Genomic DNA, 57,671 nt, shown 5'->3' on the forward strand with positions numbered 1-57,671 from the left:
GAACGCTTTCTTCCTCGTTTCCGCCGCCTCTCTCGCGGCGACGGATTTAATCTTATCACGGTCAGTTCCGTTTGTCAACCACTTTTTTTCGGAGGTTTTTGCTGGAATCCCTCCGGGCTCTTTTTTGGAGCCGAAACATGAACTACTTTATCACGGATTCGACGCGTCGTCAACCCGGAAATGATCACCAATTTTTTCGGTCGGAAACCGGTCGGCCATCCCTTCTCCCCGTGACGCGCCTTCCCTGTACTCTTTGATCCACTCCCGCTCCAGCTGTTCCATCGTCTTCCCCAACACCTTCTTGATCGCCGCACGGGTCCGGCGGTTCAATTCGGGAATCTTGTCCGTGCTGTCCCGGTCGATCACGGGGAACTGCCGGAGGACGGCAAACACCTCCCCGATCTTTTTCTCACCGTAGCGCTCGATTAGAAACCGGAACAGGGCGGCGCTTTGGGAGTAATATTGGGAAGCCTCCTTGACGGGCAATTTCTCGAGCTGCAGGGATTCCAATACCACGAAGCGCCAGGGGCGGTCGATCCGTTGTTCGTCCGATACGCTGTAGAGCCCCGGAAGCAACCGGGTCTGGTAATACTCCGCGGCGCCTTCCTGCAGCCAGTAGGCGGCGTTATCCCCGGTCCGTTCGCTCACCATCTTGTGGGTCACCTCATGGACCAGACCGGAGGCGAAGCTTTCTTCCCAGTCATCCATCTGAATGGCGCCCACAAATTTGATCGACTGCCCCGCTTCGTTCCAACCGGCCGCCCACTCCGGCAGGGAGAGCTTCACCGACTGCCGGAACAGCTCCGGGTGGTGGTACAACTTTACTTCGACGGCTTCCGCCGGCACCCATGAGAATTTTTCATAAAACGCATCGACGGCGCGGCTGACGATGTCCAAAGCGACGGCCGCCTGCTTTTTCAAACGGGGATCCGTGTAAAAGACGACCACATCCCCCGACGCCATCCGCTCGAAGGGGAGGTCCGAATCTTTCCAACCCTGCTCCGTCTTTTCAAATCGAAGGGGATACCTCACGGAGCGTGTCTTTCCGTCCTTGCGATAACTCTGCTTGATCAGGGCGCGTACCCGAAACGGGCGTTCGGGAGCAATCGACTCAACTTCCATCCGGAAGGAACCGGGATCGATATAACGGACGGCATCCTCAAACCAGCGCTTCTGCTCCCGCCAGTAGGTCCGGCGATCTGGATGGATCACCCGCAAAAACCGCTCTTCATCCCCGCTGTTGACGGCCGCTTCCTTTTCCTTGACCAGTTTCCGAACGGTGTCCGCCACCGGTTCCGGGCATGCGGGTGATGCCGCCGCCGGAGCAACGGCAAACAACAGGACCGACACCATCAACAGGGAGATCCACGCACGACTCCGCATGAGCATACCGCTCCTTCACACAGCGAAAACACGAATCCCTCTTTTCCCGTTCGTACGGGTTTCTTCCATTAATACTAATGTGCGACAAGAAAAGGGGGATCATACGCCGCAACAAAAAAGGCGGAGCCTCAAAGCTCCGCCGATTTTTCACGGGGAATTCCGGATTCCGGGGAATCGGATCAGATGGCCCCCAGGAAGGCAAAGCGCGTAATGAACAGCACCGCCAGAACATACATGATGGGGTGCACCTGACGCCCCTTTCCGGCGAAGATCTTTCCGATCGGATACAGGATAAAGCCGATGGCGATCCCGGTGGCGATGCTGAAGGACAAGGGCATCATCAGGACCGTCAAAAACGCGGGCACCGCTTCGGACAAATCCTTCCAATCGATTTCGCGCAGGCTTCCGGCCATCAGCACACCGACGATGATCAGCGCGGGCGAGGTGATGGCCGCCACGGAAGCGAAGGATTCCACCAGGGGAAAGAAGAAGAGGGCGACCAGGAACCAACCGGCCGTCGTCACGGCGGTCAGACCCGTCCTTCCTCCGGCGGCAACCCCCGCCGACGATTCGATGTACGAAGTGACCGTGGAAGTACCCAGCGCCGCCCCGGAAATCGTCGCGAGGGAATCGGCCGTCAACGCCCGGCCGGCGCGCGGCAGTTTGTTGTCCTTCAACAGCCCGGCCTGGCTGCTGACCCCCACGAGGGTGCCGGCGGTGTCAAAAAGGTCGACGAACAAGAAGGCAAAAATCACCGTAAACAGTCCGATATCCAGTGCGCCGGCGATATCCATTTTCATAAAGGTGGGTGCCAGGCTGGGCGGGGCAGAGAAAATGCCCTTCGGCGCCGCCACAACCCCGGAGATCATGCCGACGACGGCCGTCACCAGCATTCCAAGCAGGACGGCTCCCCTCACCTTGCGGATCATCAGCAGCACGGTGACGACCAAGCCGAACAGAGTGAGAAGGATTTCCTTCTGGAACAGGTCGGGATTGAGGGCGACGAACGTGGCCTCGGAACCGACGATAATCTGGGCGTTTTTCAAGCCGATAAAGGCGATGAACAGGCCGATCCCCGCCGAGACGGCGTGTTTCAGCCCCGAGGGGATGACGTTGATGATCATCTCCCGGATTCGGGTGGCGGTAAGGAGCAGAAAGATCACCCCGGAAATGAACACCGCCCCCAGCGCCGTCTGCCACGGAATCCCCATGCCCTGAACCACGGTATAGGTAAAGTAGGCATTCAAGCCCATACCGGGAGCAAGGGCGATCGGATAATTGGCCAGAAGGCCCATCAGGAGCGTTCCGATCGCCGACGCGATGGCGGTGGCGACAAACACCGCCCCGAAGTCCATTCCCGCCTCCTGTCCGAGCATAAAGGGATTGACCAAAAGGATATACGCCATCGTCAAAAAGGTGGTGGTTCCCGCCAAAACTTCCCTCCGCCAATTGGTGCCTGATTCGGCCAGGCGGAACAAGCGGTCCAACCCGGGCGATCCATTGGACATTTTCGCTTCTCCTTTCCTTTTCGTTCCGAATGCGAGATCAGGCCGGGGGGTGCCGCCCCTCGCTGCACACCCCTCATTTCCGGCCGTTTTGCCCGAGGTTATCACTCCCACTCGATCGTCGCCGGCGGCTTGGAGGTGATGTCGTACACGACGCGGTTGACGCCCTCCACCTCTCCGACAATCCGGTTGGCGATCCTCTCCAACACGTCGTAGGGAATTCGCGCCCAGTCGGCGGTCATGCCGTCGACGGAGGTAACGGCCCGAATGCCCACGGTATAGGCGTAGGTTCGGGCATCCCCCATCACTCCGACGCTGCGGAAATCGGGAAGGACGGTGAAGTACTGCCAAATTTCCCGATCCAGGCCGGCCCGGGCGATCTCCTCCCGTAGGATGGCGTCCGATTCCCGGACGATGGCCAGTTTTTCCTCCGTCACCTCGCCGATCACCCGGATCCCCAAGCCGGGCCCGGGGAAGGGCTGTCTCCAGACGATCTCCCGGGGGAGGCCAAGCTGTTCCCCCACCCGTCGCACCTCGTCCTTGAACAGGGTCTTCAGGGGTTCGATCAGCTCCATCTTCATCTCTTCCGGAAGTCCGCCCACATTGTGGTGGGACTTGATCGTCTGGGCCGTCGCCGTTCCCGATTCGATGATGTCGGTATACAGGGTGCCTTGTCCGAGAAAGTGGTGATCCCCCAGCTTTTCGGCCTCTTCTTCGAAGACGCGGATAAACTCGTTTCCGATGATTTTCCGCTTCTGCTCCGGATCGGTCACGCCGGCCAGTTTGGAGAGGAAGCGTTCCCGGGCGTCCACCTGGATCACGTTCATGTGGAAGTGATCCCGGAACGTGCGCATGACGCTCTCGGCCTCTCCCTTCCTCAGGAGACCGTGGTCAACGAAAACGCAGGTGAGCTGATCGCCGATCGCCCTGTGAATCAGCACGGCGGTGACGGAAGAATCGACCCCGCCGGACAGGGCGCAGAGCACCCTTTTCTCGCCGACGCTTTCCCGGATCTCCTTCACCGCATCCTCGATGAAGGATTCGGCGGTCCAACCCCCGGCACAACCGCACACGTCGTACAGGAACCGACGGAGGATTTCATCCCCCTGTTCCGTGTGCTTTACCTCCGGATGAAACTGGACCGCAAACAGCCCGCGTTCCGGATCGCTCATGGCCGCCACGGGCGCGGATGACGTCCTCCCGTCGACACGAAAGCCCGGAGGAGGTTCCACCACCGCGTCGCTGTGACTCATCCAAACCGTCAGGGAAGTGCCCAGGCCTCGAAACAGCGGGGAGTCGGACACCACTTCCAGCTCCGCTTTCCCGTATTCCCGCTTGCCCGCACGGTCCACCCGGGCGCCGAAGCGGGCGCTGATCAGCTGCATCCCGTAGCAGATCCCCAGGATGGGAATCCCCAGCTCATAGATGGCGGGATCGCACGCGGGAGCATCCTCGGCATAAACGCTGGCGGGGCCGCCGGAGAAGACGATTCCCTTCGGCTTCATCCGGGCGAGTTCCTCCGCCGTCACATGATAAGGGACCAGCTCGCTGTACACTCCCAATTCCCGTATCCGCCGCGCGATCAGCTGGTTGTATTGTCCCCCGAAGTCCAACACCACTACGCGTTCCGTTTGACTATCCATCCTTCATCCCTTCCGTTTTGTATGAGTTCAGATCCATCCAGATCATAGCATGCCACTTGGAGGACCCGATCCGCAAATGTTTTCTTCAAATAAGTAAGCAAGCCGGAGTCTCCGTACCGCGACACCTACGGCGATACGGGACTCCGGCCGATTGATTCCTTGGATGGTCACAAATATGATGAAGGGATCAGGCGTCCGGGGACCCATATGCTCGTAGTCCAGCCATTTACGGTGGCCGGGTAGAGACATTCAGGCCATATTCCTGAACATATACGAGCCAGTCCGCTGCAAACATCATATCAGAGCGGTCCAAGGAGGGTCAAGCGAGGGAAACTTTTGCTAATTTCCACCGGAAATGACGCACTACCTCTATTTTTTAAATATTATTGTTTTCTAAGTTTAGAAAATAGACTATAATGAAAACGCCAATCTGCCAAACCGGTGGTGATGACACGATGAAGCAGCTGATCAAAGACGCCAATTTCCTGAAAATCCTTTCGGCCAACCTGCTTTCCCACATCGGTTCCGGAACCACCATGATCGGGGTTCCCTGGCATCTGGTGAACCGGGAGGGGGGAGAAACCCTGTACGGATGGGCGGCGATCGCGTCCACTCTCATCCTGTTCCTGGTTTCCCCCTATGCGGGGGTTCTCGTCGACCGGCACTCCCGCAGGGCATTACATATGTCTTATGATTTTACCGGTATGCTGGTCACCGCCGGCTTTGCCCTGTGGGGAATCTGGGCCGGCGGCTTCGCCGACTGGCAGCTGCTATTGATCTACATTGCGGGAACGCTGTATTACGCTTTTCACTTTCCGACCATCTTCGCCCTCAATCAGGAATTGTACGCCTCCCATCAGTACCGCACCCTGAACAGTTTGATGGAAGTCCAGGGTCAGGTGTCGGCGATGCTGGCCGGCGCCCTGGGCAGCCTGCTGATCGAAACATGGGGCCTGATGAAGGTGCTGCTGCTGGACGCCGCCACTTACTCGGCCGCCTTCGCGCTGATCGGCTGGGTCCGGCTTCCAAAGAACGGCGGAAAGGGCCGGGAAACGGTACCGGCAGCAGCGACTTTCGCCAAAAGGACGTTTTGGCAAGACCTGAAAGAGGGTTGGGATTTTCTCCGCCGGAACCGCACCCTGTTCGTTTTTTTCGCCGCTTCGTTCATGCCGTTCATCACCGTCATGGTGACCAACTACCTGTTTCCCGTCTATATCGCGAAAACCCTGCACCAGGATGCCTCCATCTATGCCCTGACGGAAGTCATCTATGCCGTCGGTGCGGTTTTGGCCGGGCTGACCATGGGCCCCCTGTCCCGCCGGATCGGCTTGTACCGCGCCGTACTGACCACCACTGCCGCTTTCACGGCTGCCATGTTCACCGTCGCCCTGGTTCCGGCCGTTTCCGTCTTTCTCCTCATGAAGGTGCTGTTGGGATGGGGAAATGCCGGCACCCGGATCAACCGAAACACCTTCATGATGGAGACGGTGCCCAACCGGCTGATCGGCAGGGTCAACGGCTTTTTTCAGACCTTCGGCATCGCTCTGCGGGTCGCGTTCATCAGCCTGTTTACCTTCACCGTATCCCGCACGGGGGCATCCTTTTCCCTGCTGATCATGGGGCTGGCCCTTGCCGCCTCGGTGGCCGCCATCTGGTCGTGCCGCCGGTTGGGTCAGCCGCATCCCAAAAACCGAGTTTTCACCCCGGCGGTACTCCGGAAGCATTAAAAAGAAAAGCGGCCATCGCCGCGATGGAATCCGACAATCAATCCTTCACGGAGAAACGGACACGAATCCGCAGTTGGATGAAAAAAATTACGTCTTGAATCCTCAACTAATTAGACTATAATCTAATTAGTAAAACATCTAATTAGATTATAGTCTAATTTTTTGGACACGGGAGGTGACAACGATTGCAACTCCAGCGCCTGATCCTTTTTCACAAAGCCCTCGCCGATCCGACCCGCATCCGAATCCTGGCCCTGCTCGCGCGGGGACCCCTGCACGGGCAGGCTTTGGCAGGAAAACTGGGCATCCGCCCGCCGACCGTCACCCACCACATGTCCAAGCTGCGGGAAGCGGGATTGGTAAAGGAACGTCGGGAAAAAAACACCATCTATTTTTACCTGCAGGAGACAGTGCTGCGACGGAAGGCCCGGGCCGTACTGGACGTGGTCCTGAAGGAAGCGCATGAAACCTTTGAAAAACAGGCGGAGGATAAGATGAAGAACACCGATCAAGGGGCAAAAGCAAAGCGGGAGCTGGAAAAACAGGAGGTGCTGCGGAACTTTTTCACCCCGGAGGGCCGGCTGAAGCAGATCCCCGCCCAGCGAAAAAAGAGGCTGATCGTCCTGCAGCACATCGTCAAGGGACTCAAAACCGGCACTTCCTACACCGAGAAGGAAATCAACGAGCACATCCAAAAATTCCACGACGATTTCGCCACCCTCCGGCGCGAACTGATCGTAAACCACATCATGTACCGCGAGAACGGAATATACGAACTCAATCCGCCGGAGCTGTGGGCGGACATCCCGTGACCGGGGAACGTTTCCATGTGCGAATACTGGCGCCTTCTGAAAAGGGAAAAACCGTTTCGTCTGCTCGTTGGTGCCGGATTCATCGGAGGAGTGGGATCATATTTTTTCAACGTGGCCGTTCTCGGCCACCTGCTGCAGATAACCGGTACCCCGCTGGCAGTGGGATTCACTCTGGCCCTTCGCGTCCTGCCCTATTTGTTGTTCGGATCACTCGCCGGCTGGATGGCGGACAAAATCCCGCGCAAACGGATCATGATTGCGGCGGACCTGCTGCGGGCACTGCTGGCACTGTCTCTTGTTGCCATCTCGTCCCCCGATCATGTTTGGATCATCTATGCCGTCACCTTCGCGATCGCAATATGCAACGCTTTTCACACACCCGCGAGCAACGCCTCGGTGCCGCTCCTCGTAAAGGAAAAGCACCTGCTGGTGGCAAACGCGCTCGATCAAACGGTGCTCGGCTCGGTCCTGGTCGTCGGTTCCGTCTCGGGAGGGATCATCTCCGCTGCTTGGGGAACCGATATTGCCTTCGTCTTGAATGCCTGTGCATTTTTCACATCCGCCCTGATGACCGGTAAAATCGTTTACCCGCCTCCGGAGGGCGAAGGGCGTCCCCGCGCAGTCGCATCATCACAAGAAGGAAAGAGCGCATGGCGCGAGATCGCCGCGTTCATTGCCGCATCACGGCTGCTCCGGATTCTGCTCGCCTTTGCCATCCTGGTCCCATTGGCTGACGGGATCCTGAATGTATTGATCAGCGTGTATGCCTTCCAGGTGTTCGACATGGGAAACACCGGCACCGGCATCCTTTATGGGGCGCTGGGTACGGGCTTGATGCTGGGTGGAGCACTGGCTCAGCGGCTGTCGAAAAACATCCGGACGACCATCGCCGCCGCCCTTTTTGCAGAAGGCTTTTGCCGGATGCTGGCCAGCCAATCAACGGCATTCCCGATCGCCGTCTTTCTGTTCGTCCTGGTGGCAACGGCCGCCGGCATCGGCAACGCTTGCACCGAGACCCTCATCATGCGCGTAGTGCCGTCAGACCGTCTGGGACGGGTGTACGGCTTCCTCTCCTCTCTGCAAAACGGTGTGTTCGGAGCGGCCCTGATGGGAGCAGGCGCACTGCCTAAACTGGATTCCCCCGCGCACCCTCGGGCTGGCTGGAGGTGCCTTTTTCGCAGCGACAGCCCTGATCGCCGGCACCATGCTGGCGAGGAGCCGATCCACGGAAGAGAAGGAAAGAACGTTGGCAGGCACGGTAGAAAACTGGAAAAAGACGGGTGTATCCTGATTCAAAACGCGATGAGGCCGGGGCGGCGCCCCGACAGGCGCCGCTCCCGGCCTCGTTTTTTCTCAACCAATTGAAAGTTGCTTTTTTATCGGTTCGCAAATTCGGGATTGTGGAACCTTTTTTCTCCTTTCAGGCCCTCGGCTGAAAACGCTGCACCCCGTTCAGGCAAGTTCTTGTCATTGGCGATGTCGTGGGTCAGCGTGGTGACCAAAACGCCCATGTTGTACAGATTATTCTTGGACAGCTTGTCCACCGTGTCTTCATCGGTGTGGTAGTTGGGATCCGGCCCGTAATTCAGGAAGACCACGGGAATCCCCGCCGCTTCGAAGGGGGCGTGGTCACTGCGGTCGGAAACGGTTCGCCGGTAGGGATGGCCGTAAGCCCGGATATATTCCTCCGCCCGATCTGCCACGAAGGACACGGCCCCCTCTTCCGCCGTCATGACCCCCATGGTGTCGCCGACGCCCACCATATCCATGTTGATCATGGCGGCGATGTCGGCGATCTCCCGGGGATCCAAGGATTCCACGTAATGGGTGGAGCCCACCAATCCCGCCTCTTCCGCACCGAAGAAGATCACTTTCACATCATGGTACATCGGCTTTTTGGACAGCACCCGGGCCAATTCCAGGAGCGTCCCGGTCCCCGAAGCATTGTCGTTGGCGGCGGGAGTATCCACACCGTCATAGTGAGCCCCCACCACGATCGTCTTCCTCTCCTTGAAAGGACCTCCCTTTTTGCCGGGGATCGTGCCGATCACGTTTTGCGAATAGCTGTTTTTCAACACCGTGTCCACCTTCATGGTCACGGTCACTTTTATCCCTTGTTCCAGCAGTGCCTTCAGGGATTCCCCCTCCGCATCGCTCAGGGATGCCGCGGGAATATCCGTGGGCTCTCCCAGAGTTCCGTTGATGTTCCCGGACGCGTTGTTGAAAATGATCGCTCCGACGGCCCCCGACTTCGCCGCGTTTTGGGTTTTTTCATAGAAGGTGTATTCTCCCCGCTTGATTAAAGCGATTTTCCCCTTCGCATCCACCTGGGCGAACTCCTCTTCGGAGCCCAGACCGGCGTAGACGAGCTCCGCCCTCAAACCCTCTTCCGGCGTGGCCGGAGAATAGGTCATGGTCTGGCTGTCCAGGTTTCTCGGCTCCGGCTCGACGACCTGCACTTCAGAACCGCGGTCCTGGAAGGCGAGGAAGGGGAAGACCTGCCGCTCCACGTTCAATCCGTATTTCTCCAATTCCCGGGCAATGTAATCGGCCGCACGGTGTTCCCCCTCGAACCCCGCGATCCTCGCATCATCCCTGTCGGCCAATTTGGCGATATGTTGATAGATGCGCTCCGCACTGATCTTTTTCGTAAACTCCTGGGTATGTACCGGCACCGACGGAACGGCGTACGCTGTGGAAGCAAACGCCAATAAGGCAATCAGGGCCAATGATCCCATCCTCCGAAAACATCTGAACATGGGTTCCCCTCCGAATGATTAAAAATTTTATCCAATTTAATTCTATGGAATCATTTTTTCCTTTGTCAATAATAGAACGATCCTCCGACCCATAAAACGTTAGAGGTAGCCTCCTGCGGCTTGCGATGGATGATTGACCCAACTCCATGCGGCCGTACGAAGTTGCCTTTTTCCATCGGCGCCTATCGGCAGCCCCCTTGAAGGCGTTTGACCATTTTTGGTGACCATGGGGTAGCCACCCAACCCCATCGTCCGGCACTGCATAGGATTAAGATGACACAACCGAAGGAGGTGTTGTTTGTGAGCGGTTATGGCTACGGCGGTTACGGCATTGGTCTGCGTCGGCTGTTGATCTTCCTGTTGGTGATCGCAACGATCTTTGTCTTCGCCGGAGTAGGTTTCGGTTACTGAGATTCGAACACATCACCTGTATGAAGTCCACGGATCGCGGCACCCGTTCATCTAAAATCACATGATAAAATGGCCGTTCCGGCACCCCTCCTCCAAACGTGCGCATTTTCTTGTGCGAAAACCCTTGTTATCACACGGTGCAACTCCCTTCACAACCTCGCCGAAGGGGACCGGTGCCCCCTTCGGCGTATGTTCTTCTTTTCCATCGAGGAAAACGGCTACCCCCCTTGCCATGGATGGAATTTTTGGAGTAAAATAAATTTGACCTTTCAGAATTATTCCGCCCGAGCGAGGTCGTTTTTTATCGCGTTTTGTGCAACCGATTTCATTTCAAAGGGGGTATTTTTAATGTTTATCCAAGGAAAATCGGCAATTTCCATCGCGGCAACGATTGCACTCCTCTTCACCCTGCTGCCGTCATTCGGGGAAAATCCAACCGCCGCAGCGGAAGGGTTGGACGACAATATCCACTGGAACGAGCTGAAGCACGACACCCGCGACCCGCTCTTCCGACATCCCTTCGGCGCCGTTCCGGCCGGGGAATCCGTCCGTCTCCGGATGCAGACCAAGGCCGGGGATGTGGAGTCCGTAAAGCTGATTCTGTGGGACGACTTGAAAAAGAAGCAATCCGTCCATCCGATGACGCCGGTCGGCACCTCCCCGGACGGTCTGTTGGAATATTGGGAGACGACGGTCTCATCGGACAGGCCCACGGTGTTCTGGTACCATTTTGAACTCCAGGACGGCAGCCGCATCGTCCGTTACGGGGACCAGCCCGAGCAGGACGGAGGCATCGGCGAGCCCACCGACGGCCATCCGCACGACTTTCAGCTGACGGTTTACGACCGGGATTTCCGGACCCCCGACTGGTTCAAGCTGGGAATCACCTATCAGATTTTCCCGGACCGCTTTTACGACGGCGATCCCTCCAACAACCGCGCCGCCGACGACCGGGGCAGCCGGGGGGATGCGCCCATCGAACACCGAAAGTGGGGACAGCTGCCGGACAATCCCGATCTGTCGGACCTTCCCGGCTATGACGGGGACGGTATCTGGAGCAACGACTTCTACGGCGGAGACCTGGCCGGCATCCGAAAGAAGCTGGACTATCTGGAATCCCTCGGCGTCAAGACCCTCTATCTCAACCCCATCTTCGAGGCGACCAGCAATCACAAATACGACACGGCGGACTACGAGCGGATCGACCGGATGTTCGGGACGAAGGAAGAATTTGAACTCCTGGCCCGGGAGGCGAAAAAACGGGGCATGCACATCGTTCTCGACGGGGTGTTCAACCATGTGGGGGACGACAGCAAATATTTCGACCGGTACGGCAAATGGAGCGACCCCGAGAATCGTCCCGAGGAGATCGGCGCCTGGTGGGCCTGGAAGCTGAAAAAGGAGGGGAAGTGGAAGGAGCACTACGCCTCCCCCTGGGAGTCCTGGTTCCACATCAATGACGACGGTTCCTACGAGGGGTGGTGGGGATACGACAGCCTGCCGGTGATCCGGGCGCCGGAGGGAAGCGAGCTGAATGTGAAGAGTTTCGCCGACTTCATCATCCGAAACGACAATTCCATCACCCGCCGCTGGATCCGGGCGGGGGCGAGCGGTTGGCGGCTGGATGTGGCCCCGGAAGTGGCCCGCGATTTCTGGCAAGCCCTGCGCGCCCATCTGAAGGGAGATCAGCGGGGGGACCTGAACCCGCCCAACGGCGAACCGATCCTGATCACGGAAAACTGGAACGACGCCACCTACGACCTTTTGGGAGACACTTTCGACTCGACGATGAACTACCGATTCCGCAACGCGGTGATCGCGTTCATGCTGGACGAGCCCTTCGACGACACGGATGTCCGGCACCGCCCGATCGACGCCGCGGAACTGGATAACCGTCTGATGGATATCTACGAATCATACCCCCGGGAAGCCTTTTACGCGATGATGAACCTGATGGGCTCCCACGACACGATGCGAATGATGAAGGTGTACGGCGATGTGGAGAAGGACCATCCGCTCACCCCCGCCGAGCAGAAGGGATGGTCCGACGAGCGGGTGGCCGAAGCCAACCGCCTGGCCCGTCAGCGGGTCAAGCTGACCGCCCTGCTCCAGATGACCTATCCGGGCTCGCCGACCATCTACTACGGGGACGAGGCGGGATTGACCGGATTTGACGATCCCGACAACCGGCGCACATATCCCTGGGACAATCCCGACACGGACCTGCTGGAACACTTTCGGCGGCTGGCAAAAATCCGCGAGCAGCACCCGGTACTGATGACCGGCGACCTGACCACCCTGTTCGCCGAAGGGGACACTTACGTCTTCGGCCGCAAAATCACCGGCGGCAAAGACGCCCTGGGCAACAGCGAATACATCGTCAACTACGAAACCGGGGAAAAGCGGAAAGTGACGGACGGCGCCGCCGTGATCGCCATCAGCAAATCGGGGGGCGTCCGGGAAGTGGAAGTCGGATCCTTCGTCCGGGACGGAGTCCTGTTCCGGGACGTGTGGAACGACCGGGAATACCGGGTGGAGGACGGCAAGCTGCGGATCGAGCTGCAGCCGATGGACGGAGCCATTCTGATCGCCGCGCCGGGGCAGGATCTCACTCCCCCGCCGGAGGTGGAGCGGATCCGGGCCACGGGCAAGGACGGAAGGGTCCACCTGACTTGGCAACCGGTCCGGGGCGCGGCCCGCTATGAGATCCTGCGCAGTCCGATCGACGGAGGATACGAGGTCAAGGTGGGGGAATCGAAGGGCGCCTCCTTCACCGACCGGGCGGTGAAAAACGGCCGCCGCTACTACTACCGCGTCATCGCTGTCGATGCCGCCGGCAACCGGAGCGAGTCCGGAGCCGCCGTTTCGGCGGTTCCCCATGCGCCGATCCAGTCGGCGGTCAACCGGACGCCGAAAGCGGATAATCATGTCATCGGCGTCGAAAGGGAAATCACCGCAATCGGTCAAGTGACCGTCAAAGGGGTGACCGGCCGGGACCGGCCCAGCCACCAGGTCCTGGCGGAGGTGGGCTTCAAACACAAACAGGACAGCGGATTCACATGGCAGAACGCCCAATTTGACCGCTCCGTCAAAAAGGCCGATCAGTACACGGTGACCTTCACCCCCGACCGGCCGGGAACCTGGGAGGTGGTCTTCCGCTTCTCCACCAGCCTGGGGGAAAAGTGGACAGAAACGCCCGTCGTGCGCGTCACCGCGGTTCCCTCCGACGACCGGGAAGCGCCGCCGTCCCCCGTTCTGCACCAGCCGCACCAGCAGTCCCGGCAGGTGGCGCTGAAGTGGGATCCGGTAAAGGCCGATGACCTGGCCTTCTACGAAGTGGAGCGTCAGACGGTGACCGAGGGAAGGAGGGGCGAATGGCAGCGAATCGCGAGAGTCGGCGCCGATCAGACCGCCTACACCGACACCACCGTGGAAAACGGAACCACCTACCGCTACCGGGTGCTCGCCGTGGACACCTCCTTCAACCGGAGCGAAAGCAATCCGGTCCAGGTGACGCCGAAGGAAACGCCGGTGCGGGTCACCTTCCGGGTGAAGGTGCCCGAATACACCGGAACAGACCACCCGGTCCACCTCGCCGGCACCTTTCCGCAGGCCGAGTGGAACCCCGGCGCCGAGGAGCTGAAGATGGACTATGTGGGTAACCATACGTGGGAAAAGGCGCTGGAATTGACGGAAGGAACCCGGGTCGAATACAAATACGCCCGGGGCAACTGGGACCGGGTCGAAAAGGGGGAATACGGCGAGGAACTGGACAACCGGACCCTCACCGTGAGAAACGAAGGAGACGACCGAATGCTCGTTACCGACGAAGTGAAGCGCTGGCGGGACATTCCCCTCCACGTCTACGAACCTGCGGACGGCACCCGGACCGGTCAGGCGAGCATCCTCCTCCGGGGAGACGCCTACAGGGAGGCCGAGCTGACGGTCAACGGGGAGACACGGATTCACGAGGGCGGCCCCTTTGAACGATCCATCCCCCTCTCCGTCGGTGAAAATACGATCGCCGTCCGCGTCACCCCCGCCAACCCCGACGGACGCGGCCTCGATCCCGGACAGGTCGCCGAACTGACCAGAGAAGTGCGCATCCGGGTCATCCGGGAATAGTGTTCGGAAGCGAATGCACATACACCTGAAATCCGAAAAAGCGGAAACACCCGGAGGGGTGTGTCGCTGAGCCCTTTGTCTGAGGCGTAACGAAGCGGCACACCCCCTCCGTCCACCGGGACAACACCCTTCCCTGCCAGGATTGCGATGCGGAATGCCTTCCTTCCCCTCGCCGGCGGCCATCCACATTTTCTCCCATTGGACGTCGGATCATCGGCGTGGGCGTCCGGGGATTTCCATATCGCGGTTTGTTTATGTTGGAAAATGGATCGCAAGATAGCGGAACGGACCGTCATCGGGCACCGATGACGTTGCCCTCCATCTGACGCATCAGGTATTTCGCCGCCCAGACCCCCGCCATGTAAGCCAAACCGGCGGAAAGTAGCCCGCTGATCCAATTGAAACTGAAGACATAGCCGACCAATGCCGCCGGGATCAACGGAATGAAGAAACGCCAAAAGAGGCGTGCACTCCCGAAAACAAATGCCTGACCGTTTTTCTCCAGCGGACTTTTTTCAAACAGCCGGAGGGAGAGCATCCCCAACACCAGAAAAGCGGTGAAGAGGGCGGCAACATGACCCATGTGGACTTGGCCAATGGCATAGTTGGACAGATAGAAGAAAAGATCGATATATTCAAGCCCATTCCGGATCCGCTCCCAAGCGGAATCCGAAAGGCCCATGGGCAATCCGAAAAATCGAATCGTATCGGCAAGCAACCAGTGAAGGTGGGAACAGAGAAGGACCGCTCCCAAGTTCGCCACCCAATTCCCCGTGACGACGGCAATCAAAAAACCGAGGGAAAAGAGGCTCAGCAGGTACGAAACGCAGAAGGCGAACCAGAACAGGGCCTCCGTCCAGGTATATCCCACTGGTGCAACCAGCATTATCCCCAGGACGAACAGCAGATTGACGGTCATCATCCCGATGATGGACATCGCGCCGAAGAAAAACTTGGTCACCGCAATCTCCCGCCGGCTGACCGGTGCCGCCGCCAAAAACTCCAGCGTATTGGGCGTCCGCTCCCGGGCGATCAACAGGACTCCCCACAACCCCACGGCGACGGGAGCCAATGGGAACAGCGGATTGAAGCCCATGCCCCATCCATCCGACTCGTCCACCATCAGACCCTTGATCGCTGAAGTGACCTTGAAAGACCACGGATCTGCAGAACCAAACAAGCCATACAGTCCCCTATACATCCCCATCATCGTATCTACCCAGAAGATCACTGCATCGATGATCGGGGTGTAGATGACGAACAGCAAGAGAAGAAGCAGCAGCCATCGATTCTGCCGCCATTCCTTCCACAAAAGCGCCTTATTCAGCAACCGGCCCATCCTTCTCCCCCTCCTTCTCCACCGTCCGGATGAACCACTCCTCCAGGCCGAGGCTCACCGTTTCCATATAGACCGGCCGGTGAGCCTTGACCGCCTCCAGGACCGTGTCGAACCCGTTTCCGACCGTGATCATATACACCCTCCCCTGGCTCTCCAAATGGAGGATTTCCGGCATCCTCCGAATCGCTTCCGGCAGCCCTTCCGGAAAGACCGCCTGGATTTTGCGGGCTTCCTTTCTCAATTCCTCCACCGTGCGGGTCAGCAGACACCTCCCCTTTATCATCACGGCCACGTGATCGGCGATCCGCTCCAGATCCCCCAGCTGGTGGGTGGAGATCAGCACCGTCGTCCCGTGCTCGGCCACCTCCTCCAGCACCAAACCGAGCATCTGATGCTTCACAACCGGGTCCAGTCCGCCCGTCGGCTCGTCCAGGATCAACAGGCGCGGCCGGACCGACAGGGCGATGGCCAGGGCAAGCCGCGTTTTCATCCCCTTGGAAAGGGACAGGATCCACCGGTTCCGGGGAAGCTGAAACCGCTCCAGCAGCGCCTCGCATCGCTCCCAATCCCAGTGCCGGTACAGGCGGGAGCACAACTGAAGCATCTCCTCCACGCGGAAAGACGGGTACAAAACCGGCGCGTCCGGCACGTAGCCCACCTGCTGGCGGACCTCTCCGCTTTCCTCGAAACAGTCTCTTCCCAGGATGCGGGCCGTTCCCGCCGTCGGCCGCAGGATGCCCATCAGCGTGCGGATCAGCGTCGTCTTCCCAGCCCCGTTGGGACCTACCAAGCCGAACACGGCTCCTTCCGGCACAGTCAAATCCAACCCGTCCAACGCGGTGACTCCGTCAAAGATCTTGGTCAGCCCGCGCGTCTCGATCGCCCACCGGCTCATCCGATCTCCTCCTCTCCCGGTACCACTGACGGATGATCTCCTCCGCCATCGCCAACACTTCATCCTCTTCCATCTGCAGGTAGTAGGCCTCCACCAGCACCTTCTCCAACATCTCCCTCATTCTTCCCATCTTCTCCTCCCGGTCGATGCCCCGGGTCCGAACCTCAGCGACAAAGGTTCCCCTGCCGCGGAGGGTTTCGATGATCCCCTCCCGTTCCATCTCTTGGTACGCCTTGGCGATCGTGTTGGGGTTGATGGCGATGCGACCGGCCAGATCCCGGACCGACGGAAGCTTATCCCCCGGAGCGAGAATCCCCCGTGCCACCGCCTCCTTCACTCCGTCCACCAGCTGCTGATAAATCGGCACGTCGGACCGCGGATCCACGTCAAACCACAAGAAGCTCACCTCCATTGCCCATCTTCCTTAACCGGCACTTCCGGCGAGGATGCCGGAGGAGATGCGATCTCTCGGCAAAGGTTCTCGGAGACACACCCCCTCCGGCGGTTCTGCCTGCACCGAAAGATCCCGTCAGTGATTCAACACATCTCTTCGCGTAAAGGTCAAAAAGGCGGGGATCAGCGCGAGGAGCGCCCAGCATCCCAACACGATCAATCCGGTGGTGAGGGACAGATCGGCCTTCAGATGCGCGGACAGGCCGCCCGTCCAGTTGTTCAGCAGGTTGAGGTGAGCGGTAAACAGCCAGAAAAGCTTTCCGCTCTCCACCGCTTGGAACAGGATCTCGCCGACGATGATCACGGCGAAGGCGACAGCGGTGCTGATCATCGACGACCGGAACAGGACGGAGCAGAGAAAGGCCAGTGTCGCCACCGACATCATCGCCAGGGAGAGAAGCAGGCAACCGCTCAAGATGTACACGGACATGGGCACGATCGCCGCTCGGCCATAATGGGGGATGCTCACCGTGTGCGACTGCGTCATGGGATCCGGCGAATCAACTTTTTCAAAGGTGTAAATGACGTTTACGATCTGCGGCTGATCCCAGCCGTCTATGCCGTACAAGGCGGCGTTCACCCCGAACATCAGCGCAAAGACGATGAGCGTCAGCAGAAGAGTGGCGAAAATGCTGACCAGCCATTTTCCGAACAGGATTTTCGCCCGGGAAACGGGACGGATCAGCAGGAGCCTGATCGTCCCGGCGGTGGTCTCGCCGGAAACGATATCTGCGACAAGGATCACGACCAGCAGCGGCAGGAAGACCCGGGAAGTGAAGTGGATCAAATCATCCATTTCCTGATATGCTGTCCTTTTCCAATGAGGAATGGGAGGGACGCCGTTTTCCAGATGGTACTTCAGTTCCATTAGTCGTCCCTGTCCCATCGCCTCCCCCACTTTGTTTTCACTCCGTGCCGCATCCTCCACTTCGCGTTCCGTCTGGGCGATCCGATCCTCCACGACGGATCGCCAATCATCGGATGCCAACCGCTGTTCTTCCTTAAGCCGCTGCTTCATATCGGCGATCGACTGTTTGATACTTTCGATCCGTTCCTCCGGATCTTCTCCCTCCCGGGCGGAGTCGGGACTTTTCACCTGCTCCTCCATGCTCTTCAATTCCTGTTCGGCCTGTTCGATCTGTCGCTTCAATCCCTCCGGAGAATCCCATCTCATCATGTCCAAATGTCTCTGATAGGAAAGGGCGCTCAACCCGCACACCACCAGCACCGCCAGCAGGACGGTGATCCACAGACGTCGGCGACGCATCAATTTCATCCATTCGTTGGCAATGACCCGCCCCAGCTCACGCACCGGCCTGCACCCCCTTTTTCTCCTCCTGCTCCGCTCCTCCGGTCAGCTCCATGTAAAACTCCTCCAGGGACTCCCGGGACGGCTCCACCGCATAAATGTCCACTCCGTTCAACACCAGCAGGCGGATCAGCTCCGGTACCTGACTTTCGGCAACGGCGGCGCGGACCGACCGTTCGCCGATCGTTTCGACGCGCCATCCCCTTTGCTCAAGGAGATCCTTCGCCGTTTCCGGACGGCCCACACGGATCGAAACCGCCGAATCGCCGCTTTTGAGAAGCTCGGTGACGGATTGCTCCGTCACGATCCGACCATCCTTGATGATGGCCACCCGGTCGCACATCTGCTGGATTTCGCTCAGCAGGTGGCTGGAAACGAACACGGCGACACCGGTCGAAGCGATCTTTCGCACGAGGCTGCGAAATTCGCGCATGCCGGCGGGATCGAGGCCGTTGGTCGGTTCGTCGAGAACCAGCAGGCCGGGATCGCCGATCAGCGCCTGGGCCAGACCGAGCCGTTGCCGCATGCCGAGGGAATAGGTTTTCACCTTGTCGTCGATCCGTCCTTCCAGTCCGACCAGCTCCGTGAGCTCCTCGATCCGCTGCCGCATTCTCCGCCGGTCGATCCCCGCCAAACGCGCGTAGTGAATCAGGTTTTGTCTCCCGGTCAGGTAAGAGTAGGTCTCCGGGTTTTCCACGATCGCCCCCACGTGACGAAGGGCCTCGGCGCGCTCCTTCTGAACGTCACAACCCTTGATGCGAATCCTCCCTCCGCTCGGCTTCGCCAGGCCGACAATCATGCGGATCGTCGTCGTCTTGCCCGCACCGTTCGGCCCCAAAAACCCGTACACTTCCCCTTTCCTCACCGACATGTTGAGGTTTGACACCACCAGACGGGAACCGATGACCTTGGACACGTTCTCCACCGTCAATACCGCCACAAAATGCACCTCCGAACCCCGCGATGTTTTCTGTCATGCCTCTCCGGAAATTTGCGCGTCCCCATTTGCGGTCGTTTCCGTAAAGATTTCCGGATCGGTCCTGAAGGTAACGTGGGCCCCGGCCGCACCGGTGGTGACCACCACCTGCTGCTCCGTCTCGGCCCCCCGCCGATCCTTGTGTATGGTTTGTATTATGTGTACTATTTAATATAGTACACTTAAAATATATCGGTCCCCGACGTTTCCGTCAAGCCTCTTCCGGATGAATCGCGTTTTGAAGGCGGAATCCCGCACATCCAGGTAAAACCAATGCAAAGAAAAACCCCCCGCAAAAATGCGGGGGGAAGGGTTGGAGGTGCCGATATGCCGATGGAAGGGCGGAATTACATCATGTCCATGCCGCCGCCCATGCCGGGGTTGTTGTTCTTCTCTTCCTCCGGTTTGTCGGCGACGACCGCTTCCGTGGTCAGGAACATCGCCGCAACGGAGGCCGCGTTTTGCAGGGCGGAACGGGTCACTTTCGCCGGATCGACGATACCCGCCTTGATCATGTCGACCCACTCGCCGGTGAGGGCGTTGAAGCCGATGCCCACTTCTTCCTTCTTCAGGCGCTCCACGATCACGGAGCCTTCCTGTCCGGCGTTGAAGGCGATTTGACGCACCGGCTCTTCCAGCGCGCGCTTGATGATGTTCACACCCGTCTTTTCGTCGCCGGTCGCTTCGACCGCTTCCACCGCGCGGATCACGTTGACGAGGGCGGTGCCGCCACCGGAGACGATCCCTTCTTCCACCGCAGCCCGGGTGGAGTTGAGGGCGTCTTCGATGCGGAGTTTCTTCTCCTTCAGCTCGGTTTCGGTCGCAGCGCCCACTTTGATGACCGCTACGCCGCCGGCCAGTTTCGCCAAGCGCTCTTGCAGCTTCTCCTTGTCGAATTCGGACGTGGTTTCTTCAAGCTGCTGACGGATTTGGTTGATGCGGGCTTCGATGTCTCCTTTGTCGCCGTAGCCGTCCACGATGATCGTTTCCTCTTTGCGCACGCGGACCTGACGGGCACGGCCCAAGGCATCGAGACCGGTGGTTTTGAGGTCCAGACCCAGCTCTTCGGTGATCACTTGACCGCCGGTGAGGATGGCGATGTCCTGCAACATGGCTTTGCGGCGATCGCCAAAGCCCGGAGCCTTCACGGCGACGGAGGTGAAGGTGCCCTTCAGCTTGTTGACCACCAGCGTGGCCAGGGCTTCCCCTTCCATGTCTTCGGCGATGATCAGGAGCGGTTTGCCCTGTTGCACCACTTTTTCGAGGATCGGCAGGATTTCCTGGATGTTGCTGAGCTTTTTATCGGTGATCAGGATGTAGGGTTCTTCCAGCACCGCTTCCATCTTGTCGGAATCGGTGATCATGTAGGGGGAGATGTAGCCGCGGTCGAACTGCATCCCTTCGACCACTTCCAGCTCGGTGGTGAACCCTTTGGATTCCTCAACGGTGATGACGCCGTCGTTGCCCACCTTTTCCATCGCTTCGGCGATCAATTTGCCGATTTCCTCATCGTTCGCGGAGATGGCCGCCACCTGAGCGATAGAGTCTTTGCCCTCGATCGGCTTGGCGATTTTCTTGATTTCATCGACGGCCGCGTTCACCGCCTTTTCAATTCCCTTGCGCAGCACCATCGGGTTGGCGCCGGCGGCCACGTTTTTCAAACCTTCGCGGATGATGGCCTGGGCCAACACGGTAGCGGTCGTGGTTCCGTCCCCGGCCACATCGTTGGTCTTGGTGGCCACTTCTTTTACCAGCTGGGCACCCATGTTTTCAAAGGGATCTTCCAGCTCGATTTCCTTGGCAATGGTCACGCCGTCATTGGTAATCAAGGGAGAACCGAATTTCTTTTCCAGAACTACGTTGCGGCCCTTCGGACCCAAGGTCACTTTCACGGCATCGGCCAAAGCGTCTACGCCGCGCAGCATCGAACGACGTGCTTCTTCGCTGAACTTGATGTCCTTCGCCATTTCCTCTTCCCCTTTCTTATGTAGGGTTATTGGTTAACGGATCTGCAGGCATCACTGCTCGACGATCGCCAACACGTCACTTTCACGCAGGATGAGGTATTCCTTGTCGCCTACCTTCACTTCGGTGCCTGCATATTTGGAAAAGATGACGCGATCGCCCACCTTCACTTCCAATTCGATTTTTTGTCCGTTTTCCCAACGGCCGGAACCCACGGCGATCACGCGACCTTCCTGCGGCTTTTCCTTCGCCGTATCCGGAAGGACGATTCCGCTCGCGGTCTTTTCTTCCTTCTCGATCGCTTCCAGCACGATACGGTCACCCAACGGCTTGATCGACACAGGAGACCCTCCTTTTCCAACACGAGGTAGAATTGTCTTGCATAACGATTTGTTAGCACTCATCGCCGATGAGTGCTAACACCAATTATAATAATATGCATGTGCCTCCCAATTTGCAAGCCCCGAGGTCAATTTTTTTCCGGATCGCCGATCGGCGCAGTGCATCGATAGAAAGGTGCAAGAGCATTATCTCCCGAATCCGGGGGAGATAAACTTCCGACGTAGTTTCCAAGCAGAAGGTCCTCATCTTACGATTCTTCCAACCAGGTCTTCTCCCTCGCTTCATCTTCCTTTTGGATCCGCCGGTAGAGCCAGGTGCATAGAAACAGGCTGATCTCGTACAGGAGAATGAGGGGAATGGATACCAGAATGTTGGAGACCAGGTCCGGGGGCGTGATGACGGCTGCAAGAATCACCATGCCCAGATAGGCCGCCCGGCGGCCCCTGCGGAGCAGATCCGGCCGGAGTATCCGCAGACGGGTCAAAAACAGGATCACCAAGGGCAGCTCGAAGAAAAGGCCCAACGGAAACACGATGTTGAACATGAAGCCGAAGTACCGGTATATCCCGAAGGTTTCCGTGGTGCCCAGTGCGGCCGACAGCCCCGTCATGAAGCGGATGAGGTAGGGAAAGATCACGTAGAAACCAAAAAGGAGACCCAGGCAAAACAAGATCACCGCAAAGGGAATGTACGTGAGGGTGATTCTCTGTTCGGTTTTCGTCAAGCCCGGTTTGACGAAGGCCCACAACTGGTAGAAGGCGACGGGCAGGGTGATGACCGCCGAAATGACGAAGGCGAACATCATGTAGACGCGGAGGGGCTCCGCCGGAGAGAACACGTGCATCGTCACGTTCGCCGGCATTTGCTGTTTCAGCCAATGGACGAAATCGGCGGCAAAGACAAAGCCGACCACCAGTCCGAGAACAAAGACGACGATCACCCAAATCAGCCGCCGGCGCAACTCGCCGAGGTGTTCGGTCACGGGTTGAGTCTTGTCTTCCATGGCGCAACCACCCTCATGACAATTTCACAGATGCGGCACCCGCCGGGCGGGTGCCGCCATGAAAACAGGCCGGACGATCCGGTCCCGGCCGGAAAGTGATCCCTTCCGCAGAAGGGCGTCTAACTTTTATGCGCCTCGTCCATTTCCTTCGCGGTTTCCGCTTCCGTTTCCTCATCCGGAAACTTCTTCAGGAAATAGATCAGCGTCTGCAGCTCCGTGGTCAAGTCGATGTGGTGAATCCGGACCCTGGGCGGCACGTTCAACCGCGCCGGTGTGAAGTTGAGAATCCCCCGGATGCCCGCCTCGACGATCTGCTGGGCCGTCGCCTGAGCGACGCTGGCCGGCACGGTCAAAATGGCCACTTCCACGTTGTGCAATTCCGTCACTTCTTTGAAGCGGTCCATGGACAGGACCGGAATTCCGTCCACCTCGGTGCCGATTTTCGCCGGGTCGTTGTCAAAACCGGCGACGATCTTCGTATTGTGACTGCGGTAAAAGTTGTAGCGCAGCAGGGCCGTTCCCAGGTTGCCGACGCCCACCAACACCACGTTGGTCACTTCGTCCTGTCGCAGAAAATCGCGCAGGAACTGAAGCAGGTAATTGACATTATATCCATAACCTTTCTTGCCCAACTCGCCCAGATAGGAGAAGTCGCGGCGAATGGTGGCCGGATCGATCTGCAGGGCTTCGCTGAGCTGGGCGGAGGAAACGCGCTTTTTTCCGATCGCGTGCAATTTCTCCAGATACCGATAATACAACGGCAATCGTTTGGCGGTGACTTGAGGGATTTTTTGATCTTCCATCGCATGCCTCCATGTCGACGGTCCCTTCGACCGCTTGATTTTATATTCAAGATGTCCGCCAACCTCTAGCGCTTCATCGGTTGCGTTCGGATTGTCCTTCCATCTGTTATTCTCTTCACAAATTCATCTTACAATGAAATCCCAGTTTCCGACAAGTTGAGGACCCGGGCGGTTCAGCAGGAGTGGAGCAATCCGCCGTGCCCCTGGGTGACCACGTCTTCCCGGGTGATTTTTTCCCCGGCCAGAATGCGGGGAAGGAAATGGTCGAAGGAGGTGACGGGATCGTGGAGGACGCAACCCGGCAGCCCCAAAACGGGAATCCCCCGGTAGTAGGCGATCATCAGCATCGTGCCGGGCAGAATCGGCGTACCATAGGTGATGATCTCCGCTCCCAGGGAAGCGATCGCCCCCGGGGTCCGGTCATCGGGATCGACGGACATCCCGCTGGTCACCAGGACCATGTCCACCCCCTGATCCACGAAGGCCCGGATCTGATCCCGGATCATCTCCTTGTCGTCGGTGGCGAAGGTCTGCCCCACCACCGTCGACCCGTACTTCTCCACCTTTTCCCGGACGACCGGGCCGAAGCGGTCCCGGATCCGTCCGTGATACACCTCGCTCCCGGTGGTGACGATGCCGACCCGGTGCGGGCGAAAGGGAACCACCTCCACCACCGGCCGGTCCCGGCGGACGGCGATATCCTCCACCTCCCGGATGGACGCTTCCGGAAAAACCAGGGGGATTACCCGGGTCGCCGCGACGGTCTGCCCCTTTTCCACCGGTGTGTGGGTTCGGAGCGTCGACAGCGCCACCTGCTCCACCCGGTTGATGGCCGTCACCGCCTCCACGTCGATCCGGAGCAAACCCCGCACCTGCGCGACCAGGTTCACTTTCCCCTCCTTCGGCTCTGTCCGGCCGAGATGGGGGCCGGCGGCCGCCCGGGCAATCCGTTCCGCCGCCTCGTCCTCGTGCAGCTCTCCCTCGGCCAGTTCCAACACGTATACATGCTCCTTGCCGATCCGGAGCAGCTCCTCGATATCCTCCCGGCGGATCCGATGCCCTTTGCGGAACAGGGGACCCTTGTATTTCCCCGGATCGATCACCGTCAAATCGTGCGCCAGCACCAATCCCACCGCTTCACCGACGGGCACTTCCTTCAACCGGCTTTTCATCTCCGTTCCTCCCCCCGCGTTTCTATCTTCGGATCATCCGATTTATTCCCCCAAAAATCCGCCGAAAAAACGGAAACCGCTGAAGGGGTGTGCCGCGGGGACCGGAAGCCCCGGCAGCCAAAGCCGGCGATCTTTTGGAGAGACTTCCGCTAGAATGAGAGGGTCTTGGACGGCGTGATCAACCCGTCCAACCGCTGATCGTGCTCTTCCGGGCAGACGGTCGGCACCACCTGAAAGGAATAGGCCACCCCGATCCGCTTGAATGGCCCCGGATGACGGGAGAAAAAGCGATCGTAATATCCTCCGCCGTATCCGAGCCGGTATCCCCGCTCATCGAAGGCGACGCCGGGAACCACCACCAGGTCGATCGCCCCGGGAGGAATTTTCGCCGACGCTTTTCCGGACGGTTCCGGTATGCCGTAGGATCCCGAAACCAACGGTTCCCCCCTGCGGAGCGAGAAGAAGGAGAGGGATTTGGTCGCGGGATCCGCCTTGGGGAGAACCACCCGCTTCCCCGCCGACCAGGCCTCCTCCATCGCCGGCCGGACATCCACTTCCTTCCGGAAGGGAAAGTAAAACAGGATCGTCTCCCCTTCTTTAAAGACGGGGTGACGGACCAGCCGCTCACAGACGGCCAGGGATTCCCGGCGCACCTGTTCCGGGGAGAGGGATTCCCTCAGGTCCAGCATGCGCCGGCGAAGCATGCGCTTTTGTTCCGACATGATCAATATCCGCCCTTTTGCCGAATTGCCCGTCATCTGCTAAGATTAAGGGATAGGTGACGCAAAACGGTAATATTTGGTCGAGGTGGCATCTCCTATGCTGAGGATCGGTGTGCCAACCGCTCTTCACCTTTGAACGGCAGTTTTTTATTTACAATTGTACACCATTGACCGGTGCCGAGAAAATCTCCCCTTTGAACAAACCGTGACGCCTGCTCGGCCGCCGGGATCCCTTCCGGGACCGGCGCACCGCCGAAGAAGCCATATTGGAGGAATATGCCCATGATCCTGTTGCAAGTCAACCAAGTATCCAAATCCTACGGTGCCAACCCCGTATTGGAAGAGGCCACCCTGCGGGTGGCGGAAAAGGAACGAGTCGGATTGATCGGCGTCAACGGTGCGGGGAAAACCACCTTGCTGAAAATCATCACTTCGCAAATCACACCCGATCGCGGGGAGGTGTTCATCGCCAAAAACGCCCGGATCGGTTACCTGGCCCAGGACAGCGGCCTCGATTCGGGGCGAACCGTCTGGGAAGAAGCCCTGACGGTGTTTACGTCCCTCCGGGAGATGGAAAGCCGGCTGCGCCGGATGGAACGGGAGATGGGAGACCAGGCATTGATGGCCGATGAGGAGCGGTACCAGCAGGTGCTGGAGCGCTATGCCTCCCTGCAGGAAGCCTACGAACGGGAGGGTGGGTTCCAATACGAGGCGCGCATTCGGGGAGCCCTGCACGGCCTCGGCCTCTCCGGCATCGATTGGCACCGAACCCCCGTGTCCGATCTCAGCGGCGGACAGAAAACCCGGCTGGCCCTGGCCAAGCTGCTGCTTCAGGAACCCGATCTGCTGATTCTGGACGAGCCGACCAACTATCTGGACATGGATGCCCTCGCCTGGCTGGAGCAGACCCTCGCGTCCTATCCCGGCGCTCTGCTGGTGGTCTCCCACGACCGCTATTTCCTGGACCGTTTCGTGGAAACCATTTACGAAGTCGACCGGAAGCGCGTCACCCGCTATCCGGGCAACTACACCGACTTCGTCCGGCAAAAGGCCGAATGGGTCGCCCGTCAGGAAAAAAAGTACGAGGAGCAGCAGGCGGAAATTCGCCGGATGGAGGAGTTTATTCGCCGCAACATCGCCCGGGCGTCCACCACCAAGCGGGCCCAGAGCCGGAGAAAAGCCCTGGAGCGAATGACGCTCGTGGAGCGCCCCCCCAAAGAGGGTCCCCCCGCGGCCATCCGTTTTGACGTCGCCTCCACCAGCGGAAAGGAGGTGTTGGAGGCCAAGGAGCTGACGATCGGATACGATCCGTCCTCCCCTCTGGCCTCCGGCCTCTCCTTCCGGATTGAAAGGGGGGAACGGATCGCCCTGATCGGCCCCAACGGCACCGGCAAATCCACCCTTCTGAAGACCGTCGCCGGCCTACTCCCGCCCTTGTCCGGCCGGATCCGCTTCGGAACGGGGGTGGATCTCGATTACTACGATCAGGAACAACAGGCCTTCGACCCGGAAGCGACCGTCCTGGAAGAAGTGTGGAACGACTTCCCCTCCCTGGACCGGACCGCGGTTCGCTCCGCCCTCGGCCAGTTTCTGTTCAGCGGTGACGATGTGTTCAAAAAAGTGTCCGAACTGAGCGGCGGCGAAAAGGCCCGTCTCTCCCTGTGCAAACGCATGTTGCGCCGGGCCAATCTGCTCCTGATGGATGAGCCCACCAACCACCTGGACATGCGGAGCAAGGAACGGTTGGAAAAAGCGCTCGCCGAATACCCGGGAACGCTCCTCTTCGTCTCCCACGACCGCTATTTCATCAACCAACTGGCCACCCGGGTATGGGAACTGTCGCCGGAGGGAATCCGTTCGTATTCCGGCAACTACGACGCATATCTGGAACAGAAAAAATCCCTCGAAGAACAGCAGGCTTCCCCGAAGGGGGAAACCATCGCCCCCCGGCGTCGGAAGGACTCGTCAAAGGACCGGAGCAGAGAAGAGCGTCTCAGAAGGGAGGAAGCCGCCCGGCTCGAAGCGGAGATCCAAACGTTGGAGAAAAAGATACAGGAAATCCAGGAAACGATGTGCCTGCCGGAGGTGCTCCGGGATTCCGAAAGGGTCCGGGAACTGAAGGACCAGCTGGATGAGCACGAGGAAATGTTGGCGAAAAAGACGGAACGCTGGGTCGAGTTGGCCGAATGAACGGAACAAAACAGGTGATATGTTCTTGCCGCGAAAAAGGGGGTGCACCGGACAAACTTTGCCCGGCGCACCCCCCGATGATTTTTGCCGTCCTTCGGCCGGTTCAACCCCTCCTAACGGGGTACGGGATAGGAATCGACGATCCGGCCCGAACTCGAGGGAATCAGCTCCATCCGGTCGTCGCCGGCAACAATCACTTGTTGAAGTTCAAAGGGCCTGTCATCATAAACCCACACATGACTGCGGCTTCCCTGCATCACGGAGATCCGGAGTCCCCCGGACGCGTTGGAGAGGACGACCGTCGACTCCCTCCCGGGCTCCCAATCCCATCCGACGCGGGAGGAAGCGATCTCTCCCTCATCATTTTCGTATAGGCGCAGGTAGCCATCCCTGCCCCAGACCAACAACAAATTCGACTCCCCGGAGGAAAGGACCAGTTGCACCGGATCGGACGCATCCCCTTCGGGACGAAGGAACCGGAAGGAATAGGGGGCCTTATTGACCCGCACCCGTGAGGAGCGGCCCATTTTCCACCGGTCCCCCTGAATCAGCGCGCTGCCCTGGGACAACTGCCATGAGCTTTTCTTCTCCCTTTCGCCGTAAGCGATCACCTCGGACCGGAGGAGTTTCGTTCCCTCCCCTCCCTGAAAGTGGATCTGAAAATTGTGTTCCGCCGGAGTGTTTCCCACGGCCACCCAGCGGCGGGTGTCATCCTTTTTCCAGATGGAGTAGCGGATCGGTTTATCGGGAATATAGGTGATTTCGAAGTTGTAAACACTTCCCTCCTCAACCGAGAGCATCCCTTCGGAGTCGACCAGCGAATACCATATGTCGGGGCTGGACATCAACACCAACAGACGCCCCTCGTCGACGGAAAAACCGTACGAATTGCGGTATTCCCGGTTTGTCAACATCACCGAAAAGGGCTGGCCTTTCCGCGGGATGAAGGACCCGCGGATGAGGGAAGCGCCTTGAATTTTCTCCGGCCACACATACTCCTGTCTCCTGTCATCGAAGGAGATGCCCGCCCTCTGCATATCATCCGGCTGCTCCTTTGCCTGCGATTCCGAGAGGGTCCATATCCCGTAGATCCCCCCGGCCAACAGCGCGAGGGAGATGGCGGCCGCCAGCAGCCCCTTTTTCCATCGCATCAGCGGATTTGCGGGCGTCCGCTTCGGGGGCGGCTCCTGCTCCCGCTTCATGCGGAGAATCTCCTCTTGAACCCGCTTCAAAATTTCTTTGCGCGAATGTTTGGGGTTCAGACTGTCCGCCACCAACGCCCGAAGCGGTTCGGGGATCCGCTCATGAACGACGGCCTTATCGGGTCCTTCCCCCTTTTTCGGAAACCCGCCCGTCAACAAAAAGAAGAGGAGTTCACGCCATTTTTCTTCCGGCGGTTCCGTATACCCTTTGATCCAGAGAAAGAGAAAATAAGGCTCGCCGTTCTCCAGGCAGACGTTGCGCGGATCACAGGTGCTTGCAAGGGGCAGGGATTGCTCCTCCAACTCCTCCAGGGTGGACAGCAGCTTCCGGCAGACTTCCAGGGCGAGCAACGGTTTCATCGGCGCTTTCTCGCTGACCACGGTGGACAGCGGGTCCCCGCGCAGGGGCGGGTGAATCAGTTTTACCCGTTGTTTCTCATAGATGACATCCAGGATGGATGACACGTGGCGAAGATCCACCTTGAGGGCGGAAGCGGCTCGGGGCGGGAGCGGTTTCCGCAGGGGGATCTCCTGAACATACACCACGGTTCCATCCCCCGTCTCGGCCTGAAAAAGCTGATTCGAGCCGAACCGGAACACGTCCTTCACCTGAAACCGCCGATCTCCGGCCGAAAACCCGTGAGTTTCCTTCACATGACCCCCTCTTTTCCGTTTTGTGCTGCGATGTTGAAATGGTAAAAATATGAAATTACTTGAAAATACAGACTATATAAGGCCTGTAAGAGAAAAAGACCCTCCTTTCAATTATACAAGAAAATCTTAACCTTAAACAGAATCCATGGAATCCACTTCCGTTTCATTCGACATCCCGCAAAAAGCCGACGCCTACAGGCGCCGGCGAAACATATTTCCTCTGAAAAACAGCTTACACCGTCTTCCCGCTTCCGCTCTCCCTGTGCCGTTCCAAAAACTCGAGGATGCGGCGATACACCCGGATCTCGTTCTCCTTCTTCGAAAACCCGTGTCCTTCGTCCTCCAACACAAGGTATTCCACGTCAACTCCCCTGTTCCGCAGGGCGGCGACGATTTGATCCGACTCCGCCCTCACCACCCGGGGATCGTTGGCACCCTGGATGATGAGCATCGGCTTTTTCATGTTTTCCAGGTACGTGATCGGGGAATCCTCAATCAGTTTTTCCCTGTCTTCCACCGGATCCCCGACCACCTGCTTCATGGACGGCTTCCAGAAATCGGGGACCGAATCGATAAAGGTAAACAGATTCCCGGGTCCGAAAAGATCGACGGCGGCGCGCATGTATTCAGGGTGACGTCCGGCCAGAAGCAGGGTCATATATCCGCCGTAGCTGCCGCCGACGACAAACAGCTTATCCCTCTCCGCGATCCCCTGCCGAAAGAGCCACTCCATCCCCGCCACACAGTCTCGGAGGGGGCCTCCCCCCCAATCCCTTTCCACCAGCTTGCAGAAGCGCTTGCCGTATCCGGTGCTGCCGCGAAAGTTGGGGGCGAAAATCGTATAGCCCCGGGCGAGGAGAAATTGGAACAGCGCCCGGAACCGCTTGCGCTCCGCCCACTGGGGACCGCCGTGGGGCCAAAAGATCGCGTGCCCGTTGGCCGTCTCCGGCTTCGCCCGAAAGAGGAGCGCCTCGATCTCCTGTCCGTCAAAGGAAGGATAGGTGACCACTTCGGGCTCCACCATGGCCTCCCTGGAAACGCCCATCACCCGGTTGTCCGTTAGCGCTTCCCAGTCGCCGCCCGGCCGCTTCCGGAAGAGGTTCGGGGGCATGGTCGCACCGCGCCCGAGCAGGTAAAGGGTTCCGCTTTCGGCGACGTGCAGCTGATCCACGATATCCACCGGCAACGGAACGGAATCGAGGGTTTGGTCATCGACGCGGAAGGCATACAACTTGTCCGATACCCCTTTGACGGTGGAAACGTACAGCGTGCGGCTCGGAGCGTGCCACTTCAGATGCGCGGCCGCTTCCTTTTCAAAGGTGACCACGGGGGCGAACTCCCTTTTTTCAAGATCAAAGCCGGCCACGTATGCGTACTCTTCGTCGTAGTCGGTGACAAAATACAAATGGTTCTCACTGGTATAGACGGCGCTGGATACAGTGTGCGCCTTTTCGGGATCCGGCGTGAGGGGGATCGCCTCGTCCCCCTTCTTGGCAAAACCGCGCTGGTGCGTATTGCTGAGCCACTGGACCCAGGCAAAACCGGTCTCCTCCGGACTGACGGCAAGCAAATGTACCGAGGCCTCACTGCCGACCAGCAGGACTTCGCTTTTCCCTTCCACCAGATCATGGCGGCAAATATTCAGAAAGGTGGGATTGCCCCGGCTCGTGTTGTAGTAGATGCGCTCCCCGTCCTCCGACAGATGGGTGACATAAAACTTCTCCTTCGCCTGCGGCTTCAGCAGAGGAAGGGGATCCCCGCCATCCGGCGGCAGCGCGTAGACGTGAAAGTTTTCGTCCCCGTCCCGGTCAAACCCGGCAATGATGAAGCGCCCTTTCGGATCGATCCAGACATATCCGGCGTCCTGGTCCACCGATGTCAAAGGATAGGGAAACATCCGGGGCAGGTCCATGGCCCACAAATTGAATTTTCCTCCCAGATTGCCGGCGAAGACGAGCTGGTTTTCGTCCTTGCTGACGGCGAAAAGCGTGATGTCGAAGGTCCGAAAAAACTGCTCCGCGGTCGGCTTGGGAAACGAAAGCATGAGGCATCTCCTCCCTTTTTCGAAAATCGGGGGGCGGGCCGTCCGTCGCCCCCGCTCTTCTCACCCGTTCCTTCCCGCCGCTTCCAACCTCTGCAGAAAATATTCCTGCCGGATGGCCAACTCCTGGGCGGCCTTGATGCCGATCTCCCGAAAGGAAACGAGACCGCCAGGAGGAAATTGGGCCATTTTCGGCAGGTCCACGGAGATCACCGCGGCGATCTTGGCGTACCCTCCCGTCGTCTGACGATCCGCCATCAGGACGATCGGCTGGCCGTCCGCCGGTACCTGGACGGCCCCCATGGAGACGGCGTCCGAAAGGATGTCGGCCGACTCCCGGTGTTCGATTTCCGGTCCCCGAAGGCGGATTCCCATTCGGTCGGACTGGGGCGTCACCTGATATTTACTCCCGAGGAAGGTCCGGATCCCCTTTGGCGTAAAGGCGTCTTCCTGGGGGCCGAGGATGACCCGAACCTCATCCTCCTTGTTCCATCGGGGAATCTGATCGGCGGAAAGGCTTCGGCCCGAGCGGTGGAGAACAGCACCTCCGTCTCCCCGCTCCAAGATGTCCCCCCGGCGGAGAGGACTGCCCCGCATGCCTCCGATTCCCGCCCGGACGTAGGTGGATTTGCTCCCCATCACATCTTCTGCGCAAAGTCCGCCGGCCACCGCCAGATAGGCCCGCACTCCGCTCGACGCACCCCGGAAGCGAAGAACGCTGCCCCGCTCCAGCACAAAGCTTTTCCACAGGGGGGCGGGAACGCCGTCCACCGTCGGACCCAGATCGGCACCGCACAGGGCGATGACGATATCATCCAATGCCTTCAGTTCGGGACCCGTCATCGTCATCTCCAATCCCGCCTCCCCTCTCCGGTTGCCCACAAGGCAGTTGGCCACCTGCAGGGAAAAGGCGTCCATCGCCCCCGCCACCACCATGCCGGTGTGCTGGAATCCGGTTCGTCCCAAATCTTGCACTGTGGTCAACAGTCCCGGTTGCAACACTTCCAACGCAGGTTTCATCGTTTCCGATCCAATCCTTTCATGGGAAAAAGGGGTGGAATTCGGTTCGGTCGAATGCCGGCAAAGGGAAGCCGCGGCACCCTCCCGCCGGGCCATCCGGTTCATCCGTCCATGCGCGGGTCAGGACGAACCGAGCCACTCCCCGACCTTCCGGATCTCGACGCCCTCCGACTGCAACGCCTCCCGGAGTCGACGGGCAAAGGCCAGGGCCTGGGGCTCGTCCCCGTGCACGCAGATGGTGTCGGCGCGGATGGAAATCTCCGTCCCATCCACGGCGGTGACCTTTTTCTCCTTTACCATGCGAAGAACCCGTCTCACCGCCTCCTCCGGATCGCGGACCATCGCCCGGGGATCGGTGCGGGGAGTCAGCGTGCCGTCCGGTTGGTACGTCCGATCGGCAAACACCTCTTCAGCCACCGTCAGCCCCGCGGCTCTCCCCGCCTCGACCAGGAGGCTTCCCGCGAGGCCGAACAAAATCAGACCGGAATCGACGGCGGCCACCGCTTCGGCAATGGCGGAAGCGATCCGCCGGTCCCGACAAGCCATGTTGTACAAGGCGCCGTGGGGCTTCACATGTTGCAGCCGCTTTCCGCAGGTGCGGGCGAAGGCGGCGAGGGCTCCCACCTGATACACCGTCATGTTGTAAACGTCCTTCGGATCCAGTTCCATCCGCCGGCGACCAAAGCCCAAAAGGTCCGGCAGGCCGGGATGGGCTCCCAGTCCGACTCCCTTTTCCGCGGCCGCCTTTACGGTACGCCCCATCACGTTGTGGTCTCCGGCGTGATAACCGCAGGCGATGTTGGCGGACGTGACAAAACGGAGAACCTCCTCATCCCGGCCGAGGGTGTAGGCGCCAAAGCTCTCTCCCAAATCCGAATTCAAGTCCACCATCCAAGGGCTCATGCCTCTTCTCCTCCCGTGTATTCCCGAATTTCCAGCGTATACGTCCCCCGGCGCACCCGTTCTTCGATCTCCCGGTATTCCTCCTCACCCACCGGCTCAAAGCGGAGCCGATCCCCCATCCGGAGCAGAATCGGCTCCTCCCGGCAGGGATCATAGAGCCGTACGGGGGTCCGTCCGATCAACCGCCAGCCTCCCGGCGTCTCCAAGGGATACACGCCGGTCTGATTCCCGGCGATCCCCACCGATCCCGCCGGAATGCGGGAGCGCGGCCGTTCCAGCCGAGGCGCGGCGATTTCCCGCGACATCCCGCCCAAATAGGGGAATCCCGGGACAAAGCCCATCATGTAAACGAGGTAATCGCGTCCGCTGTGCAGGCGGATCACCTCCTCCGGCGACAGTCCGTTATGTTCCGCCACGAAGGACAGATCCGGCCCCCACTCCCCGCCGTAAACCGTCGGCAGCACGACCAGCCTCGCAGGGGGAAGATGAACCCGGTCCAGATCGGCCGCCAGGTCCGCCAGTCGCTTTGCCAGCTCCTCATACCGAATCACGTGGGGTTGATAAAAAACGGTGACGGATCCGTATGTGGGCACCCACTCGACAACGCCGGGAGGGGCATTCTTTTCCAGATGGTGACAAAAACCGCGCACCCGGCGGTGAACATCCGGATGAATCACATCTCCCAGGCGCACTGTCACCGCCGCATCCCCCAGCGGTTTCACGGACAGGATCACCGCACTCCCTCCCTTCCGAAAATGGCCATGGCGGCAGCACGCCGGACAGACCGCCCGTCCGGGGCGGAAAATCCCTGCGACAGCCGGGCGTCGCCCCGCACGGCGATGCTGACGCGGCAACATGTTTTTCCTTCTACTCTTTCTTCTTGATTCCTTTTCAACATCCAGCGATTTGCGAACGGATATGTAGAATACAACGCAAATGGCACCCTCTCCCGCCGGACGACTTCCCCGGCTCACCGGCCAACCTTGAACCAAAGGTTACAAACGGAGCAGTTGCATGCATCCAGTCGACGAATTCATCGGCGCGCTTTTCCGCAATTCAACCGGAAAAGGGATCGGACGTTTCATTTCTCATTCTCCTTCTCCCTACGGAATCCTTTCTCAAGGAAAGAGAATCCATGCAAAAGGACCCGAATTCCTCCCGTTCACGGCACCGGGACGCCGTGGCGGACGATGTTCGATCGGACGAAGATGAAAGGCAGAAGGACGGACGCTACCGAAGACGGACGGGCAGAACGAAAAACCCGCGGACTCTTCCGTCGGTTTTCCGGCCTCCGACGGTGGACGGTCCTCCTCTGCGCGGCACGGAAATCTTTCCACGCCGCGCCGTGACCAGCCGCTCCCCCAGGACGGGAAGAGCATCGGCGATGCGGCGCCTGATCCCCGGCTATCCGACTCGAAAGTTGCGGCAGACGGCCATGCGCATCCGGATGATTTCTATCCCGCTGCATCCGGCGCTAACATGAAGGCGATGCCATCCGCAGCCTCTTTGAAGCCCCGTTTATTGGGCAGAGAATCCATGCTGACTTCCCGGCCAACAACATACCATCTCCTTAATTAATAGAGGGATGCGACGCTCTCCATGTGAATTTATTCACATATACGGCGGTTGATCGAACGCCCACATCCCTGACACGGAGGTCAAGAGTCCTAAAAAAAAAAGCCGTTCCCCACATCGCGCCGCGCGAATCGATCCTTTCGCCGGCGAAATGTATGGAAACGGCCTTCACCAAAAGGGAGGATTGCCTGACGGACGGACCCCGTTGCTGGCGGCAGCAGAAAAAGGGTGCGATGACACGGCAGGGGAATAAGCTTTCTTTTGCGTTTCCGGCGCATCACGATGCCTTCCGCCCGGCGCTCTCCCCTTCCTCCGTCAACTCCCTCTGTTCATCCGCCGTGTATCGGGGTGCGTAACCCGTTCCGCATCGGGCGCAAACCAGATACGGCACCTTCAGCGGGTAACCGTCATCGCAGCAATGATAATACTCTTCGCGGAACTCCACCCGGATCTTCTCGTTGCAGCAGGGAGAAAGCATCGGGATCTCCTCCATATTGTTATTCTCATCACATATTCAAACCGACCGACGTTTGCCCAATGCTCAATATACCAATTGCTACAAGGTTCTTTATCTACATGATAAGGGAATCGGGATAAAGTATAATGTGATATCATTCACAAATAGCTCCTCGTTCACAGAAATTCCATATCTTTTCAGTCCGCGTCCCCTTGAGCGCGCGTGAAAAAATCCCCGCCTCCAAACAAAAAACCCGCGGGAAGTTTTCCCGCGGGCGAGGGCTCCGCATCATTTGCTGATGAATTGTTGGGTCCAATAATGTCCGTACGGGCCTCCCTTGGCGTAACCCACCCCGATGTGGGTGAACTGGGAACTCAAAATGTTGGCGCGGTGGCCGCTGCTGTTCATCCAACCCTTGACCGCAGCCTCCGGCGTCGGATAGCCGGCGGCGATATTTTCACCCGCGGCCCGGTATTGGATGCCGAACTTTCTCATCATGTCAAAGGGAGAGCCGTAGGTGGGAGAATCGTGGGAGAAATACCCGTTGTCCCGCATGTCCTCCGACTTGACGCGGGCCACCTTGGACAATTCGACATCCACCTTCAGAGGCGCCAGCCCCCGTTGGGACCGTTCCTGGTTGACCAGTTCAACCACTTTCCTTTCGAAGGACGAGAGGGCGTTTACAGAAGCGTCCGCCTTGGAAGCGGAGGGTTGCGGCTGACTCTTTTGGTCCGCCACCGCCACTGACGGTTTTTCTTGCCCGGAGGGTCGGGCATCCGACTTCCCGTCCCCGGATCTCTCCTGCTCCGGCTTGTTGCTTTCATCCTTCTTGCGGGTGTCCTTCGCCTTCTCCTTCAGCGGCTTTTCGCCGCTTTTATCCGGTTTCTCCTGTTTCAGTACAATGTCATCGCCGTCACCGAAAACCTCCTCCGAATCCGCGGAACCCGGTAGGGCGGCCGGATCATCGGAAGCTTCCGCGGTTTCGGTCGGTTGCGAAGGTTTATCCTTTTCGAAGAAAACACCCGCCGCCTGGGCGTACAACACCCCCGAGAAAAGGAACAAAACCAATACGATCAACCCGTAATAAACGGGGAATCTTCTCCGCTTTCGTCTCATCCTCCTGGGAGGCAGGGGTCCGTTGACCATGGGATTCAAACAGGAACTCCTCCTTCCATGGGGTTTGACATCCATAAGAAGTAATGGATCGTCCTTTTTCACTATGAAAAACGGTATCAGTCGTTAGTTAAGATTCACAGAACGGAGAATTTCCTATAAATACCGTTTAATTGTCGCCGGAAACGCCCGTTACAGCGCCCCTTTGAGGAAGGTTCGAAATTTGGACGCGAGCCCGATCCGAAAAAAAGCGCCGACGGTCGATTTGGCCTTCGCGCCCATCGACCCGACGGCGCTTCTAGGCAGTGGGCCGGCTCGGCACCCGTCCCGGATCACCCCTCTTCCGCTTCCTTTGCTGCGGGCCATTCCCGGAAAGCGATGATCAAGAAAGGGACGACGGCGTAGATGATGGCCGTCGCAGAGGAAACCAGCCCCGAATCGTTCAGGGCCAGGGCGGCGAGAGCTCCGACGCCGATGGAAGCGAACCCGTTGTACAGCTTCGGATAGTGTTCCTTCATCCACTTAAGCCCCCGGAACGGGCGGTAAGAGATGAGGGTGAGGACGAACAGGGAGGTGAGCAGCACTTTCCCCCAGGAAGAGACGCGCAGCAGACGGAGGTTTACCTCCAGCTTGCGCATGATGATATGGGCGATCTCATCCACATCCCCCGCAAGCAGGTAAGAAAGGGCCCGGCCGATATGGGACGGCTGGTCGTCAAACAGCAGATTTATTCCGACCAGCAGCCCCCCGCCCAGGACGAGGAAAAGCAGGGCGAGCCAGTACCACCTCTCTTTCCGATTCCGGCGGAAGAAGCGGTAGTAGGCTGTGCCGAAGCCCACCGCAGCCGACAGGGCTCCACCGGCATTGGTCCCCCAAAAGGGAGCCGCAAAAAAGAAGACCAACGCCAAAAAGAAAATCGCTACCGGCAGCCGCCCGTCGTTCTGCCGACGCTCCAGCCAAGCGGCGCAGGTCAGGATGGACGAGCCGAGAACCACTCCCATATACTCGTTCCCGATTCCGTAGTAGCGGGCACCCTTGATGGGATCGTAACCGAGAAAGGATGTTTGAATCAGCTCCCCTCCGAGGATCCCGTCGAGGGCGACCGGGACGCAGCCCAAAAGCCCCAACACCAACAATAGGGGCACAATGGGCAGCCGCCGCAACACCCACGTGAAGAGCAGAGCGAGAATCCCCGCCGTCAGCAGAAACCCCCAGGTGTACGGGATCATCGCCCCGGAAATCAAAAGGAGCAGAAAGGGGAGAACGAGCATGGCGATCAGCAGCCCCTGAACGGCTCCCCAAAAACGGTGCCATCTGCGCCAAAGGATCACGAGGCTGCTGAGCAAGACGGCGATCTGGAACACGATAAAGGCGGAAATGACCGAAGCGCGCATTCCGTAAATCGTGTGGACGCGCTCCATCTCCCGGAAAAAATCTTCGATGGATCCGGGGACTACCTGCATCGGCCGCCCCAACATCCGATCCGGGAGCGGAATGTCAAAGGCGTCGAGCACGGTGGGAGCCAGATCCACGTTGCTCACGAGGCCCTCCCGCCGGGTGGTGGGAGAGTAGAGGAGGCCGCGCCCGCCATCGGGTCGGTACCAAATCAGGGGCGCCAGCACTTCTTTTCCTCCGGGATCGGCGGACGATCCGGGGGAAACCAACACCAGGTGGCGATCCGGCGTCAACAGCCCCAGCACTTGACCCAGAAATCGATCCATCTCCCTCAGCACTTCCAGCCGAACCGCTTGATAACGGTCCGTCTCCATCTCCCCGGATATGCGGTCCAACCGGTAGAGGTCCCCCAATTCGACGACGACCAGGGAGGGGTCCTTCCATCGCTTCAGGCAATCGAGCAAATAGGAATAATTCGTCTTCACCCCGAAAGGGCGGCGGGGATCGGCGAGCAGCGTTTCCCTTCCGATGCTTCCCAGGGGGGTGATCCCCCGGGCGTCCATGGACAGGAAGGGAGCCCAGCGCACGGGCACCTCCCCTTCATCCAGGTTGCCGAGCACCGCCGCCGTCCGCCCCGCCTGACGCAGCGCTTGCCCCAAGGCACCGGGAGACATTCGATAATCTCCCGTCTCGTTCTCCCGTATGTAACGGTATACCGCCGGATAAATCACCGCCTTTTCCGGCGGTTTCAGCCCCGTGCGCAACGCGTAGCGGTCCCCTGCCGACTCCTCGCCGATCCGTTCCCCCGGATGGTAAAACGTCGCATCCGTCGGTGCGGTGATCCGCGTTCCCGCCCCCATCGTGGCGTAAATGTGGGCATCCCACTCCTTCTTGCCGGTTTTGAGATTCATCCCGGCGACGGCGCCGCGCTCCAACAGATTCCGGAAATGGGGGAGAGACTCCTCCCGCAGGTCGGACAAAGTGAGCCCGTTGACGATAATCATCCAGATCTGGCGGGGCGATGAATCGACATCCTCCGCCCGAACCGCGCCACAGGGAATCAACCAGATGAATTGCATCACCGCCGCAATCAGCCAAATGATCCGCACACCGCATTCCTCGCTTCACAACATGCCCGATCCGGTTTGCACAGGCAGACCGTCCGATCATCCATCGCGGGCCAGGCATTGATCGGACACTACCTAGAATGCCCTTCCCCCCGGTCTCTATCCGTCGCGAAATCCACAACGGCATCCACAGGGTTATCAACATTTTTGTCCACAGGAAGCAGGGACTGTGGAAAAAGGGCATCCAAATTATCCACAAACCGGGGGAAGATGGGGATGGAGTTCCGAAAAAGGCGCCGCTGCGCCTTCAATTATCCACGAAAATATCCACATCATTGTCCACAATATCCACACACCCTGCGAAAGGTGCATAAAAAAAATCCACCTTTCGGTGGATTCAGGGCCGGACGAAGAAAAAAGCATTTGGATAGAAGCGATTTCCTTCCCCATGCCGGCAGGGGGCCGCCGATCGAAAATCCCCTCCCGGCTATGGAGGTTGCATACGGCCCACGCGTTCCGATCAGCACGAATTTCCCTGGCATCGACCCTACGCCAGCGCCAGATTGGCCACGGCGTTCAGATCCAAACCGGCGGTTTGCCCGTCCCACAGGCGATATGTTCCGGCCGCCGCGATCATCGCCGCATTGTCCGTGCACAGTTCGGGGGGCGGGACCCGCAATCGGATTCCCTCCTCGGCGCACCGCTTCGTCAAGGCTTCCCTCAGGCCGCTGTTGGCGGAAACGCCTCCGGCCAAAACCAGCTCGGACACCCCCGTCTTCTTGACGGCAGCGATCGCTTTTTCCGTGAGCACCTCCACGACGGACTCCTGAAAGCTGGCGGCCACATCGGCGGGGTTCACCTTTTCTTCCTGCCGGATTACGGTGCCCACGGCCGTCTTCAATCCGCTGAAGCTGAAGTCCAGGGAGTCCCGATCCAACCATGCCCGAGGCAGGGGGTATACCGGTTTTCCTTCCCGGGCCAACCGATCGATGTGCGGACCCCCGGGATAAGGAAGGCCGAGAAGCCGGGCCACCTTGTCGTAAGCCTCGCCGGCGGCGTCGTCCCGGGTTTTCCCCAGGCGCTCAAACCGGTTGTGGGCGGGCATGTAAATCAACTCGGTGTGACCCCCGGAAACGACCAGCGATACCAACGGGAAGCGGAGGGGTTCCACCAGCTGGTTGGCGTAGATATGGCCTGCGATGTGATGAACGGCCACCAGCGGGATGCCCGCGGCGAAGGAGAGGGCTTTCGCCGCGGAGACGCCGATCAAAAGGGCCCCCACCAGTCCCGGCCCCTGGGTGACGGCGACGGCGGACAAATCCTTTAGCCGCACCCCGGCCCGGTCCAAGGCCTCCTGCAGGATCGCCGTGATCCGTTCCACATGGCGTCGGGAGGCCACCTCGGGAACAACTCCCCCGAACCGGCGGTGAAGGTCCATCTGGGAGGAGATCACATTGGACAAAAGCTCTTTGCCATCGGCCACCACTGCCGCCGACGTCTCGTCACAGCTGGTTTCGATTCCGAGAACCAGGCAGTTCCCCTTCATCGGATGTTTGCTGTTTTTCTCCGTCGTTTCCATGCAACGTCACCCACATGATGATGGCATCTTCCTGATTGTCGGTATAATAGCGGGGGCGAATTCCGGAAGGCTCAAACCCCATTTTCTTGTACAATCGCTGGGCAATCGTATTGGAAACCCTCACTTCCAGGGTCATTTTTCCCGCTCCCCATTCCTTGGCGCGGCGCATCACATAGGAGAGGAGAGCTTCACCCAGCCCCCTGCCCCGGAAATCGGGATGGATGGCGATGTTGGTGATGTGGGCCTCGTCCAGGAGAAGCCATAAGCCGCAATACCCGACCACGCGGCCGTCCACCTGAACCACGGAATACCGGGCGAAACGATTGTGGATCAGTTCGTTGTAAAAAGCCTGGCGCGGCCACGGCGTGGGAAACGATGCCCGTTCCACCTCCATGATCACCGGCAGGTCGGACAATTTCATCGGCCGGAACTCGACATGCGGTCGATCCATCGGGATTCACCCCGTTTTCCTTTCACTACGTACTTTTCCCGTTTCCCCGACGGGACAACCATTTCGCCTCCGCCTCGGCGAGCTGCAGGTAGTTGGGGGTGAAATCCGTCCCTTCCCCCTGTTCCTCCCTTCTCCAGCGGGCCAGGGCAAGGCGGCCGAGGCAAGAGGCGCGGGGAATGTTTTCCGGGGGGAATCCGAAAGAGGCATTCTCCCCGAGGGCCCTCTCGATCCGTTCCCGAAAGCGGCCCACGTCATCCCCCAAAAACAGCACCGGCCCCTCTTCCTTCAGTTCCTCCAGCCACTCATCGATGGGAGTAACCCGCTCCTTCTTTACGGAGCGCATTTCTCCGGCTTCGCTCCCTTGAAACAGGCCGGTATAGACCCGATCCCGACGGGCGTCGAACAGGGGAGCGATCTTTCCGTCAAAGCGCAGTCCGTTCATCGCCAGGACGGCCAGGCTGGAAATGCCGATCAGGGGAAGGTTGCGGCTCCAGGCCATGGTTTTAGCCGTCGTCACACCGATTCGCACTCCGGTGTAGGAACCGGGACCGGAGGCGACGGCGATGAGATCCAGATCGGAGAGGGAAAGCCGCAGTTCCTCCAGCAGACGGGCCACCGTGGGCATCAGCCGGACGGAATGATCCTTGCGCAGGTTGGTGGTCACTTCGCCTAGGACCCGATCATCATCCAGAAGGGAAACCCCCATCACCAAAGTGGAGGTGTCGATGGCCAAGATCTTCATTCCCGCCTCAACTCCCTGCATAGCCTGTGCACCCGCTCCACGGCCGGGGCAAAGGTGATCAAGCGCTCATCGGCCTCCCCGACGGTGATGGTGATGCGCACGGCGTGATCCGGAAGCAACTCTTCGATCCGACCGGCCCACTCCACCAGCGTAACGCCGTCCCCGAAAAAAAACTCGTCCCACCCCAGATCCTCATCGGAGGATTCCAGGCGATACACATCCATGTGATAAAAGGGAAGACGGCCGTGGTACTCTTTGATGATGGTGAAGGTGGGGCTGTCCACCGCCTCTTCCACGCCCAATCCCCTGGCGATCCCTTGGGCGAAGGTGGTTTTGCCGGCCCCAAGGTCCCCCTCGAGGGCCAAAACATCCCCGGGCTCAAGCAGTTCAGCCAGGCGAATCCCCAGCAGCCGCGTCTCTTCTTCATTTTTCGTGACGATGCGGCACGCCTCCTGCACAGACCATCACCCGCCCTGAAAACGGTCGATTCCAAACCCCGTGAGGGGATTCGTTTTATAGGTTGTTTCTGCCTTCGTTCGCTACCATTTTTCCCTATAGAAAAGAATAAGACCGCAGCCGAACGCTGCGATCCATCTTTGGAGCGGGTGATGGGAATCGAACCCACGCATCCGGCTTGGAAGGCCGGTGTTCTACCACTGAACTACACCCGCGCGGTCAAATGTGAGGAAAGTGGTCGGGGTGACAGGATTTGAACCTGCGACCTCCTCGTCCCGAACGAGGCGCTCTACCAAGCTGAGCCACACCCCGAAACCTTCCGATGGATGAGGCCATCGGCCCCGACCCCGCCGGCACGGGGCCGCAAGAAAAGCTGGTGCGGTCGGCGAGACTCGAACTCGCACGGCCTGAAGGCCACTACCCCCTCAAGATAGCGTGTCTGCCAATTCCACCACGACCGCATAAACTTCGATTTTGGTGCGGGTGGAGGGACTCGAACCCCCACGCCAGAGGCGCTAGATCCTAAGTCTAGTGCGTCTGCCAATTCCGCCACACCCGCACAGGTTAAAAGCGCTCTGTCGCCAGCACGGGTGCGTCTCATTGCCGACGGAGATTATCATATCACGGTTAAGGAGCGGTTGTCAAGGGATCCGGAGAGGATTTTCTTTCCGAAATCCCCGGATTTCCCGCAGGCTCACCCTCATCAAAAGGCCGCGCGAGGAGCGCCCCCTCGGGAACTCCTCGCGCCGAACCGACAAGGATGAGTCCTGTCTTCCTGGTGAGCCATCCAGGACTCGAACCTGGGACACCCTGATTAAAAGTCAGGTGCTCTGCCAACTGAGCTAATGGCTCGCATCTGGCTGGGGAGGTAGGATTCGAACCTACGCATCACGGAGTCAAAGTCCGTTGCCTTACCCCTTGGCTACTCCCCAACGTGGGGCGACCAGTGGGAATCGAACCCACGAATGCCGGAGCCACAATCCGGTGCGTTAACCACTTCGCCATGGCCGCCACAAAAGGAATGGCGGAGCTGACGGGATTCGAACCCGCGATCTCCTGCGTGACAGGCAGGCATGTTAGGCCTCTACACCACAGCTCCGCGTTTCGGAGAGGAAGCTCCTCTCCATAAAAATGGTGGACGGTGACGGGCTCGAACCGCCGACCCCCTGCGCGTGAAGCAGGTGCTCTCCCAGCTGAGCTAACCGTCCACGTGGTGACCCGTAGGGGATTCGAACCCCTGCATGCCAGCGTGAAAGGCTGGTGTGTTAACCACTTCACCAACGGGCCATGATCTCGACATTCTGGCGGAGAGAGCGGGATTCGAACCCGCGCGGGGCCAGTTTGACCCCCTAACGGTTTAGCAAACCGTCCTCTTCAGCCGCTTGAGTATCTCTCCCCATTGGCTCCTCCGGCAGGACTCGAACCTGCAACCTACCGGTTAACAGCCGGGCGCTCTACCATTGAGCTACGGAGGAATGTCATTGGAGCGACGTTAATAATTATATAAGATTTGCATCCGGTTTGCAAGGGTTTTTTCTGACCGAAGACACCTTATGATAACGATTTGATCGCTGCACAAGGCGTCGACGCTTTAATAAGTTAACACATCCTTCCCCACTCGTCAAGAGGAAAATGCAGGCGTGGGACAAAATCTTTTCAACCATCAAACGGACAGGGGAAATTATTGTCATCCCAGGCGCACCCATCCCTTTTCCGTTTCCGGAACAATGGCGGGAAACCTCCTTTTTTGCTTCCCTGGAAACCGCAAACCCTGAGACAGTGAACCTTTCACGGAGAAGAGCTGACCGTTTTCAAGGGATGGAATCTTGTGGTAAGCTGAAAGCGGTGTTTCCTTGCGGAATCGCCCGCAGAACCCCCATCCAAAAAATGATGCGGTTACGGAGGGATGGTTGTGGAGGAACAAAAGAAACCCGCGGATTCAGACGCCATGCGCTCCTCGACGGGTCTTGAGGTGAATATTGCCGGTCTTCTCTGTTATTTGATCCCTTTTCTATCCGGACTTCTACTCCTGATCCTCGAAAAAAACAGCCGGTTTGTCAAGTTCCACGCCATGCAGTCCGTTCTCACCTTTGGCACCCTGTTTGCCGCCTATTACATTGCAGATCTAATCCCTCTCATCGACGGATTGATCCGGTTTCTCATCCAGGTATTGGGGTTTGTCCTGTGGATTCTGCTGATGGTGAAAGCCTACGGGAAAGAATGGTACCGTCTCCCGGTCGTGGGCGAGATGGCGGAAAAGCACATTCAATAATCCTCTCTCACCGGGCCTCCCCGTGATCTCCGGTCAGTTCCTTCATCAGCTCCAAGGCGTGGGGAATCACGTCGATCACCGCTCCGAGGCACTCCCTGACGCCTTTGGGGCTCCCCGGAAGGTTGATGATCAGCGTGGTGCCCCGGGTCCCCGCCAGGGACCGCGACAACATGGCAAACCGGGTTTTTTCCAGGGTGGTGATCCGCATCGCCTCGGCGATTCCGGGAATCTCCCGCTGGATCACCGCCCGGGTCGCTTCCGGGGTCACGTCGTAGGGTCCCACCCCGGTCCCTCCCGTTGTCAGGACAAGGTCCAGCTTTTCCACATCGGCGAAGCGGACCAGGGTCTCGCGAATCCGGTCCAGGTCGTCGGGCAGCACTTCGTGGCACACCACCTGCCCGTCGATCCGGGCCACCATTTCCCGGATGACGGCTCCGCTCTCATCCTTCCGCTCCCCTCGCGCTCCCTTTGTGCTGGCCGTCAAGATGCCGACGCGCCACATGATCACTTCTCCTCCCTGCGAACAAAATCCCCGCTCTTGCCGCCCGTTTTGGAAAGGAGACAGGTATCCGACACCACCATCTCCCGGTCGATCGCCTTGCACATGTCGTAAACGGTGAGGGCGGCGACGCTCACGGCGGTCAAGGCCTCCATCTCAACCCCGGTGACGTTGTCGGTCTTCACCTCCGCCTCCACCACCAACACTTCGTCCCCTTCCTCGTAGAAGCGGATATCGGCACTTTTCAGGGGAACGGGATGGCACATGGGGATCAGGTCCGCCGTCTTCTTGGCCGCCATGATTCCGGCCACCTGGGCCACCGCCAGGACATCCCCCTTGCTCACCCTTCCCTGCCGGATCCGCTCCATCGTCTCCCGCTTCATGCGGATGCGGGAGCGGGCCACCGCCGTCCGGCGGGTGACCGGTTTCCCGGAGACGTCCACCATCCGGGCGCGCCCCTGCTCGTTGATGTGGCTCAGCTTCTCCACGTTCATCAGCTCCGTTTTCCCGACCGCCCTTTCCGGAAGCGGTCCGTATTGTATGCCCGTCCATTCGCCGGCCCGACGAAATCGCCCCGCTCCAGGGATGCCGCCGCAGCCCGGAAAGCGTCGGACCGAACCGTATCCATCAACATTTTCCCGGCCTCGCTCTCCGCCACCTCCAAGGGGATCACCAGGTCAAAGGGCTCCTTCCTCAGGGGAAGAAATTCGAGGCCGAACCTCCGCGCCACCGCCAGCGTCCCCATTCCGACGTCCGCCGAACCATCCTCCACCGCGGCCGCCACCCTCCAGGGGGAGGACACCTCCCGTTCATATCCGTCGACGGTGGAGGGATCGATTCCTTTCTCCTGCAGGAGCCGGTCCAAAAAAAGGCGCGTCCCCGAACCCTCCTGCCGGTTGACGAGCCGAACCCCGGACCCGGACAAATCCTCCGGTCCGGAAAAGCCCGTGGGATTGCCCTTCGCGACAAGCCATCCGAAGGGGCGAACGGCGAGGCGGAGGAGGAAAACCTCCTTATCCGGAATAAACCGTCTGACCCAACGCCGGTGTTCTCCGCCGTCCCCCTCATCCCCCAGGTGGATCGCCGCCATGTGACACCCTCCCCTCCCGAGGGAGCGAAGGCCACGGATGCTGCCGATGCCGGCCACCGACAGGCTGAAGGGGGATCGATCCTCGCGGAGCAAGTTCACCAGGAGGTCCAGTGCCGGATCGTGACCGCCGGCCACCCACAGGGTGCGGTCAATTTGCTCCTTCGGCCTCAGCAGCTCCGCCTCCATCTCCTCCCCCGCCTTAATAGGCCCGTGACGGGAAGGAATCCGCAGCAGGCCGTCGGCCCTGGCCAGGGACATGGTGGAGCCCGCCCCCCGGGGAAGCGGTCGGGCCACATACCGGCCGCCGATCCGGCCGATGCTCACCCGGACGAAGTGCTCCCGCCCTTCCTTGCTCTTGACGTCCTCCTCCAGCCGTACCTGAAGGCGCGGCCGCGGAGACGCCTTCACCCCGAACCAGTAATCGATCAAGGGGCGAACAAACCATTCCAGGGCCAGGTATGCCGCAACGGGATAGCCCGGAAGCCCGATCACCGGTTTGTTCCTCACTTTGCCCAGCAGGACGGGACTGCCGGGACTGGTCGCCACGCCGTGCAGGATCACCTCTCCCAGGTCCTGGACGACGTCGCGGGTGTAGTCTTCCGAACCGACCGACGAGCCCGCGTTGACCACCACCCAATCGCAGGTTTCGACAGCGTCGAGGATCGCCCTTCGGAGCAGCTCCGGATCATCCCCCACAATCCCGCGGTAATCCGGGTCCGCTCCCCATTCCTCCAGGTAAGACGAAAAAACCGTTCCGTTGAATTCAATGATCTCGCCCCGCTCCAGCGCTTTCCCCGGAGGAACCAATTCCGATCCGGTGGGAAGGATGGCCACCCGCGGCTTGGCAACCACCGGCACCTCCGTCACGCCGCCGGCAAGCAGCACCCCCAGGTCCACCGGCCGGATATGATGATGGGCCGGCAGGATCATCTCGCCTCGCACCACGTCTTCTCCCACGGACCGGACATGTTTCCAGGGAACGGCCGGTTCCCGGATTTCCACCGTCCGCTCGTCGATCCGCCGAACCCGCTCAATCATGATCACCGCGTCCGTCCCCTTCGGAAGGGGATCCCCGGTGTTGACGGGATGGTAATCCACCCCTTCCGTCAACCGCAAGGGACGATCGGGGCAAGCGGTCCGGGTCCGCTCCGCCCGCACGGCAATTCCGTCCATCGCCGACGCGGGGAAAGAAGGCATCGACTGACGGGCATACACCGGCTCCGCCGTCACCCGGTCCCGGGCCTTCGGAACCGGAATCCGTTCCGTTTCCGGAGAGAAGCGAAATGAAAGCATCAGCCTCTCCTGGGCCGCGGCAAGGGACATGTTTCCGACGGCTCTCTTTCGCAAGGAATCGTCCACCTCTTTCCGCCGCCTGCTCTTGCTGATGTCGAGGAAAACGCGTTCCGACTCGCCCCGACCTCTATTCAGTCTCCTCCACCTCTTCGAACATGTCCCCTTCGATCTTGTCGATGGCCGCACGCAGCTGGTCGGAAATCCGCTTGATCATCTGCGCGCGCTTTTCCCAGGGAAAATCGGGAAACTGCAGGCGCAACTCGCGCATCTTCCGCTGATCGTAATCCAAAAAATTCAGGGCGGCTTCGCATGCCTCCACCAGAGCGTTCCAATCGGATATGGAGACTTGAATCACTTCGTTGGAGGTGTTTTCCGCTTTCATTTCTCTCTCTCCTTTCCCCTCCGAAGGGGAACCGATCCTCTGCACGGTGACGCGGTAAAGGGCACCGTTTTTCGCGACAACTTCCAGGCCTTGATCAGTCACTTCCAAACGGTGGATGGCTCGCTCTTTTTCGTCGGTTCTCTCCAGATGATTGACCATGAGTTCAAATAGCCATCGTACGACATCCTGTTCATCCGTCATGCTTGTTCCTCCTCTTCATTATGATGGAGAGCTGGACCGAACCATCCACATCCCCGAACACATCCTCATCCTTAAAAAACGGCAGAAATGGCAAAATGGTGTACAAGACGCCGTTTCTCTCATGTGATGCGGCTGATATAGTTGATATAATAGAAACCGAAAGAGTTCAAATACCGGTGAAAATTCGCCACAGGACCGGGGAATGCCGCCCTCTCCTCCTGTCAAACCGTCGCATTTCCCTTCCTGTTGTACGGTCGCCGGTATGTTCAGAGGGGAGGAAAACGCCTGCGTGCCCGATATGATGGAGATCGAGGTCCTGTTTTTCGCCGGAATCGCCGAAGCGACCGGAAAGCGACGAACCGCCCTCGCCGTGGAAGAGGGGATCACGGTCGGGGAGTTGATCGATTTGCTGTGCGAGCGATACCCCGACGCCGCCCCGCTGATTCGCCGATCGGTCGTCTCCCTCAACCAGGAATACGCCTCCGCGGATCAGTCCGTCCGGCCGGAGGACGAAATCGCCCTCATCCCCCCGGTCAGCGGAGGGGAAGAGGCGGGCGAAGAAGACCTGTTTGTCGTCACGGAGAAACCGCTTTCCGCAGACCGGCTGATCCGCCTGGTTTCCAATCCCCGGGCCGGCGCCGTCCTCACCTTTGTCGGCACGGTGCGGGAATGGACGCAGGGGAAACAAACCCTTTACCTGGAATACGAGGCGTATAAGCCGATGGCCGAAAAGAAGATGAAGGAGATCGCCGACGAAATTTCCAAGCGTTGGCCCGACGTCCGGGTGGCGATGGCCCACCGGGTCGGCCGCCTGAAGATCGGGGAGATCAGCGTGATCATCGCCGCGGCCGCTCCCCACCGCGGGGATGCCTTCACCGCGGGACGCTACGCCATCGAACGGCTGAAGGAGATCGTCCCGATTTGGAAAAAGGAAGTGTGGGCGGACGGCTCGGAGTGGAAAGGACCCCAGAAGGGGCCGTGGGATCCCCGGGTGGAGCCGTCCTCGTGAGACGAAGCATGTTGGAGGGTGGTCCGATGCACATCGATCGGAAACGCTATTCGCGCCAGATCCTGTTTTCCCCCATCGGAGAGTCGGGACAGGCACGACTCGCCCGATCCCGGGTGGCGATCGTCGGACTGGGCGCCTTGGGCACCGCCCTGGCCAACCACATGGTCCGCTCCGGCGTCGGCACCGTCCGCCTCCTCGACCGGGATTTCGTGGAAGAAAGCAATCTGCAGCGCCAGATGCTCTACGATGAGAAGGATGCCCGGGAGGGTCTCCCCAAAGCGGTGGCCGCGGAACACAAGCTGCGGGCGATCAACTCCTCCGTCCGGCTGGAAGCCCACGTCACCGACGTCACCTGGCAGAACGCCGAGGAGCTTTTGACGGGGGTGGACCTGATCCTGGACGGCACGGACAATTTCGACATCCGCTATCTGATCAACGACGTCAGCATTAAGCACCGCATCCCCTGGATCTACGGAGGGGTTGTCGGTTCCCGGGGAATGACCTTCACGGTCCGGCCGGGCTCCACCCCCTGCCTGCGCTGCATCTTTCCGGACGCCCCCGATCCGGGCTCGGCGGAAACCTGCGATACGGCGGGCGTGATCGGCCCCATCGTCCATATGATCACCGCCCACCAGGCGGCGGAAGCGCTGAAACTGCTGGTGGGGGACGCGGAATCCCTGGACCGGCGGCTCCATCACTACGAATTGTGGCCCTTCCACCATGCGGCGCTCCAAGTCAAAGAGAACCCGCACTGCGTCACCTGCGCCCAGCACCGGTACGACTTCCTGGATCCGGAAAACAAGGAGCCCCGGGCCGTCTCCCTGTGCGGGCGAAAGACGATCCAGATCTCGCCCGCGAAGCCCGTCCGTCTCAACCTCGAACGGCTGGCCCGGAAGCTTTCGCCGGTGGGAAAAGTGGAGAGCACCCCGTTTCTTCTCCGCTTTTCCGTCGACGAACACCGGCTGGTCATCTTCCCGGACGGCCGCATCCTGGTGCAGGGAACGGAAGACCCCGGCGTGGCCCGCAGTCTGGTGAGCAAATATGTGGGAAGCTAGCTGGAACCTGAATCCATGCGACGTCTGACCCTCGCATGAAGGGGTGTACCGCGACCCGTTACGGGAAAGCCCCCGCGCGGCACACCCTTTTTCTGTCCCCGCCGTGCTCCCGGGGTTCACGACGCGCTTCCGCAGAGGACCTCAGTCCGAATCCGCCTTTTCCTTCTTCTTAGGCACCAGTTCCAGGTTGGCCATCCGCTCCACGGCCGTGATCAGGGCCTGGGTCCCCAGCTCATCCCCGCCGTGGGCCTGAACCGACCGGAGAAGCTGATTGACCACGGCGGTCCCCACGAGGGGCAGATTCATCCTTTCCGCTTCCGTCAGCACGATCCGCAGGTCTTTCTGTTGAAACCGGACGGAAAAGCCGGGATCGAGATCCCCCTTGAGAACGCGCGGAGCGTAGTTTTCCAGCGCCCAGGAGGTTCCGGCCCCCCGGGTGGTCACCTGCAGCATCTTCTCCAGATCCACCCCGGCTTTTTTGGCAAAGGCGAGAGCTTCCACCATCGCCAGCAGGTTGATTCCGGCGAGAATCTGATTGCAGGCCTTCACCGTCTGACCGGCTCCCACCGGCCCGCAGTGGACGATGTTTTTCCCCATCGCCTCCAGGACGGGCCGCACCTTTTCCAGAACCTCTTCGTCGCCTCCCACCATGATCGAAAGGGTTCCCTCTCTGGCGCCGATATCGCCGCCGCTGACCGGCGCATCCAGCATGTGGACCCCCTTATCTGCGGCGCGCCGGGCCATCTGGCGGGTCGCTTCGGGGGAGATGGTGCTCATGTCAATCAGGATGGTCCCCGGCCGCGCTCCCTCCAGGACGCCTTCGGGACCCTCCACCACTTCCCGCACGTCGGGCGTGTCCCCCACAATGGTGATCACCACATCGCTTCCCGCTGCCACCTCCTTGGGGGAACCCGCCGTTTCCGCCCCCCACTTCGCCGCTTCTTCCATCTTGGATGCCGTCCGGTTCCAAACGGTGACCGGAAAGCCGGCCCGATGGATGTTGCGGGACATGGAACGGCCCATGATGCCCAAACCGATAAATCCGACACGGAGTGAACGGGGCTCCATGACTGCTACCTCCTTTGCACAATTCGTCTCCCGTCAAATGGCGCCTCAGGCCCCTTTCAGCGGAAGCGCGGGGCCCGCCAGCCTCTCTTCCCGTCCGGGCGGTCAGCCTCCGCGCCCGCCGAACCGACCGCTTCCCCCATATATTTTCTGCCTCGACGGGGCAACTCCTCCCGCACCCAAGCCGATTTCAACGCCCTCAATGACCCAATTTTTCTTGAAGCCGGCTTCGGATGCTCCGTTCCACCGCATCCCAGAGGGAGCGGTCCTCCAACAGGCGCTTTTTGAAGGAGCGGTACATGTCCCTCTGTTTCTCCTCAAACTGCGGATCGTCCTTCGGCGGCAGGGACGCCCGCATTTCCTCGATCAACCGCTGAACTTCCGGCGCCCTCGGCCCCCAGACCGCCCGTTCCTTGCCGTCGGCATCGATGAAGATGAAGATGGGGATCGACCGCGACTTGCCGTTCGTCAAATATTGATCCATCAGCTCCAGGTTCTCGTCCCGGATGAGAAACCTGAGCTCCATGCCGGCCGCCTCGGCCACCCGCATGAGGATCGGCACGCACAACATGGCGTCGCCGCACCAGTCCGCCGTCAGAATGATGGCGCGGAGCCGTTGATCCCGCAATCCCTCGTAAAAGGGACGAACCTCCTCCGGGAGGGGAAAGCGATCATAAATCCCCATCATCTCTTCCCGGTTGACCTGCATCGAGTCGATGTATTCCCGCGTCGTCATTCCCTTTTCAAACCAGTCGTTGAGCGTCATGCGAATCCCTCCAGTCCTTTTTCAATATCATTCTACCATGGCAGGGCCATCCAGTCTCAAGGAGCGGTCCTTCCAACGGGGCGTTTCCTCCGGACTGCGCGCAGTGAAGCGACCAAGCTGGAGCGGACGCCTTTTTTAAGCGGGGTCGGAACTGACACGACCGCGTTTCAATGGTATGATTTTCATTACAATGAATTTCCTAATAGACTTATTGTTTTTTATATTGTAGGAAGGTGGTAGTCGATGAAAAGGCGATCTTTTCTCCTGATCTTTTTCAGCCTTCTTCTCCTCCTGTCCGCCTGCTCGCTGAGTCCCGGCAAATCCGCGGACAAGCCCGAAGAAACAATCAAGCCGGCGGCCAAAGACCCCGAAGGAATGGTCGCCGAGGGACCCGGAAAATTTGCGGGGGATCGATATGACGAGGCGAAGGTTCAGGCGGAATTGAAGAAATGGCCCAAGAACATGACCGCCGATGAGGTGTACAACCGCTTGGTGTGGCTGCTGGCGGAAGATTACAAACCCGTCATCAAAGAAGCAAAGGAGTACAAGCCCTTCTTCTCCTTGAGCAAACTCGGGGATTTTGATCCCAACCGGCAGCAGAATTCGGAAGGGCAAAAGCAAGAAAAGAACAAGAGGAAAAACATCGTCATCCTGATCGACTCCAGCGGCAGCATGGCCGGCAAAGTAAACGGAAACACCAAGATGGAGGAAGCCAAGAAGGCGGTGAAGGAGTTTGCCGGTTCCCTGGAAGGCGACATCCGGATCGCCATCCGCGCCTACGGTCACAAGGGGACCAACCGGGAAAAGGACAAGAAACTTTCCTGCGCCAGCACGGAGGAGCTGTATCCCCTGTCCGCCTATCAAAAGGAGCGGTTCAACCAAGTGATTGATTCCCTGAAACCCTCGGGCTGGACCCCGCTGGCCGCGGCGATCCGGGGAGCGGGCGAGGATTTGGCGTCGGCCCATCCCGAGGACGAGAACATCGTGTATGTGGTCAGCGACGGAATTGAATCCTGCGGCGGCGACCCGGTGAAGGAGGCCAAGGCTTTGCATCAATCCAAAATCAAGGCCGTGGTCAACATCATCGGGTTTGATCTGGATGAAAACAGCCGGAAGGCCCTGGAACAGGTGGCCAAGGCCGGCGGCGGGGAATTCACCCATGTCCGATCCGCCAAGGAAATGAGGGACGGATTTAACATCTGGACATACCTCGGGCGTTCCAGTCAGATCAATCGCTGGTATCTCGACAACTCCAGGGGTCTCTTCTGGAAACGACAAAAGGAATATGAATATATCTGGGAACTTTTGGGAAGCAGCGTTCAACCCGGAAAGATCGGAAGCCTGAGCGACCGGGAATACGAACGGATGGAAGCGGCCGTGGAGTTTCTCATCGACCAGCGGATCATCCCGGAATCGATGGGAGGCTTCGAGGGAGAGGTGACAAAAAAGCTGAACCACCGGCGAAAAATGATCAGGGAATACCAGCGACAGTTGCGTGAACAAAAAATCGGACAGATTGACGAAGAATACAAACGTATAAATGATCTTCTGGAACAAATCAAAAAACAGGAAAACGAAAAGGTTGAAACATATCGGCGATAACGGATGTTCCCAAATCGAACGGAGCCGCCCGTGGACGGTTGCCCCGAAAAACTTTTGATATAATAAAGATGGACCCTTACACACCGGCTTCCTGCGCAGGAACGAATCTCCCTTAAAGGAGTGAGGATCACGTGGCCAAAAAGGTATTGATCGTCACCGGCGATGCCGTTGAAGCACTGGAGATCTACTATCCTTACTACCGCTGCCTGGAAGAAGGGTATGAGGCGGTGATCGCCTCGCCGACCAAAAAAACGCTGCACACAGTGTGCCACGACTTTGAACCCCATATGGAAACGTTCACCGAAAAACCGGCCTACCGCATCGAATCCCATCTCTCCTTCGAAGAGGTGAAGCCGGAGGAATACGACGGGCTGATCATCCCTGGAGGCCGCGCCCCCGAATATATCCGGATGAATGAGCACCTCAAGCCGATTCTCGCCCACTTCTTCGAAGCGGGCAAACCGGTCGCTTCCATCTGCCACGGCTCCCAGGTCCTGGCCCTGGTAAAGGATCACATCAAGGGGAAAGAGATGACCGCCTACCAGGCCTGCCGTCCCGATGTGGAAGCCTGCGGCGCCATCTATCAGACCAACACCCTGCACGTCCACGAAAACCTGGTCTCCGCCCACGCCTGGCCCGACCTGCCGGGCTTCATGCGGGAGTTCTTCAAGCTGTTGAAGCGGTAATGCGGAAACAGACAGCTCGCCGGGCGATCCTTCGGGATCAGCCCGGTTTTTTGCGAAAAAGGGAGTTTGAATTGTCCGACTTGATGGACCGATTCGCCCATCTGTGATACCATATCCATCATCCATCCAACGCGATTTGAAGGAGAGAAGTCCGGATGCTGAAGGAATTTAAAGAATTCGCCATGCGCGGCAACGTGATCGACCTGGCCGTCGGGGTGATCATCGGCGCTGCCTTCAACAAAATCGTCACCTCCTTCGTCAACGACATCCTGATGCCGCCCATCGGCCTGTTGCTGGGACATATCGACTTTTCCAACCTGTTCATCGATCTGTCCGGAAATTCGTACCGGACCCTTTCCGAAGCGAAGGAAGCGGGAGCCCCGACCCTCAATTACGGCGTCTTCATCAATCACGTCATCGATTTTCTCATCGTGGCCTTTGCCCTGTTTTTGCTGATCCGGCAAATCAACCGTTTGGCCAACCTGAAGAAGGAGAAGAAGGCGGAGGAAACCAAGGAGTGTCCCTACTGCTTGTCCGCGGTTCCCGCCAAGGCCACGCGGTGCGCCCATTGCACCTCCCATCTGGCTGAAAAGAATGCGGGTTCCGCTCTGGAATAAGGATCTTTCGCCGCCAACCTCACAAAATGCCGCATCGTGCAAGAACCGGGCTTCCCTCGCGGGATCGCCCGGTTTTGCAGATACCCCGCCTGAAAGCCATTTGTCACACGGCAGCGGGATTTCCGACGACTTCCTCCACCACCTCTTCCACCACGTCCAGGCCTTCCTCCAATTGCTCATCGTCAATCACCAAAGGGCACAAGATCCGGATGACGTTGCTGTAAAGTCCCGCTCCCATGACGGCCACTCCCCTGCGGCCGCATTCGGCAACAATCCGTCCGGCCCGTTCCTTGTCCGGCTCTTTGCTTTCGGGATCCTGAACTACCTCAAAGGCGCACATGGCTCCCAATCCCCGGACATCTCCGATGGCGGGGTGCTTCCGGTGCATTTTTTCAAATCGAGATAAGATCCGCCGACCAATTTGGTTTGCCCGCTCCACCAGTCCGCCTTCCAACATTTCAATCACCTTCAACGCCGCCACGCAGCCGAGGGGACTCCCGCCGTAGGTGCCGCCGATCTCTCCGACGCCGGGGGCATCCATGATCTCCGCCCTTCCCGTCACGGCGCTGATCGGAATGCCGGCGCCGATCGACTTGGACATCGTGATGATGTCCGGAACCACCCCGAAGTGTTCCATGGCAAACATCTTTCCGGTCCGCCCGAAGCCGGTTTGCACCTCGTCGGCGATGAACAGGATGCCGTGTTTTTCACAAAGGGCCTTCAACTCCCGGATAAAGAACGCGGAAGGAACGACAAACCCGCCTTCGCCCTGCACCGGCTCAATGATGACGGCTGCCACGTCTTCCGGAGGGACTTCTCTCAGGAAAATGTCCTCGATCTGTCTCAACACCCACCGGTCCACCTCTTCAGAACTCATGCCTCCGGGGGCCCGATAATAATACGGATACGGCAGCTTATAGGTGTCCGGGGCAAAGGGACCAAAACCGTGCTTGTAAGGTTTCACCTTGCTCGTCAGGGACATGGCGAGGAGGGTTCTCCCGTGAAACCCCCGTTCAAAGGAGAGGATCGCCCTGCGCCCCGTGAATTTCCGAGCGATCTTCACCGCATTTTCCACCGCCTCGGCACCGCTGTTCAAAAAGAACGTTTTTTTCGCGTGGGCACCGGGGGTGATCCGGTTCAGTTCCTCCGCCAGTTGGATGTAGGGCTCGTACATCATCACGTGAAAGCAGGGATGGATGTAGCGATCCAGTTGATCCTTCACCGCCTCCACCACTTCTGGGGGACAATGTCCAACGTTGAGACTGCCGATGGCACCGGCGAAATCGATCAGGGTATTCCCGTCCACATCGGTGACCAGGGCTCCTTCCGCCCTTTGAACGAAGACGGGCACGGTGTTAAAGGGGCCCCGGGGAACATGCTTCTCCCGCCTTTGAAGCAGTTCGCGGCTCCTGGGACCCGGTATATCCGTATTCAAGCGAATATATTTCCTGCCCCCGATATCTTCCATGGCGTTATATCCCCTTTGTTTTTGGTTTTCAGAAATGGGCAAAAACGATGGCGACAAGGAGGGCCTGGACTCTGCCCTCCCGGATTGGATCGATTCTACACCAGTTTGACGGACACGTATTTCGTCTCCAAAAACTCCTCCATCCCGTGCCGGCCGCCTTCCCGGCCGATGCCGCTCTCCTTGAACCCTCCGAAGGGAGCCTGAGCGACGGACGGAAGACCGTCATTGACTCCGACAATCCCGTACTCCAATTGTTCCATGACCCGAACCGCCCGGGAAAGATCCCGGGTGAACAGATAGGCGGCCAATCCGTAGGAAGTGTTGTTCGCCCGGGTGATCGCCTCCTCTTCGGTCCGGAAGGCCTGAACCGGCGCCACCGGTCCGAAGGTCTCCTCCCGCTGCACCAACATCTCATCCGTCACTTGGGCCAGCACCGTCGGTTGGAAGAAGGTCCCCTTCTCCAGCTTTCCGGGAAGACGGCAGCGGTCGCCCCCGATGACGATGCGCGCCCCCTTCTCCACCGCATCGCGCACGTGTCGCTCCGCTTTCATGACCGCCTGTTCATCGATCAGGGGACCGATGGTCACCCCTTCCTCCAGCCCGTAACCCACCTTCATCGCTTCCACGCGCCTCACCAGTGCTTCGGTAAAGGCCTCCGCAACGCTCTCGTGCACGTAAATGCGGTTGGTGCAGACACAGGTCTGTCCGGCATTGCGGAATTTGCTGGCCGCCACTTCCGCTGCCGCCGCCTCCAGGTCCGCATCTTCAAACACGAGGAAGGGAGCGTGCCCCCCCAGCTCCAGACTGACCCGTTTCACCGTGTCCGCCGCCTTTTTCATGAGGATTTTCCCCACTTCCGTCGACCCGGTGAAGGTCAGCTTGCGCACCCGGGGATCCTGAAGCAGGGAGTCCCCGATGGCCTCGGGACGACTTCCGGTAACCAGATTGACCACTCCCGGCGGAAATCCCGCCTCCTCCATCAGCTCCACCAACCGGCAGGCGGTGAGGGGCGTCTGCTCGGCGGGCTTGATCACCACGGTACAACCCGCCGCCAGCGCCGGAGCGATTTTCCGCGTGATCATCGCCGCCGGAAAATTCCACGGGGTAATGGCCGCAACCACCCCCACGGGCTGGCGAAGGACCCAAATCCGCTTATCGGCAAAGGAAGCGGGAATGGTTTCCCCGTAAATCCGCTTGGCCTCCTCTCCGTACCACTGAACAAAGTCCGCCGCGTATTGCACCTCTCCCCGGGCCTCCGCCAGGGGCTTTCCCTGTTCCCGGGTCATGCCTTCCGCCAGTTCATCCAGATGGTCCAACATCAAACGGTGCCAGTTGTGCAGGATGGCCGACCGTTCCTTGGCGGTTCGGGAGGACCAGCCGGGAAAGGCCCGGTGCGCGGCATCCACCGCCTTCCGCACATCCTCCGCCGTGGCCTCGGCGGCGGTTCCGACCACCTCCTTTGTCGCCGGATCCAACA

At 59.3% G+C, this 57,671-nt stretch carries 47 protein-coding genes, 12 tRNA genes and 1 riboswitch (1 of these 60 running past the window's edge); of the genes, 12 read left to right on the top strand and 47 right to left on the bottom strand.

The window, feature by feature from the left end:
• Positions 1–150 precede the first annotated feature (150 nt).
• The 3 genes from CLV97_RS12750 to guaA all read right to left on the bottom strand — a co-directional run bounded on the left by CLV97_RS12750 (position 151) and on the right by guaA (position 4,531).
• On the bottom strand, positions 151–1,383 hold the full coding sequence (locus CLV97_RS12750; RefSeq protein ID WP_146130490.1) for a peptidase MA family metallohydrolase: 1,233 nt from the start codon (positions 1,381–1,383) through the stop codon (positions 151–153).
• Between the two features lie 179 nt (positions 1,384–1,562).
• Complete coding sequence (locus tag CLV97_RS12755; RefSeq protein ID WP_211295751.1) at positions 1,563–2,870, bottom strand: NCS2 family permease; 1,308 nt, start codon at positions 2,868–2,870, stop codon at positions 1,563–1,565.
• A gap of 122 nt (positions 2,871–2,992) precedes the next feature.
• Positions 2,993–4,531, bottom strand: coding sequence for a glutamine-hydrolyzing GMP synthase (gene guaA, locus CLV97_RS12760; protein WP_106345926.1), 1,539 nt, complete (start codon positions 4,529–4,531; stop codon positions 2,993–2,995).
• Positions 4,532–4,725: 194 nt separating this feature from the next.
• Positions 4,726–4,827: riboswitch (purine riboswitch) on the bottom strand.
• Between the two features lie 159 nt (positions 4,828–4,986).
• On the opposite strand from guaA, the gene CLV97_RS12765 reads away from it, so the two are divergent.
• The 3 genes from CLV97_RS12765 (at position 4,987) to CLV97_RS12775 (ending at position 8,435) form a co-directional block, all read left to right on the top strand.
• Positions 4,987–6,258, top strand: a complete 1,272-nt coding sequence (locus CLV97_RS12765) for an MFS transporter (RefSeq protein ID WP_170070512.1) — start codon at positions 4,987–4,989, stop codon at positions 6,256–6,258.
• 185 nt (positions 6,259–6,443) lie between these two features.
• Entirely contained in the window at positions 6,444–7,070 is a 627-nt protein-coding gene (locus tag CLV97_RS12770) for a DUF2087 domain-containing protein (protein ID WP_106345928.1), read from the top strand.
• Between the two features lie 15 nt (positions 7,071–7,085).
• Positions 7,086–8,435: an MFS transporter gene (locus CLV97_RS12775; RefSeq protein WP_106345929.1), complete on the top strand. Its 1,350-nt coding sequence runs from the start codon at positions 7,086–7,088 to the stop codon at positions 8,433–8,435.
• Between the two features lie 11 nt (positions 8,436–8,446).
• On the opposite strand, the gene CLV97_RS12780 is transcribed toward CLV97_RS12775, so the two are convergent.
• Positions 8,447–9,829: a M28 family peptidase gene (locus tag CLV97_RS12780; protein WP_106345930.1), complete on the bottom strand. Its 1,383-nt coding sequence runs from the start codon at positions 9,827–9,829 to the stop codon at positions 8,447–8,449.
• Positions 9,830–10,129: 300 nt separating this feature from the next.
• Here CLV97_RS12780 and CLV97_RS18400 point away from each other — a divergent pair, with 300 nt between their 5' ends.
• Together CLV97_RS18400 and CLV97_RS12790 are read left to right on the top strand one after the other, a co-directional pair.
• Positions 10,130–10,240 (top strand): sporulation protein YjcZ, encoded by a 111-nt coding sequence (locus CLV97_RS18400; RefSeq protein WP_211295749.1) that lies wholly within the window; start codon positions 10,130–10,132, stop codon positions 10,238–10,240.
• 348 nt (positions 10,241–10,588) lie between these two features.
• Complete coding sequence (locus tag CLV97_RS12790) at positions 10,589–14,365, top strand: alpha amylase N-terminal ig-like domain-containing protein (RefSeq protein ID WP_170070514.1); 3,777 nt, start codon at positions 10,589–10,591, stop codon at positions 14,363–14,365.
• 292 nt (positions 14,366–14,657) lie between these two features.
• On the opposite strand, the gene CLV97_RS12795 is transcribed toward CLV97_RS12790, so the two are convergent.
• The 11 genes from CLV97_RS12795 to CLV97_RS12845 form a co-directional block, all read right to left on the bottom strand.
• Positions 14,658–15,704 carry an ABC transporter permease subunit gene (locus CLV97_RS12795; protein ID WP_106345933.1) on the bottom strand — a complete coding sequence of 349 codons (1,047 nt, stop codon included), beginning with the start codon at positions 15,702–15,704 and terminating at the stop codon, positions 14,658–14,660.
• Positions 15,685–16,599 (bottom strand): ABC transporter ATP-binding protein, encoded by a 915-nt coding sequence (locus CLV97_RS12800; RefSeq protein ID WP_170070515.1) that lies wholly within the window; start codon positions 16,597–16,599, stop codon positions 15,685–15,687. Before CLV97_RS12800 ends, CLV97_RS12795 begins: the two co-directional genes overlap by 20 nt.
• On the bottom strand, positions 16,553–17,011 hold the full coding sequence (locus CLV97_RS12805) for a GntR family transcriptional regulator (protein ID WP_170070516.1): 459 nt from the start codon (positions 17,009–17,011) through the stop codon (positions 16,553–16,555). The genes CLV97_RS12800 and CLV97_RS12805 overlap by 47 nt, the downstream gene beginning before the upstream one ends.
• A gap of 117 nt (positions 17,012–17,128) precedes the next feature.
• A complete protein-coding gene (locus CLV97_RS12810) occupies positions 17,129–18,364 on the bottom strand; it encodes an ABC transporter permease subunit (protein ID WP_106345935.1) in 1,236 nt (411 codons plus the stop codon).
• On the bottom strand, positions 18,357–19,301 hold the full coding sequence (locus tag CLV97_RS12815) for an ABC transporter ATP-binding protein (protein WP_106345936.1): 945 nt from the start codon (positions 19,299–19,301) through the stop codon (positions 18,357–18,359). The genes CLV97_RS12810 and CLV97_RS12815 overlap by 8 nt, the downstream gene beginning before the upstream one ends.
• Positions 19,302–19,684: 383 nt before the next feature.
• Positions 19,685–21,304, bottom strand: a complete 1,620-nt coding sequence (gene groL, locus CLV97_RS12820) for a chaperonin GroEL (RefSeq protein WP_106345937.1) — start codon at positions 21,302–21,304, stop codon at positions 19,685–19,687.
• Between the two features lie 51 nt (positions 21,305–21,355).
• Complete coding sequence (groES, locus tag CLV97_RS12825) at positions 21,356–21,643, bottom strand: co-chaperone GroES (protein ID WP_281257612.1); 288 nt, start codon at positions 21,641–21,643, stop codon at positions 21,356–21,358.
• Positions 21,644–21,891: 248 nt separating this feature from the next.
• Positions 21,892–22,647: a twin-arginine translocase subunit TatC gene (gene tatC / locus CLV97_RS12830; protein WP_106345939.1), complete on the bottom strand. Its 756-nt coding sequence runs from the start codon at positions 22,645–22,647 to the stop codon at positions 21,892–21,894.
• Positions 22,648–22,766: 119 nt separating this feature from the next.
• The gene (locus tag CLV97_RS12835; protein ID WP_106345940.1) at positions 22,767–23,450 is read right to left on the bottom strand and encodes a redox-sensing transcriptional repressor Rex; all 684 of its coding nucleotides are present in this window, start codon (positions 23,448–23,450) and stop codon (positions 22,767–22,769) included.
• Between the two features lie 173 nt (positions 23,451–23,623).
• Entirely contained in the window at positions 23,624–24,622 is a 999-nt protein-coding gene (locus CLV97_RS12840) for a molybdopterin-binding protein (RefSeq protein WP_106345941.1), read from the bottom strand.
• A gap of 149 nt (positions 24,623–24,771) precedes the next feature.
• On the bottom strand, positions 24,772–25,344 hold the full coding sequence (locus CLV97_RS12845; RefSeq protein ID WP_170070517.1) for a 5-formyltetrahydrofolate cyclo-ligase: 573 nt from the start codon (positions 25,342–25,344) through the stop codon (positions 24,772–24,774).
• A gap of 282 nt (positions 25,345–25,626) precedes the next feature.
• Between CLV97_RS12845 and CLV97_RS12850 the strand changes: the two genes are divergently transcribed.
• The gene (locus tag CLV97_RS12850) at positions 25,627–27,534 is read left to right on the top strand and encodes an ABC-F family ATP-binding cassette domain-containing protein (RefSeq protein WP_106345943.1); all 1,908 of its coding nucleotides are present in this window, start codon (positions 25,627–25,629) and stop codon (positions 27,532–27,534) included.
• A 113-nt stretch (positions 27,535–27,647) separates the two neighbouring features.
• Here CLV97_RS12850 and CLV97_RS12855 read toward each other — a convergent pair whose 3' ends face one another.
• The 24 genes from CLV97_RS12855 to CLV97_RS12980 form a co-directional block, all read right to left on the bottom strand.
• Positions 27,648–29,390 carry a hypothetical protein gene (locus CLV97_RS12855; protein WP_106345944.1) on the bottom strand — a complete coding sequence of 581 codons (1,743 nt, stop codon included), beginning with the start codon at positions 29,388–29,390 and terminating at the stop codon, positions 27,648–27,650.
• A gap of 232 nt (positions 29,391–29,622) precedes the next feature.
• Positions 29,623–31,434: a S9 family peptidase gene (locus CLV97_RS12860; RefSeq protein ID WP_106345945.1), complete on the bottom strand. Its 1,812-nt coding sequence runs from the start codon at positions 31,432–31,434 to the stop codon at positions 29,623–29,625.
• 60 nt (positions 31,435–31,494) lie between these two features.
• Positions 31,495–32,451 carry a 5-oxoprolinase subunit C family protein gene (locus CLV97_RS12865; RefSeq protein ID WP_106345967.1) on the bottom strand — a complete coding sequence of 319 codons (957 nt, stop codon included), beginning with the start codon at positions 32,449–32,451 and terminating at the stop codon, positions 31,495–31,497.
• 120 nt (positions 32,452–32,571) lie between these two features.
• The gene (locus CLV97_RS12870) at positions 32,572–33,354 is read right to left on the bottom strand and encodes a LamB/YcsF family protein (RefSeq protein ID WP_106345946.1); all 783 of its coding nucleotides are present in this window, start codon (positions 33,352–33,354) and stop codon (positions 32,572–32,574) included.
• Positions 33,351–34,088, bottom strand: a complete 738-nt coding sequence (gene pxpB, locus CLV97_RS12875; protein ID WP_342749800.1) for a 5-oxoprolinase subunit PxpB — start codon at positions 34,086–34,088, stop codon at positions 33,351–33,353. Before pxpB ends, CLV97_RS12870 begins: the two co-directional genes overlap by 4 nt.
• A gap of 1,118 nt (positions 34,089–35,206) precedes the next feature.
• Positions 35,207–35,422, bottom strand: a complete 216-nt coding sequence (locus CLV97_RS12890) for a hypothetical protein (RefSeq protein ID WP_146130492.1) — start codon at positions 35,420–35,422, stop codon at positions 35,207–35,209.
• Positions 35,423–35,674: 252 nt separating this feature from the next.
• On the bottom strand, positions 35,675–36,502 hold the full coding sequence (locus CLV97_RS18865) for a CAP domain-containing protein (protein ID WP_106345969.1): 828 nt from the start codon (positions 36,500–36,502) through the stop codon (positions 35,675–35,677).
• A gap of 329 nt (positions 36,503–36,831) precedes the next feature.
• The gene (locus CLV97_RS12900; protein WP_106345950.1) at positions 36,832–39,003 is read right to left on the bottom strand and encodes an alkaline phosphatase family protein; all 2,172 of its coding nucleotides are present in this window, start codon (positions 39,001–39,003) and stop codon (positions 36,832–36,834) included.
• Between the two features lie 505 nt (positions 39,004–39,508).
• Complete coding sequence (tsaD, locus tag CLV97_RS12905; protein ID WP_425440574.1) at positions 39,509–40,507, bottom strand: tRNA (adenosine(37)-N6)-threonylcarbamoyltransferase complex transferase subunit TsaD; 999 nt, start codon at positions 40,505–40,507, stop codon at positions 39,509–39,511.
• Positions 40,464–40,991 carry a ribosomal protein S18-alanine N-acetyltransferase gene (gene rimI, locus CLV97_RS12910; RefSeq protein WP_106345952.1) on the bottom strand — a complete coding sequence of 176 codons (528 nt, stop codon included), beginning with the start codon at positions 40,989–40,991 and terminating at the stop codon, positions 40,464–40,466. Before rimI ends, tsaD begins: the two co-directional genes overlap by 44 nt.
• A 25-nt stretch (positions 40,992–41,016) precedes the next feature.
• The gene (tsaB, locus tag CLV97_RS12915) at positions 41,017–41,733 is read right to left on the bottom strand and encodes a tRNA (adenosine(37)-N6)-threonylcarbamoyltransferase complex dimerization subunit type 1 TsaB (RefSeq protein ID WP_106345953.1); all 717 of its coding nucleotides are present in this window, start codon (positions 41,731–41,733) and stop codon (positions 41,017–41,019) included.
• Entirely contained in the window at positions 41,730–42,191 is a 462-nt protein-coding gene (gene tsaE / locus CLV97_RS12920) for a tRNA (adenosine(37)-N6)-threonylcarbamoyltransferase complex ATPase subunit type 1 TsaE (RefSeq protein WP_245891557.1), read from the bottom strand. Before tsaE ends, tsaB begins: the two co-directional genes overlap by 4 nt.
• Positions 42,192–42,330: 139 nt before the next feature.
• Positions 42,331–42,404 (bottom strand) — tRNA-Gly (locus CLV97_RS12925).
• A 20-nt stretch (positions 42,405–42,424) separates the two neighbouring features.
• A tRNA-Pro gene (locus tag CLV97_RS12930) sits at positions 42,425–42,501 on the bottom strand.
• 62 nt (positions 42,502–42,563) lie between these two features.
• Positions 42,564–42,650 (bottom strand) — tRNA-Leu (locus tag CLV97_RS12935).
• Between the two features lie 14 nt (positions 42,651–42,664).
• Positions 42,665–42,748, bottom strand: a tRNA-Leu gene (locus tag CLV97_RS12940).
• A gap of 217 nt (positions 42,749–42,965) precedes the next feature.
• Positions 42,966–43,041, bottom strand: a tRNA-Lys gene (locus CLV97_RS12945).
• Between the two features lie 5 nt (positions 43,042–43,046).
• Positions 43,047–43,121: transfer RNA gene (locus CLV97_RS12950), tRNA-Gln, on the bottom strand.
• Positions 43,122–43,124: 3 nt separating this feature from the next.
• Positions 43,125–43,200 (bottom strand) — tRNA-His (locus CLV97_RS12955).
• Between the two features lie 11 nt (positions 43,201–43,211).
• Positions 43,212–43,288, bottom strand: a tRNA-Asp gene (locus CLV97_RS12960).
• Between the two features lie 33 nt (positions 43,289–43,321).
• A tRNA-Val gene (locus CLV97_RS12965) sits at positions 43,322–43,397 on the bottom strand.
• 3 nt (positions 43,398–43,400) lie between these two features.
• Positions 43,401–43,476 (bottom strand) — tRNA-Glu (locus CLV97_RS12970).
• Between the two features lie 15 nt (positions 43,477–43,491).
• Positions 43,492–43,585 (bottom strand) — tRNA-Ser (locus tag CLV97_RS12975).
• A 4-nt stretch (positions 43,586–43,589) separates the two neighbouring features.
• A tRNA-Asn gene (locus CLV97_RS12980) sits at positions 43,590–43,664 on the bottom strand.
• A gap of 437 nt (positions 43,665–44,101) precedes the next feature.
• Here CLV97_RS12980 and CLV97_RS12985 point away from each other — a divergent pair.
• A complete protein-coding gene (locus CLV97_RS12985) occupies positions 44,102–44,461 on the top strand; it encodes a DUF4870 domain-containing protein (RefSeq protein ID WP_245891558.1) in 360 nt (119 codons plus the stop codon).
• Positions 44,462–44,468: 7 nt separating this feature from the next.
• On the opposite strand, the gene CLV97_RS12990 is transcribed toward CLV97_RS12985, so the two are convergent.
• The 4 genes from CLV97_RS12990 to CLV97_RS13005 form a co-directional block, all read right to left on the bottom strand.
• Entirely contained in the window at positions 44,469–44,963 is a 495-nt protein-coding gene (locus tag CLV97_RS12990) for a MogA/MoaB family molybdenum cofactor biosynthesis protein (RefSeq protein WP_106345954.1), read from the bottom strand.
• A gap of 2 nt (positions 44,964–44,965) precedes the next feature.
• Positions 44,966–45,454, bottom strand: coding sequence for a cyclic pyranopterin monophosphate synthase MoaC (gene moaC / locus CLV97_RS12995; RefSeq protein WP_106345955.1), 489 nt, complete (start codon positions 45,452–45,454; stop codon positions 44,966–44,968).
• Positions 45,454–47,397 carry a molybdopterin biosynthesis protein gene (locus CLV97_RS13000; protein ID WP_106345956.1) on the bottom strand — a complete coding sequence of 648 codons (1,944 nt, stop codon included), beginning with the start codon at positions 47,395–47,397 and terminating at the stop codon, positions 45,454–45,456. Before CLV97_RS13000 ends, moaC begins: the two co-directional genes overlap by 1 nt.
• A gap of 73 nt (positions 47,398–47,470) precedes the next feature.
• Positions 47,471–47,926, bottom strand: a complete 456-nt coding sequence (locus tag CLV97_RS13005; RefSeq protein WP_106345957.1) for a hypothetical protein — start codon at positions 47,924–47,926, stop codon at positions 47,471–47,473.
• 301 nt (positions 47,927–48,227) lie between these two features.
• Between CLV97_RS13005 and moaD the strand changes: the two genes are divergently transcribed.
• A complete protein-coding gene (moaD, locus tag CLV97_RS13010) occupies positions 48,228–48,935 on the top strand; it encodes a molybdopterin converting factor subunit 1 (protein WP_106345972.1) in 708 nt (235 codons plus the stop codon).
• Positions 48,936–48,961: 26 nt separating this feature from the next.
• Entirely contained in the window at positions 48,962–49,990 is a 1,029-nt protein-coding gene (locus CLV97_RS13015) for a ThiF family adenylyltransferase (protein ID WP_425440573.1), read from the top strand.
• Between the two features lie 141 nt (positions 49,991–50,131).
• Here the strand turns inward: CLV97_RS13015 and CLV97_RS13020 are convergent, their stop codons facing one another.
• Complete coding sequence (locus tag CLV97_RS13020) at positions 50,132–51,058, bottom strand: NAD(P)-dependent oxidoreductase (RefSeq protein WP_106345958.1); 927 nt, start codon at positions 51,056–51,058, stop codon at positions 50,132–50,134.
• Positions 51,059–51,254: 196 nt separating this feature from the next.
• Positions 51,255–51,821, bottom strand: coding sequence for a thioredoxin family protein (locus tag CLV97_RS13025; RefSeq protein ID WP_106345959.1), 567 nt, complete (start codon positions 51,819–51,821; stop codon positions 51,255–51,257).
• A gap of 243 nt (positions 51,822–52,064) precedes the next feature.
• On the opposite strand from CLV97_RS13025, the gene CLV97_RS13030 reads away from it, so the two are divergent.
• From CLV97_RS13030 to mscL, 3 genes are all read left to right on the top strand, one after another.
• Positions 52,065–53,423 (top strand): vWA domain-containing protein, encoded by a 1,359-nt coding sequence (locus CLV97_RS13030; RefSeq protein WP_106345960.1) that lies wholly within the window; start codon positions 52,065–52,067, stop codon positions 53,421–53,423.
• Between the two features lie 131 nt (positions 53,424–53,554).
• The gene (locus tag CLV97_RS13035; protein ID WP_106345961.1) at positions 53,555–54,109 is read left to right on the top strand and encodes a DJ-1/PfpI family protein; all 555 of its coding nucleotides are present in this window, start codon (positions 53,555–53,557) and stop codon (positions 54,107–54,109) included.
• 155 nt (positions 54,110–54,264) lie between these two features.
• Positions 54,265–54,726 carry a large conductance mechanosensitive channel protein MscL gene (gene mscL, locus CLV97_RS13040; protein ID WP_106345962.1) on the top strand — a complete coding sequence of 154 codons (462 nt, stop codon included), beginning with the start codon at positions 54,265–54,267 and terminating at the stop codon, positions 54,724–54,726.
• Between the two features lie 103 nt (positions 54,727–54,829).
• Here mscL and gabT read toward each other — a convergent pair whose 3' ends face one another.
• Together gabT and CLV97_RS13050 are read right to left on the bottom strand one after the other, a co-directional pair.
• Complete coding sequence (gabT, locus tag CLV97_RS13045) at positions 54,830–56,194, bottom strand: 4-aminobutyrate--2-oxoglutarate transaminase (RefSeq protein WP_106345974.1); 1,365 nt, start codon at positions 56,192–56,194, stop codon at positions 54,830–54,832.
• A 95-nt stretch (positions 56,195–56,289) separates the two neighbouring features.
• A protein-coding gene (locus CLV97_RS13050) for an NAD-dependent succinate-semialdehyde dehydrogenase (RefSeq protein WP_106345963.1) crosses the window boundary here: on the bottom strand, positions 56,290–57,671 show its 3' portion. Its footprint extends 67 nt past the window's final position; only the last 1,382 of its 1,449 coding nucleotides appear in the window; the start codon falls outside the window, past its right edge; it ends in the stop codon at positions 56,290–56,292.

The organism is Planifilum fimeticola (assembly GCF_003001905.1).
Taxonomy (GTDB): Bacteria; Bacillota; Bacilli; order Thermoactinomycetales; family DSM-44946; genus Planifilum; species Planifilum fimeticola.

Excerpts from the sequence above, each read along its gene's own strand:
- CLV97_RS12750 (WP_146130490.1), bottom strand. The coding sequence starts at position 1,383 with ATGCGGAGTCGTGCGTGGATCTCCCTGTTGATGGTGTCGGTCCTGTTG.
- guaA (WP_106345926.1), bottom strand. The coding sequence starts at position 4,531 with ATGGATAGTCAAACGGAACGCGTAGTGGTGTTGGACTTCGGGGGACAA.
- CLV97_RS12765 (WP_170070512.1), top strand. The coding sequence starts at position 4,987 with ATGAAGCAGCTGATCAAAGACGCCAATTTCCTGAAAATCCTTTCGGCC.
- CLV97_RS12775 (WP_106345929.1), top strand. The coding sequence starts at position 7,086 with ATGTGCGAATACTGGCGCCTTCTGAAAAGGGAAAAACCGTTTCGTCTG.
- CLV97_RS12780 (WP_106345930.1), bottom strand. The coding sequence starts at position 9,829 with ATGTTCAGATGTTTTCGGAGGATGGGATCATTGGCCCTGATTGCCTTA.
- CLV97_RS12790 (WP_170070514.1), top strand. The coding sequence starts at position 10,589 with ATGTTTATCCAAGGAAAATCGGCAATTTCCATCGCGGCAACGATTGCA.
- CLV97_RS12795 (WP_106345933.1), bottom strand. The coding sequence starts at position 15,704 with ATGGGCCGGTTGCTGAATAAGGCGCTTTTGTGGAAGGAATGGCGGCAG.
- CLV97_RS12800 (WP_170070515.1), bottom strand. The coding sequence starts at position 16,599 with ATGAGCCGGTGGGCGATCGAGACGCGCGGGCTGACCAAGATCTTTGAC.
- CLV97_RS12805 (WP_170070516.1), bottom strand. The coding sequence starts at position 17,011 with ATGGAGGTGAGCTTCTTGTGGTTTGACGTGGATCCGCGGTCCGACGTG.
- groL (WP_106345937.1), bottom strand. The coding sequence starts at position 21,304 with ATGGCGAAGGACATCAAGTTCAGCGAAGAAGCACGTCGTTCGATGCTG.
- tatC (WP_106345939.1), bottom strand. The coding sequence starts at position 22,647 with ATGGAAGACAAGACTCAACCCGTGACCGAACACCTCGGCGAGTTGCGC.
- CLV97_RS12835 (WP_106345940.1), bottom strand. The coding sequence starts at position 23,450 with ATGGAAGATCAAAAAATCCCTCAAGTCACCGCCAAACGATTGCCGTTG.
- CLV97_RS12840 (WP_106345941.1), bottom strand. The coding sequence starts at position 24,622 with ATGAAAAGCCGGTTGAAGGAAGTGCCCGTCGGTGAAGCGGTGGGATTG.
- CLV97_RS12845 (WP_170070517.1), bottom strand. The coding sequence starts at position 25,344 with ATGTCGGAACAAAAGCGCATGCTTCGCCGGCGCATGCTGGACCTGAGG.
- CLV97_RS12850 (WP_106345943.1), top strand. The coding sequence starts at position 25,627 with ATGATCCTGTTGCAAGTCAACCAAGTATCCAAATCCTACGGTGCCAAC.
- CLV97_RS12860 (WP_106345945.1), bottom strand. The coding sequence starts at position 31,434 with ATGCTTTCGTTTCCCAAGCCGACCGCGGAGCAGTTTTTTCGGACCTTC.
- CLV97_RS12865 (WP_106345967.1), bottom strand. The coding sequence starts at position 32,451 with ATGAAACCTGCGTTGGAAGTGTTGCAACCGGGACTGTTGACCACAGTG.
- CLV97_RS12870 (WP_106345946.1), bottom strand. The coding sequence starts at position 33,354 with ATGAGCCCTTGGATGGTGGACTTGAATTCGGATTTGGGAGAGAGCTTT.
- CLV97_RS12890 (WP_146130492.1), bottom strand. The coding sequence starts at position 35,422 with ATGGAGGAGATCCCGATGCTTTCTCCCTGCTGCAACGAGAAGATCCGG.
- CLV97_RS18865 (WP_106345969.1), bottom strand. The coding sequence starts at position 36,502 with ATGAGACGAAAGCGGAGAAGATTCCCCGTTTATTACGGGTTGATCGTA.
- tsaD (WP_425440574.1), bottom strand. The coding sequence starts at position 40,507 with ATGAAGGGGAACTGCCTGGTTCTCGGAATCGAAACCAGCTGTGACGAG.
- rimI (WP_106345952.1), bottom strand. The coding sequence starts at position 40,991 with ATGGATCGACCGCATGTCGAGTTCCGGCCGATGAAATTGTCCGACCTG.
- tsaB (WP_106345953.1), bottom strand. The coding sequence starts at position 41,733 with ATGAAGATCTTGGCCATCGACACCTCCACTTTGGTGATGGGGGTTTCC.
- CLV97_RS12990 (WP_106345954.1), bottom strand. The coding sequence starts at position 44,963 with ATGTGGCGCGTCGGCATCTTGACGGCCAGCACAAAGGGAGCGCGAGGG.
- moaC (WP_106345955.1), bottom strand. The coding sequence starts at position 45,454 with ATGAACGTGGAGAAGCTGAGCCACATCAACGAGCAGGGGCGCGCCCGG.
- CLV97_RS13005 (WP_106345957.1), bottom strand. The coding sequence starts at position 47,926 with ATGACGGATGAACAGGATGTCGTACGATGGCTATTTGAACTCATGGTC.
- moaD (WP_106345972.1), top strand. The coding sequence starts at position 48,228 with ATGGAGATCGAGGTCCTGTTTTTCGCCGGAATCGCCGAAGCGACCGGA.
- CLV97_RS13015 (WP_425440573.1), top strand. The coding sequence starts at position 48,962 with ATGCACATCGATCGGAAACGCTATTCGCGCCAGATCCTGTTTTCCCCC.
- CLV97_RS13020 (WP_106345958.1), bottom strand. The coding sequence starts at position 51,058 with ATGGAGCCCCGTTCACTCCGTGTCGGATTTATCGGTTTGGGCATCATG.
- CLV97_RS13025 (WP_106345959.1), bottom strand. The coding sequence starts at position 51,821 with ATGACGCTCAACGACTGGTTTGAAAAGGGAATGACGACGCGGGAATAC.
- CLV97_RS13030 (WP_106345960.1), top strand. The coding sequence starts at position 52,065 with ATGAAAAGGCGATCTTTTCTCCTGATCTTTTTCAGCCTTCTTCTCCTC.
- mscL (WP_106345962.1), top strand. The coding sequence starts at position 54,265 with ATGCTGAAGGAATTTAAAGAATTCGCCATGCGCGGCAACGTGATCGAC.
- gabT (WP_106345974.1), bottom strand. The coding sequence starts at position 56,194 with ATGGAAGATATCGGGGGCAGGAAATATATTCGCTTGAATACGGATATA.